The organism is Mangrovicoccus ximenensis (assembly GCF_003056725.1).
Lineage (GTDB): Bacteria > Pseudomonadota > Alphaproteobacteria > Rhodobacterales > Rhodobacteraceae > Mangrovicoccus > Mangrovicoccus ximenensis.
This window is the reverse complement of the sequence record NZ_QBKZ01000012.1, coordinates 1-47,116: the sequence shown is the minus strand read 5'-3', so window position 1 is coordinate 47,116 and position 47,116 is coordinate 1. Positions and strand designations below refer to the sequence as shown.

Here is a 47,116-nt window from a genome sequence, read left to right as displayed (position 1 = left end):
CTTGGTTTCAGAAACGCGCTGGCCCCTGCGGGCGGCCGGCTCAGCGAAACCTCGGGTCTGAGCGTCTCTCAGGTGTCGGACCTCCCCGCCTTCGTCGGAGAGCAGTTCGGCGCGGGCTGACANTCGAAGGAGTGAGTGCATGGACGGGTTTACGCTGTTGGATGCGGGGGTGGCGGTCGTCATCCTGCTCTCTGCCCTGCTCGCCTATTCGCGCGGCATCGTCCATGAATCCCTGGCGATCCTCGGCTGGGTTGCCGCCGCGGTGGTCGCCTATCTCTTCGCCCACCAGGTCGAGCCGCTGGTCCGCGAGATCCCCTATGTCGGCCAGTTCCTGCAGGACAGCTGCGAACTCTCGATCATCGCCGCCTTCTGCGTGGTCTTCGCGCTCTGCCTGATCGTGGTGTCGATCTTCAGCCCGCTCTTCGCCTCGCTGGTGAAGAACTCCGCGCTCGGCGGCGTCGACCAGGGGCTCGGCTTCCTGTTCGGCGCGCTGCGCGGCATCCTGCTCGTGGCGGTCGCGCTGCTGGTCTATGACCGCGTGGTCGTGTCCTCGACCTTCCCGATCNATCGACGACAGCCGCACCGCGCGGGTCTTCGCCGCGGTCGAGCAGGACCTGGAATCCAGCATCCCGACCGACGTGCCCGGCTGGATCCTCGGCCGCTACGAAACCCTCGTGGGCACCTGCGGCGCCTGNATCCCGCTGCCCTNCTGCGGATGCGGCGACGGCNATACCGGCGGATCTCCGGGCANTCCCCGCGCCGNAATCTCCGGCCTGACGCAGACAAGCGATTCCGGATTGAGGGCCATCTNTCCCGGGCGGCCCCGACAGCCATGGCATTGCGCGCCACAGNCCCCGCGGCAGGTCCTCGGACCGCCTGGGAGCCGCTCCGGCACNCGCCCGCGGCCNACNCCGGCTGGCGCGAACCGCAAGCCAGGCCCAGCNCGTCACGATTGTTTNGCTCGGGCGAGCTTCTATANTGATCCTTTCGTGACACCCGGAAACTTTCGGGTTAAGGGAGGCCGACCTCNCCAAAATCCGGATTCGGAGCCCCTTGCCCATGCGCGATGCGACCGAGACCCACGGCGCCGACAACACCCGCGGTCTTTCCTGCGAACAGACCCCGTCGGAGCCTGTCTTCTTCAGCAACCCTTTCGACGATGACAAGCTGCGCGAAGAGTGCGGCGTCTTCGGCGTGATCGGCACCGCGGATGCCTCCAGCTTCGTCGCCCTCGGGCTGCACGCGCTGCAGCACCGCGGCCAGGAAGCCGGCGGCATCGTCACCCACGCCCCCGGCATCGGATTCAACTCCGACCGCCGCTTCGGCTATATCCGCGACAACTTCACCTCGCAGGACGTGATCAAGCGCCTGCCCGGCCCGCTCGCGATCGGCCATGTGCGCTATTCCACCGCCGGATCGAAGGGCAACACCCAGATCCGCGACGTGCAGCCGTTCTTCGGCGAATTCTCCATGGGCGGCGCGGCGATCGCCCATAACGGCAACATCACCAATGCCGAGGAACTGCGCCGCGAGCTGATCGAGCGCGGCTCGATCTTCCAGTCCTCCTCGGACAGCGAATGCATCGTCCACCTGATGGCGCGCTCGCTGCAGAAGGACATCCCCGAGCGGATGAAGGACGCGCTGCGCCGCGTCGAGGGCGCCTTCTCGGTCGTCGCCATGACCCGCACCAAGCTGATCGGCGTGCGCGACCCGCTGGGCGTGCGTCCGCTGGTGCTCGGCCGCCTCGGCGAAGGCTGGGTGCTGTCGTCGGAAACCTGCGCGCTCGACATCATCGGCGCCGAGTTCATCCGCGAAATCGAGCCCGGCGAGATGGTCGTCATCTCCGAGAAGGAAGGCGTCAAGAGCCACTTCCCGTTCAACCGCGTGCCCGGCCGCTTCTGCATCTTCGAGCATGTCTATTTCTCGCGCCCCGATTCGATCCTCGGCGGCCGCTCGGTCTACGAGACCCGCCGCCAGATCGGCGTTGAACTGGCCCGCGAAGCCCCGATCGAGGCCGATCTGGTCTGCCCGGTTCCGGACAGCGGCACTCCCGCGGCGGTCGGCTTCTCGGCGGAATCGGGCATTCCCTTCGCGCTCGGCATCACCCGCAACCAGTACATGGGCCGGACCTTCATCGAGCCGACCGAGCAGATCCGCAACATGGGCGTCCGGCTGAAGCTGAACGTCAACCGCGCGCTGGTGCGCGGCAAGCGGATCATCCTGGTCGACGACTCGGTCGTCCGCGGCACGACCTCGCGCAAGATCAAGGAGATGATCCTCGATGCCGGCGCGGCCGAAGTGCATTTCCGCATCGCTTCGCCGCCGACCGCCTGGCCGTGCTTCTACGGCGTCGACACGCCCGACCGCGACAAGCTGCTGGCGGCGCGCATGTCCGAAGAGGAAATGCGCGACTATCTGGGCGTCGACTCGCTGAAATTCATCTCGCTCGATGGGCTCTACCGCGCGGTCGGCGAGGCCGAGGGCCGCAACCCGGCGGCGCCGCGCTACTGCGATGCCTGCTTCTCCGGCGAATATCCGGATGGCGAGCCGCGCCATGACGGCCACGGCTGGCTTGGCGCGGCGGCCCAGCCAGCCGCGCGCCATGGCTTCGGAAGCGAGGATCTTGCCGTAGGGCGCCGCCAGCGCGAAGACCGCGACCAGCAGCGCCAGCGCCCGGTCGGTCTGCCACAGGCTGGCAAGGCCCGCGGACACGATCATCGATGCCCTCCCGCCCTTGCCCTTGGCGGCCCGGCTGTCGATCGCCTTCGACCGCGGATTCGAGATTGCTTCGTTGCGCGAACTCGGCACCGGCATGGGCACGGAAACTTGGTTCTGCGACCCGCAGGCACCCTGGCAGAAGGGCCAGATCGAGACCCTGAACCTCCGCGTGCGCCGCTACCTGCCCCGGGATATCGCGGTGGCAGCGCTCCCGAACCGATCCATGAGGTCGATCTGCGACCGCCTCAACGCCACGCCGAGGAAATGCCTCGGCGACCGGACGCCGGCCGAGGTGTTCCGCGAGGAACGCGCCAGGCTGATCTGAACCAAGACCGGTGTCGCAACCGGGTTGGATCTCACCGCTGGCCCTGGGAGAAATTCTCGTATCGTCTCTGGACCGCGGTCGATCTTCCCGCCCGGGTGTCCTGGGAAAAGATGCCAAGCGGGGCGAGTCCGGGCAACGGCCCGAATGGCAACGGCATTTGCGGGCTTTGGCAAGCGGGCGCAGCTGCGCTAGGTATGTGCTGCCATCTGTCTCTGTCTGGAACTGGCCATGTTGTCCCGCGCGTCCCGCTACCGGCTCTTCGTCCTGATCCTCGCCCTGTTCTACACGTGGGAAGTCGCGCGCTCGGCAGATTACGCCGCCTTCGGCGCCCAGTTCAGATACCTGACGATCTGGGCGCAGACCGGAAACCTGCTTGCCGCTGCCGCGATGCTGGTGCCGCGCTGGGGCCGGCCCGACGGCCGGCTCGACACGCTGCTGTCGCTGCTGGCGATTCTCAACGCGCTGGTCGTCATCTCGTACTGGCGGCTGTTCTTCATCGACCCGTCGCTGGTCAATGGCGAGACCGCGCCGAAGCCCTACCGCGAATACTACCTGCATCTCGTCGGGCCGCTGCTGATGTGGGTCGACCTGTTCCGGCTGAAGCGGGGCTTCCGCCGGATGGCGCCGGTGGCGGGCGGGCTCCTGGCGATGGTGCTGCTCTATACCGGCTGGGCAGAGATGCTGGTCGGGCCGCTCAATGCCGAGCCGGCCGGCAGCGTCACCTCCGGGCTGCCCTATCCGTTCCTCAACGACATGGCGCCCGGCGCGCGGGCCGGATTCTACGGGGCGACCTTCGCCGGGGGCGTGGTGCTGATTCCGGTCTTCTGGGGCATTGGCCGGCTCTGCCGCTATGTTTCTTCGGCGAGGAGCGCGGCCAGGCCGCTGCGGTAATCCGGATAGAGCAGGTCGACGCCGAGCTCCTTCTTGATCCGGTCATTCCGCACCCGCTTGCTCTCGGCATAGAAGCTGCGCGCCATCGGCGTCATCTCGGCCTCGTCGAAGGGGATTGCGGGCGGGACCGGCAGGCCGAGCAGCTCGGCGGCATGGGCGATGACGTCCTCCGGCGGGGCGGGGTCGTCGTCGCACAGGTTGTAGGCCGCGCCCGGATTGGGGCGGGCGATCGAGGCCTCGAGAACCTGGGCGATGTCCTCGACATGGATGCGGCTGAACACCTGCCCGGGCTTGATGATTCGCCGTGCCGTGCCCTGGCGGACCTTCTCGAACGGGCCGCGGCCGGGGCCGTAGATGCCCGCGAGGCGGAAGATGTGCAGCGGCAGGCCGGTTTCCGCGGCCAATGCCTGCCAGGCGGCTTCGGCCTCCATCCGCCAGCGGCCGCGCCGCGTCGAGGGCGCGAGCGGAGTCGATTCGCCGACCCAGCCGCCCTGATGGTCGCCATAGACGCCGGTGGTGGAGAGATAGCCGAGCCATGCGAGGCTGCTGCCGCGCGCGCCGATCTCCGGGGCGAGGCGGCGCAGCACAGGGTCGCCCTCGGCATCGGGGCCGGCCGAAACCAGAATGTGAGTCGCTCCGGCGATGTCGCGGGACAGGTCGCTGCCGGGCCAGATCCGCGCTTCGGCACCTTGGGCTTCCAGCTGGGCGGCCCGCTCCGGGCTGCGGGTCGTGCCTATGACGCGCCAGCCGACAGGGATCAGGCGGCGCGCGAGGGCGCGCGCCGAATAGCCGTGTCCGAAGGAGAGAAGCGTTCCGGTCAGGGGATCAGAAATCGAAGCTGACGCCGATGTTCAGCGCGTTGGTGACGATGTTGGTTTCCAGCTCGCCGCCGCCGTCAAGATCCACCTTGTTCTGCGAATAGGTGCCCTTGTACTCGCCGAAGACCTTCCAGTTCTCGCTGATCGGGTAGCTGACGCCCGCGACCCACTGCACGGCCGGGCCGCCATACTGGTATTCGAAGGTCCGCTTGCCGGTGGTCTCGACTTCGACATGCGGCACCGAAATGCCGAGACCGCCGCCGATATACGGGGTCCAGTCGCGGGTCACGCCGGGGAATCGGCGGAACACGTTGGCCGTGATGATGTTCAGGCCGTCGGTGAATTCCAGCGTCTCGAAGTCGTTGTCCTTCAGCGTGTCCTTGTCGGCGTAGACCTTGTTGTGGCTGTAGTCGAGGCCGTAGCCCAGAACGTCCGACTGCCACCAGATGCCGCGCACGCCCCAGTAGGGAGGCATGCTGCCCGATTTTCCTTCCCAGCCGGCGGTGAAGTCGAAATCGCCGACGCCGGAGGGGTCGTCGCCCTTCACGGTCGAATGCGGCGAGGTCTGCCAGCCGCTGTAGACGCTCAGCTCGAACTCGGCCTGCGCGGCGCCTGCCGCTGCGATGGCGGAAATTGCGACGAAGGAGGCTGTGAGCATGCGGAGCGTCATCGGGGTCAGTCCGGGTATCTGGGCCATTCGAGAATGGGATCTAAGGTGTTTACAAACTATGACGATTTCGCCGCATCCGAAAGGCGCGTCCACGATCCGCGAAGACATTTTTCTCTATGTTGCAAAATAGCCCGCGAGCGTGTCTTGTGGCTGCGCCGATGGGGTGCAAGTCCCCTGCGTCGTTTCGACCCAACGTGCTAGATTGTCTGCTAGACGGTCTGGCGACAGATGCATATTCACGCACCACCGCCTCAACGGGACTCAAGAAATCCGAATGTGGTGGTCCGTTAAACAACTCGGAGATTAGTCGTGTCCCACGCAGACGATCACGAAGGCACCCGCCGCGATTTCCTATATTATGCGACCGCCGGAGCGGGTGTCGTGGCCACCGGTGCCGCGGTCTGGCCGCTCGTGAACCAAATGAACCCCAGCGCGGATGTGCAGGCCCTGTCGTCGATCCGCGTCGATGTCAGCGGGGTTGCCACCGGCACGCAGCTGACCGTGCAGTGGCTGGGCAAGCCGGTCTTCATCCGCCACCGCACCCCGGAGGATATCGAATACGCCAAGGGCGTGCCGCTTGGCGACCTTCCCGATACCAATGCCCGCAATGCCAACCTGGCGGATGCGGCGGCCGAGGCGACGGACGAGAACCGCGCCATGCCCGGCAACGAGGCATGGCTGGTGATGATGGGTGTCTGCACCCATCTGGGCTGCGTGCCGCTCGCCAATGCCGGTGACTACCATGGCTGGTTCTGCCCGTGCCACGGCTCGCATTACGACGCCGCCGGGCGCATCCGCCGCGGGCCCGCGCCCCAGAACCTGCCGGTTCCGGTCGCTGCCTTCGAAGACGAAACCACGATCAAGCTCGGGTAAGGGAGAGAGACGGGATGTCCGGAATTCCTCACGACCATTACGAGCCCAAGACCGGCGCCGAGAAGTGGGTCCATTCCCGCCTGCCGATCATCGGGCTCATCTACGACACGATCATGATCCCCACGCCCAAGAACCTGAACTGGATGTGGATCTGGGGCATCGTGCTTGCCTTCTGCCTGGCGCTGCAGATCATCACCGGCATCGTCCTGGTGATGCACTACACGCCGCATGTCGACCTGGCCTTCGCCTCGGTCGAGCACATCATGCGCGACGTCAACGGCGGCCACATGCTGCGCTACCTGCACGCCAACGGCGCGTCGCTGTTCTTCGTTGCGGTCTACCTGCACATCTTCCGCGGCCTGTTCTACGGCTCCTACAAGTCGCCGCGCGAGATCACCTGGATCATCGGCATGCTGATCTACCTGTGCATGATGGGCACCGCCTTCATGGGCTACGTGCTGCCCTGGGGCCAGATGTCCTTCTGGGGCGCGACCGTGATCACCGGCCTGTTCGGCGCGATCCCGTGGATCGGCGAGCCGATCCAGACCTGGCTGCTGGGCGGCCCGGCCGTCGGCAATCCGACCCTGAACCGGTTCTTCTCGCTGCATTACCTGCTGCCCTTCGTGATCGCCGCGCTGGTCATCGTCCATATCTGGGCGTTCCACCACACCGGAAACAACAACCCCTCGGGCGTTCCGGTGCGCACGACCGATAAAGACACCGTGAAGAAGGACACGCTGCCCTTCTGGCCGTATTTCGTGATCAAGGACCTCTTCGCGCTCGCCGTGGTGCTGGTCGTCTTCTTCGCGATCGTCGGCTTCATGCCGAACTACCTCGGGCACCCCGACAACTACATCGAGGCCAACCCGCTGGCGACGCCCGCGCATATCGTGCCGGAATGGTACTTCCTGCCGTTCTACGCGATCCTGCGCTGCTTCACCGCCGATGTCTGGGTGGTGATGTTCGCCAACTGGATCTCCTTCGGGATCATCGACGCCAAGTTCTTCGGCGTGATCGCCATGTTCGGCGCGATCATCGTCATGGCGCTGGTGCCGTGGCTCGACACCTCCTCGGTGCGCTCGGGCCGCTACCGGCCGATGTTCAAGGGCTTCTTCTACGTCTTCTGCGTGGATTTCGTGGTGCTGACCTGGGCCGGCGCGATGCCTGCCGAGGGCATCTACCCGATCATCGCCCTGATCGGCTCCACCTACTGGTTCGCCTATTTCCTGGTGATCCTGCCGCTCCTGGGCATCTTCGAGAAGCCGCTGCCCCAGGTCGCCACGGTGGAGCAGGACTTCATCGATCATTACGGCAAGGTGAAGGAGCCCAAGAAGGGTCCGAAACCTGTCCCGACCCCGGCCGAATGAGAAAGGACGTCGATCCAATGATCCGGAAACTGACGCTCACCGCCGCTGCCGCGATGCTCTCCGTTGCCGCAAGCGGGGCCATGGCCGCCGAGGGAGGCCATATCCACGACGTGGATTTCTCCTTCGAAGGCCCGTTCGGCACCTATGACCAGATGCAGCTGCAGCGCGGCCTTCAGGTCTATACCGAGGTCTGCGCGGCCTGCCACGGCCTGAAATTCGTGCCGATCCGCACGCTGGCAGACGAGGGCGGCCCCGCGCTGCCCGAGGACCAGGTCCGCGCCTATGCCGGGCAGATGGAAGTGTTCGACCCCGAGCTGGATGATTTCCGGCCGCGGACCGAAACCGACCATTTCCCGGAATCGGCCCTGTCCAATGCCCCCGACCTCAGCCTGATGGCGAAGGCGCGGGCCGGCTTCCACGGGCCGCTGGGCACCGGTCTCAGCCAGCTGTTCAACGGCATCGGCGGGCCGGAATACATCGTCAACATCCTCACCGGCTATACCGGCGAGGAGCGCGAGCAGGCCGGCGCGCTGTTCTACGAGAACACCGCCTTCCCGGGCGGCTGGATTGCCATGCCGCCGCCGCTGATGGACGACCTGGTGGAATATGCCGACGGCCATCCGGCGGACATGCACCACATGGCCGAGGACGTCTCGGCCTTCCTGATGTGGACCGCCGAGCCGAAGATGATGGCGCGCAAGGAGGCCGGCTTCACGGCCGTCGTCTTCCTCGTGATCCTCTCGGCGCTGCTCTACCTGACCAACAAGCGCATCTGGGCGCCGCACAAGAAGGCGGCCAAGAAGGCGCTGAACACCCCGGCGGAGTGATCCGCCCGGGCTGACGGACGAAGGCGCGCCCTGCGGGGCGCGCCTTTTTTGTGCCGGGCTGCGGCGATCCGCGGCCATCCGGGGCGCCGGCCGATATGTTTTCCTGAATGCGATTGCGTTTCCACGAAGGACACCCTGCCATGCCCCGTCTTGCCGCCCTCTGCCTGCCCGCCGCTGCGCTCCTCGTCCTCGGCAACTGCTCCGCCGGGCCGTCGGAGTCCGGCTCCGGCGATCCCGGCGCCCTTGCCTGCCGCGAGGGGGTCCATGAAAGCGAGGATGTCGATCTCTCCTGGACCTCGGCGCGGCCTGCGGGACCCGGCGCCTACGACGTTTTCGTCGGCGCCGAGTCCTTCCGCTGCACGGTCGGCAGCGGCGACAGCGTCACCTCCCTGACCCGGACCTGAGGCGGCGTCCGGCCTGTTCCGGCTTGAGCGGCGGGCCTGTCCCGGCTAGACCCCGCGCAAAGGAGCCCGCCCATGAGCCTGAACAGTTTCGGTCACCTCTTCCGCGTCACCACCTGGGGCGAAAGCCACGGGCCCGCGCTCGGCGCGACCGTCGACGGCTGCCCGCCCGGCGTCCCGGTGACGGCAGAGGCGCTGCAGGTCTGGCTCGACCGGCGCAAGCCGGGACAGAACAAGTTCACCACCCAGCGGCGCGAACCCGACGAGGTGGAGATCCTCTCCGGCGTGTTCGAGGGTGTCTCGACCGGCACCCCGATCCAGCTGATGATCCGCAACACCGACCAGCGTTCGAAGGATTACGGCGACATCGCCGAGAAATTCCGTCCGGGCCATGCCGACATCACCTACTGGCAGAAATACGGCATCCGCGACTACCGCGGCGGCGGGCGCTCTTCGGCGCGCGAGACCGCGGCGCGGGTCGCTGCGGGCGGCATCGGGCGGCGGCCGCGCGGCCCGCCATGATCGGGTGGCGGTTCGGCCCGCCCGCCTCGTGCAGCCAGACATCCTGCTGCGGGAACGGGATCTGGATGCCTTCCTCGACGAAGCGGCGGACGATCTCGTGATTGATGTCCGACTTGACGTTCAGCAGGAAGTTGATGTCGCGCAGGATCACCCTGACCTCGAAATCCATCGAGGACGGGCCGAGCCCCATGAACAGGATCTGCGGCGGCGGCGAGATCGTGACCATCGGATGCGCCTCGGCAATCTCCTGCAGGATGCGCTCGACCTTGCGGGTGTCGCTGCCATAGGCGACGCCGACCGGCACGATGGCGCGGCCGATCAGGTTGCCGCGGGTCCAGTTGGTCACCACGCCCGAGACGAGGTCCGAGTTCGGCACGGCGCGCACCGAGATCGCCCGCACATAGCCCATCTGGGTGCCGACCTCGATCCAGTCGCCTTCGGAAACCGGCCGCTCGATCAGCAGGATGATGCCCGAGACGAAATTCGACACGATGGTCTGCAGGCCGAAGCCGATCCCGACCGAGAGCGCGCCCGCGACGATGGCGATGCTGGAAAGGTCGAGCCCGGTCGAGGAAAAGGCGGCGAGCCCCGCGAGGAAGAAGCCGATATAGCCGGTGCCCGAGGTGATCGCCCGCTGCGCGCCGATCTCCATCCGGGTCTTCGGCAGGATGGTCTGCGACAGGAGCCCCTGGGCGAAGCGGGTCAGCGCATAGCCGATGCCGAAGACCGCGATGAAGGCCAGCACCAGATGCGGCGAGACCTGCACCCCGCCCATGCTGAAGCCGGTGCGCGCCGAGGTCCAGACCTCGCTCAGATCGGCCGAGCGCGCGCCCCAGAGCAGCGCGAGGAGCGGCACCGCGGCGACATAGAGCACATTGCTCCGGACGGCGGGCTCGAGGCCCGGGACGGGCAGCCGTTTGCCCGGCGGCGAAAGCTGCAAAGGGATCGCAAACCCGCCCGCAACGACGGATGCCGCCGGAAAACGGGAGACCGGTCATGGCCGGCATCCGCACCGCCCATGTCCAAGGGCCCGACGCCCGGCGGCGGCCGGGGCGCCGGATTTTCCGGACCGAGCCCAGCCCCCGGCTCCCGGACGGGTGCGGCATTCATCCTGCGGCCACCGCAGCGGTCATGCCGATCCTCGTCCGGGAGCCGGCAGCCGATTCCCCAATTGCGGCGGCGGCGGCTTGAGCCATCGTGACGTCGCTCCGTCGGATCGGGTCCGGGCGTCAACCGCCGCCATGCGCCGTGACCGGCCCCTCGTGCAGCGGACCAGCTCGGCCTCCGGAGACCCGGGGACACGCTCCATCGGTGCATCCCGCATCTTCGAAGGTTCCCCCGCGCCGGTCCATCAGCCGGCACGCCGCAGCTTGCACTCCAGGCCGTCCCCCGCCCCGAACATCGAGCCGCCGGGTCTCCGGAAGCCATCGGCAGCCCATCGGGCTGCGCGGCCCCAATGACGGATCGGGCCGGGAACACCGGTTCTGCAGTGCCATTCCCATCGTCGCGGCCGCGGCGGCGTGTCCGAGCCGCCAGTTCCCGAGCTGGGTCGGCATCTCGCCGGGCTGCCGCACGAGAGCGGCCGAGGTGGGGCCGGGTTCCGCAAGGCGCCTGACGGCCTGCTCCTCGCCCCCGGCCACATGCCTGGCCGAGATCGGCATGGCGGCGATCCTCCGGGCAATCGGCATTGGCAGGTCTGACCATTCCCCTGGCTCCGGGACTGGGAGTTGAACGCGTCCGCGGATCCTGCCGCGCGACGCGCCGGAGAGCGCGGCAAGCTGGGCGGCCGCGCGGGAATTCGCCGGATCGCGGGCCAGGATTTCCGCGCAGCGCAGCACCGTTTCCGCGGGGTCTGCCGCCTCGGGACCAGTGGTTGCGGGCCGCCGCTTCGCCTTTTCTCTTGCCTTGGGGGCCATGCGCAGCGTCTCCTTTCCGGGAGAAGCGTCTATCCCGGAATGGTTAATGTCACTTTTCCACGGGTCTTTCGCCGAAGGGGTCAGCATATGATTAAATTTTGGGCAACCGTTGGGATTTGGCGACATGAGGCAATCTCGCCGCTTTTCCTCTCCCGCCCCGCATGCCACGCATTGAGCGAGGGATAGAGGGTTCTGATGAGCACGACGTATTTCAACGAGATGTATGACGGGAGCCAGATCCGGCTGCCCTATGCCAATCTCGAATCCTGGCAGCGGGACATGCCGCAAGAGCTGCGCAACCTCAAACAGGCCGAGGCCGAGGCGCTGTTCCGCAGGATCGGGATCACCTTTGCGGTCTATGGCGAGGGCGGAGATCCGGACCGGCTGATCCCGTTCGACATGTTTCCGCGGGTCTTCACCCACAATGAATGGGCGCGGCTGGAGCGCGGCATCAAGCAGCGGGCGCGGGCGCTGAACGCCTTCCTCTGCGATGTCTACAACCGCGGCGAAATCGTCCGCGCGGGCAAGATTCCGGCACGGCTGGTCTACCAGAACGAAGCCTTCGAGAAGGCGGTCTGCGGGATCAAGCCGTCGAAGAACGTCTACAGCCACATCGTCGGCATCGACCTGGTGCGCACCGGCCCGGACGAGTTCTACGTGCTCGAGGACAACTGCCGCACGCCGTCGGGGGTCTCCTACATGCTGGAGAACCGCGAGATCATGATGCGGATGTTCCCGGACCTGTTCCGCGGCAACCGCATCGCCCCGGTGGAGCGCTATCCCGACCTGCTGCGCAAGACCTTGGCCTCGGTGGCGCCGCCGAAATGCGACAGCGACCCGACCGTGGTGATCCTGACGCCCGGCCATTTCAACTCGGCCTATTACGAGCACAGCTTCCTTGCCGACCTGATGGGCGTGGAACTGGTCGAGGGCGCCGACCTCTATGTCGAGGGCGATTTCTGCTGGATGCGCACCACGCAGGGTCCGAAGAAGGTGGACGTGATCTACCGCCGGATCGACGACGCCTTCCTCGATCCGCTGTGCTTCCGCCCCGATTCCATGCTGGGCATTCCGGGGCTGATGAATGTCTACCGCTCCGGCGGCGTGCAGATCTGCTCGGCCCCCGGCGCGGGCGTGGCCGACGACAAGGCGATCTACACCTTCGTGCCGGAAATGGTGCGGTTCTATCTCGGCGAGGAGCCGATCCTGCAGAACGTGCCGACCTGGCAATGCGCGATCCCCGAGGATTACGCCTATGTCATGGCCAATCTGGAGGAGCTGGTCATCAAGGAGGTGCACGGCTCGGGCGGCTACGGCATGCTGATCGGCCCGCGCGCCTCCAAGGGCGAGATCGAAGCCTTCGCCCACAAGATCCGCGAACGGCCCGAGAACTACATCGCCCAGCCGACGCTGGCGCTGTCGACCTGCCCGACCTTCGTGAACAACGGGGTGGCGCCGCGCCATGTCGACCTGCGCCCCTATTGCCTGGTCGGCGACACGATCGAGCTGGTGCCGGGCGGGCTGACCCGGGTGGCGCTGAAGGAAGGCTCTCTGGTGGTGAACTCGTCGCAGGGCGGCGGGGTCAAGGACACCTGGGTCCTGGCGGAGTGAGGAAAGACCAATGCTGAGCCGGACGGCTGAGAACCTTTACTGGATGGCCCGCTACCTCGAGCGCGCCGACACCATGGCGCGCCTTGTCGAGCTGGGCACGCGGATGCGGCTGATGCCTGACGCGGTGGACGGCTACCGCAACGAATGGGATTCGATTCTGCAGGCCTCGGGCACCGCCGACGGCTTCGGGCGCAAGTACAAGGACACGGTGGAGCGCAACCTCGTCTCCTACCTGTTCTTCGACCGCGAGAACCCGTCCTCGGTCTTCTCCTGCCTGCTGCAGGCGCGGGAGAATGCCCGGATCGTGCGGACCGCGCTGACCGCGCCGGTCTGGGATGCGCTGAACGGCGCCTATCAGGAGATGAAGGAATTCCAGCGGCTGCCGCGCAGCGACCTGGACATTTCCGAGATGACCGAATGGACCGCGCGCCAGACGGCGCTGGTGCAGGGCGCGATGTCCGCGACCATGCTGAGGAACGACGGCTACGACTTCCTCAATCTCGGCTACCATATCGAGCGCGCCGACAACACCGCGCGTCTGCTCGACGTGAAATACTACGTGCTGCTGCCGGATGCCGGCTATGTCGGCTCCGGGCTCGACAACTACCAGTGGACGGTGATCCTGCGCGCTATGCAGATGCACCGGGCCTTCCACTGGGCCTATGGCGGCGAGGCCACCGCAGCCAAGATCCTCGACATGCTGATCCTCAACCCGCAATGCCCGCGCTCGATCCTGTCCGCGGTGCAGGGGATCAACGACCATCTCGACCGGCTGGCGCGCGGCTACGGCCGCTCCACCGAGGCCCAGACCAAGGCGCGCAGCCTTCTCTCGGAGCTGCTGGAGACCCGCGTCACCGGCATTTTCGAGGAAGGCCTGCACGAATTCCTCGAGCGCTACATGCGCGAAATGGCGGCGCTGGGGAATGCGGTGCACAGCTGCTACCTGCGCGGCAGCGTGATGTGAGCGGAAAAAGGGACATTTCATGAAGTTGACCGTTTCGCACCGGATCGTCACCCGTTTCGACCCGCCGCGCCGCCGCCTGCTGCAGAGCTTGCGCACCTATCCCACCGATTGCGCCAGCCAGAAGGTGCTGAGCTGGGAGGTGACCGTTGCCGATGCCCTCGCGGGCGCCGAATTCACCGACGGGGCGGGCGACCGCACCGTGACCTTCTCCTCGCCGGGCGAGGTCGCCGAGGCGGTGATCGAGATCAAGGGCGAGGTGCAGACCTACGACACGCTGGGCGTGGTGCGCGACCTGAAGGAAAAGGTCGCGCCGGTGGCCTACCAGACCTCGACGCGGATGATCCGTCCCGATGCGGCGATCACGGCGCTGGCCGCCGAGGCGGTCGCCGGGGTGGACGAGGCAAAGGGGCTCGACCGGGCGCACAACCTCGCCCAGGCGGTGACCGGCGCTCTGGGCAGGAGCCGGGAGCCGAGACGCGAGCTGCTGACCGCCGCCGAGGCGCTGGAGGCCGGCAAGGGCGGTTCCGCGGAATACGCGCATCTGCTGATCGCCGCCGCCCAGTCGCTCGGCCTGCCGGCCCGCTTCGTCTATGGCTACTACATGCGCAACAGCGCCGAGTTCGAGGTCGAGATCGAGGCCGAGGCGCAGGTCGGCGCCACCGTCTCGACGCTCTGGTCGGCGCATGCCTGGGCCGAGATCTGGGTCGAGGGCATGGGCTGGGTCGGCTTCGATCCGATGGAGGAATGCTGCCCGGACGAGGCCTATGTCCGGCTCTGCTCGGGCCGCGACGGCCATGACGCGATGCCGGTGCGCGCGGTTGCACAGGGCATGGGGGCCGAGGCCCATGCCGTGGCACTGGACGTGGCGGGAACGGAACAGTAGAACGCCTCCGATCATGGGATCGGGATCACGATCTGCGGGGGTGACATGACTTACTGCGTGGGGCTGCTCCTGAAGGCGGGCATCGTCCTTCTGAGCGACACGAGAACCAATGCGGGGCTGGACAACATCGCCTGCTACCGCAAGAGCTTCACCTTCGAGGTGCCCGGGGAACGTGTCATTGCGATCCTGACCGCGGGCAGCCTGTCGGTGACCCAGACGGCGATCGCGCGGCTGCGCGAGGCGGCCGACAATCCGGAGGCGGATGAGAAGACCTCGATCCTGAAGGCGAATACCATGCTGGACGTGGCCGAGATGGTCGGGCAGGTCCTGTCGGACGTGCGCGCCGACATCACCGCCAAGCTCGAGCGGATGAGCCAGGCGACGGCCTCGGCCTCGATGATCGTCGCGGGACAGAGGAAGGGCGGCGAGATGCGGCTGTTCCTGGTCTACCCGGAAGGCAACTTCATCGAGGCGACCGAGGACACGCCGTTCCTGCAGATCGGCGAGCACAAGTACGGCAAGCCGATTCTCGACCGGGTGGTGACCACCGACACGCCGCTGGCCGATGCCAAGAAGGCGGTGCTGCTGAGCATGGATTCGACTCTGCGCTCGAACCTGTCGGTCGGCATGCCGCTCGATCTGATGGTGATCGAGGCGGATGCCTGCAAGGTCACCGAGAGCCGCCGCATCGAGGCGGAGGATCCGACCTTCCGCGAGATGAGCACGGCCTGGTCGAACGCGCTGCGCCAGGCCTTCACCGAAGTCGTGATCTGAGCCGGGCGGCCCGCCGCGGCGGGTTTCCGGCCGTCAGGCGATGAACAGCAGATGGTCGGCGATTTCCGCGAAATCGCCGATCCCCGCCAGCGTCACCGCATCTGCGCCGAATGCCAGCACCAGCCCGGCGCTGCCGCTGCCCGCGGCGGCCTCGACCCCTGCGGCGTCCGTTGCCAGGGAGGCATCGAAGCGCAGCCGGTCCCCGGCGGTGAAATCCAGCACCAGGTCCTGGCCGAAGCCGGCTTCGAAGATGAAGGTGTCCGGGCCCGCACCGCCCTTCAGCGTGTCGTCGCCCGCGCCGCCGATCAGCCGGTCGCCGCCTATGCCGCCGGGTCGAGGCGCCGCGCGGCCTGCAGCGGGTGCCGCGGCAGGGGCCGTTGCGGGTGGTCTGCGTCGGCAAGCTGCTGCAGCCGCGCAAGCTGCAGGACAAGCTGATCGAGGCGATGGCGCCGATGCTGCGCGACGGCCGTGCCGAGCTGACGCTGGTCGGCTCGATGATCGGCTCGGCCAAGGGCGCCGAAACCGCCTATCTCGAAGGGCTCAAGCAGCAGGCGGCGGAATTCGGACCGGCGGTGCGCTTCGCCGCCGATGTGCCCTATGCGGAAATGACGGGCGTCTATGCGGCGCAGGATGTCTGCGTCCTGGCCGCGCGCAAGGAACCGCTGGGTTTCGCTCCGGTCGAAGCGATGGCGCATGGCTGCGTGCCGGTCGTGTCGCGGCAATGCGGCTGTGCCTGCTATCTGACGCCGGGCGAAGACGGGTTCATCGTCAATGCCGGGGACGTTCCGGGGCTGGCGGCGGTTCTCGAGGATCTGGCCGCGGATCCGGCGATGGTGTCGCGGATGGGCGCGGCCGCGAGGGCAACGGCGGAGGGGCGCCTCGGAATGGCAACCTTCGTGCAGAGCGTCGAGCGGCTGATCGCGGGATAGGGCCTGCCCTCCGCTGGCGCGCCCGGGTTGCCCTGCTTCCGCAGAAACAGAGTCCGAACCGCCAGATGTCCCCGCTGCACTGCGCCGCCGGGGCAGGGAACAGCAAGCGGCGCATCCGCTCCCCCCTGAACTGCGGTTGGAAGCGTCGGGATTCGCGTTGAGATCCTGTTTGGCCGGGCCGCGGCGTGCCAGTCGCCATGCGGCGGCGCCCTGCCGCCGGGGCCGACACAGTGAACTTGACGTCACGGGCGATGAGCAGACCTGTCCGGGGGATTCCCGTGGCGCGGAGCAAGGGCGTCCGCAACGTCTGGCTGCCGGAGCTGAACCAAGAAGGCGCCGGGAGAATGCCGGACGGCAACCGGGTGCCCGCCGAGCTCGCCCGTGACTTCGGCGCCAGAGACTGCCTGATGCGGGAAAGGACGAGGGAAGAACGCAGGATCTGGACGTGATCGCCAAGCCGAAGCGCTGCGGGAACCGAGGGCGCGCCCGCCACCGGTCCGAGGGCCGCCGGAAACGGCCGCCCATGGCGGCTTCATCGCAAGCGCCCTGTAGCGCCAGCACGAGCCGCAGCGGATCGCCGTGCCAAAGGCGCGCCTCCGGCGTGACGTCCTGATGCAGGCGGAGAGCAGCGGAAACGAGCCGTCGAGGCGCCCCGGTCCGAGCCCGGCGGCGACTGACGCGGCGCTGGCCGCGGAGACCGGTGCCGAGGTGGAGATCGCCATCGCCGACACCCATGCGGTGCTGCGCCTGCCCGCCGAAGCCGAAGCCGCCGCCACGGCCTGGCTCGAGGCCCGCGGGCTGCGCCTGATGGGCGCGGGCAAGTCCATGGAAATCTACAAGGAAACCGGGCTGCCGAAGGATGTCGCGGCGCGGTTCGGGATCCGCGCCATGGGCGGCACCCATGGCATCGGCCATACCCGCATGGCCACCGAATCCGCCGTCACCACGCTCGGCGCGCATCCGTTCTCGACCGCCGCCGACCAGTGCCTGGTGCATAACGGCAGCCTGTCGAACCACAACCAGATGCGCCGCAAGCTGGCGAAGAAGGGCGTCTTCACCCGCACCGAGAACGACACCGAAGTCGGCGCCGCCTATATCTCGTCGCGGATCGCCGAGGGCGCGACGCTCGGCGAGGCGCTCGAAGGCACGCTCGCCGATCTCGACGGGTTCTTCACCTTCGTCACCGGCACGCGGACCGGCTTCGGCGTGGTGCGCGACCCGATCGCCTGCAAGCCCGCGGTGATGGCCGAGACCGCAGACTATGTCGCCTTCGCCTCGGAATACCGCGCCTTCGCCGACCTGCCCGGCATCGCCGATGCGCGGGTCTGGGAACCCGAACCCGCCACCGTCTATTTCTGGGAGCGCTGAGAATGACCGTTCTGGACATGGCGCAGCTGAGCCTGCGCGAGGTCAACCAAACCCTGCAGGAGGCCGCCGGATCGGGCCGCCCGGCCGCCTTCGAGATCGCCGCGCCGCGCGGCGCCCATGCGGTGGCCGCCGGGCTCGACGGCCGGGGCGATGATCCCGGCCGACCGTCCGGCGCCGGGGATCATCGAGCGCGACCTGGTCTCGGAGCCGCTGGAGACCGGGGTGCTGGTGGTCGACAGCCTCTTCGCCATCGGCCGCGGCCAGCGCGAGCTGATCGTCGGCGACCGGGCGACCGGCAAGACCTCGCTGGCCGTCGACGCGATCTGCAACCAGAAGGGCCGCGGCGTGATCTGCGTCTATGTCGCCGTCGGCCAGCGCACCAGCGCGGTGGAACGCGTGATCGCCGCGGTGCGCGCGCATGGCGATCCGGAGCAATGCATTTTCGTCGTCGGCGCCGCGGCAGCGGCGCCCGGGCTGCAATGGATCGCGCCCTTCGCGGGCATGGCGATGGCCGAGCATTTCCGCGACAGCGGCCGCGACGCGCTGATCGTGATCGACGACCTGACGCGCCATGCCGCCACCCATCGCGAGCTGGCGCTCCTGACCCGCGAGCCGCCGGGGCGCGAGGCCTATCCGGGCGATGTCTTCTACCTGCATGCGCGCCTGCTGGAACGCGCGGCGAAGCTCTCGCCGGAGCTCGGCGGCGGATCGCTGACGGCGCTGCCGATCGCCGAGACCGATGCCGGCAACCTCTCGGCCTATATCCCGACCAACCTGATTTCGATCACCGACGGGCAGATCGTGCTGTCGACGCATTTGTTTTCCGCGGGACAGCGGCCGGCCGTCGATGTCGGCCTGTCGGTCAGCCGGGTCGGCGGCAAGGCGCAGACACCGGCGCTGCGGGCGGTCTCGGGGCGGGTGCGGCTCGATTACGCGCAGTTCCAGGAGCTGGAGATGTTCACCCGCTTCGGCGGTCTGACCTCGCCCCGGGTGCGCGCGCAGATCGCCCGCGGCGAGCGGATCCGGGCGCTGCTGACCCAGCCTGGAACCCGAGGTCGCGCGCTATCTGGGCGATCTCGCGCCTGCCGCCTCGGCGGTGGCCGGGACGCTCGCGGAGGCGCGCGGCTCTGTCGCCCGCGCGGTGGAGGAACAGACCGCCGCGCTGACCCTGCAGACCGAGAAGCTCAAGGCGCTGGTCTCCGACGTGCCGGTCGGGCTGATCGTGGTCAGCCCGTCGCACCAGATCGTCTTCTACAACACGCCTGCGCGCGAAATGCTGGCCGGGACCGGCCGCCCGCGGCTCGGCCGCCCGGTCTTCGACCTCCTGCGCGAAGGGCCGATCCGCAAGACCTATGAACGGCTGCGCGCCACCGGCACCCATGACGACGATGCCGAGCTCCTGGTCGCCACCACCGGCTGCGCGCGGGCGCTGTCGGCGCATATCCGGCTGATCCGCAAGGATCTCGGCATGACCCATGACAGCCCCGGCTATGTCCTGACGCTGCGCGACGTGACCGCCGAGCTGTCGGCGCATCGCGACCGCGAACGGCTGCTGCATGATCTGGTCGAACGGCTGCGCCGTCCGGCCGGGCGGCTCAAGGCGCTGATCGAGGTGGAGACCGACCGCGCCGGCACCGGGCTGCCCGCAGATATCCGCCGCGGCGCGGTGGAGCTGACCGACGAGGTGCAGGCGGCGGTCGATGCCTATGACGCCAACTGGCGGAGCTGGTGGCCCTTGCGCGAGGTGCTCGACGGCGGCGCCGCGGTGGATGCGCAGGGCGCGGTGGCGGTCTCGGCGCTCGGCAATGCCGATTCCGCGGCCGAGGCCGACGGTTCGGCCACGACCGGCTCGGGGACCAGCATCGGCGCGGCGGTGGCGCTGAATTTCGGCACGGGCACGATCCTGGCCTCTCTGGGCGATGCCGATGTCACCGGCGACGGCGTGGCCGTGACCGCCGGCATGTTCGACAATGACGGCGATGACACGCATGAATTCGCGGCCAAGGCGAAATCCGGCGCCTCGGGCGGCGATCTGTCGATCGCCGGCTCCTTCGTGCTGAGCCTGCCGCGGGTGGAGACCCGCGCCTGGCTTTCGGATGACGCAACGGTCGCGTCCCGCGACGGCACGGCTGATGGCGACAGCGATATCGGCGCGGTCGAGATCAAGGCGGTCTCGGAGATCGAAAGCAAGGTCGAGGCGGTGGCCGAGCAGGAGGCCGGCGAGGCCTCCGAGGAAGAGGAAGGCGAAGAGGGCGGCGGCGACACGGTGGGCGTGGGCGCCTCGATTGCCGTGCATTACGCCGACATGGACACGATCGCCGAGATCCTCGGCGGCGCTTCCATCGGCAGCACCGGGGTGCCGGGCGCCGGTGACGTGACGGTCTCGGCCGAGTCGACGCATGAGATGGAGACCACGGTCGAAGGCGGCACCGAGGGCGGCACCGCCGTCGCGCCGGTGGTGGCTGTCGTGGTGGCCGAAAACGATGTCCACGCCCGGATTCCGTTCGGTGCCAACGCGCTGGAGATCGCGGGCGACCTGAGCGTCGAGGCGGAGCTGGAAGCCGCGACGGTCACGCTCGCCAAGGGCGCGGCCAAGGGCGAAAGCATCGGCGTGGGCGTCGCGATCGGCGTCAACGTGGTCTTCGACACGGTCGGCGCGCTGATCGCGCGCGACGTGGTCGCAGGCGGCGCTGTGGCGGTCTTGGCCACCGGCGTAACGCTGAGCCGCACCGATGCGCGCGCCTCCTCGGCGGGCGCCAAGAAGGAAGGCGACGAGGGCACCGGCGAGGGCGAGGAGGAGAACGCCCAGGCCCAGACCGACCAGCGCGTCGGCGAAGCCAATGACCGCTCGGGCCGCACCGGCACCGATGGCGAGGCAGCCTCGCCCGAGGCCTCGACCTCGTCGGGCAATGTCTCGGTGGCGGCAGCGATCGCGGTCAATATCGAGACCACCGAAGTGATCGCCACGCTGGCGGCGGTGGACGGAAATCCCGACCTGACGATCACCGCAGGCGGCGCGGTGAGCGTGAAGACCGCGGCCAATGCCGATGCGAACGCCTTTGCCGACGGCTCGGCGGTGACCTTCGATGACGGCACCGCCGTCGGCGCGGCGCTGGCGATCAATGTCTCGACGCTGAGGAACCTCGCGACACTCGACCGGGCCGAGGTCGAGGGCGACGGCGTGACCGTCGAGGCCGGGATGGCCGAGCGCGAGATCGGCTTCGAGGTGAGCGAGCTGAAGACCGTCGATGTCGAAGCCAACACGATTTTCGTCGGCTCGCCCGAGGACGCGTTCGAGGATGGCGAGACCGTCACCTACCAGAATGGCGGCAACCCCGACATCGAGGGTCTGACCCATGACGAGGAATACATCGTGCGGGTCGGCGAGAACGGGCTGATCCAGCTGGAGAAGGACGGCGATATCGTCGATTTCGACGATGACCAGGATCTGTCGGCCAAGGGCACCGGCCATGTGCTGGACCGGACCGACAAGGAGAATGTCACCTTCGATCCCGACGAGAGCCGGTTCGAGATCGATTTCGAGGAGCCGGGCGGGCTCGTGACCGGGGCGAAGGTCACCTATGACAAGGGCGACGGGTCGAACGATCCCTTCGCGCCGCTGGCCAGCGGCACGGATTATTTCGTGGTGGTCGAGGGCGACGGCAAGCTGGCGCTGGCCGAAACCCGCGAAAAGGCGCTGAACGGCGAGACGATCACCTTGGAGAATGTCGGGTCCGGCGACGGCCATGCGCTGAAGGAAAGCGACCATGCGACGGGCGCGGTGGCGCGCTCGGGCGCGGGCGGCGGCGATGTCGGCGTTGCCGGGTCGGTGGCGCTGAACTTCGCCTTCGACGACAGCTTCGCGACGATCGGCGATGCGGCCGCGATCACGGTGACGGGCACGGGGGCGAGCGCGGTGAATGCCGCGTCGACCAGCTATTCGATCGCCAAGGCGGTGCCGAAGACCGATACCGGCGGCAAGAGCCTCGGGCTCGGCCTGTCCTTCGGCATCAACATCCAGGACCGCGACGCCATCGCGACGCTTGCGGGCGGGGCGGAGGTCGCCGGGGCGGCGGATCTGTCGGTCACTGCGGCGGGCGACCACGCCACCGTGGCGCTGGCCCAGGCGGGGTCCGTCACCGAGGCCGAGGACGGCACCGTCGTGTCGGGCGCGCTGGCGCTTGCCGTGACGCTGAACGAGACCCGCGCGCTCGCCGAGGGCGGCGATGGCGGCGCGCTCGGGGTGGATGGCGATCTGGTGATCCGCGCGGTCCATGGCCAGGAGGCCTATCTGAAATCCGATGCCGACACCAAGGGCGGCAAGACCGGCGTCGGCATCGCGCTGTCGATGGGCTGGGTCGAGGACGACACCTCGGCTCTGCTGGCGCGCGACGTTTCGGTCACCGGTGACACGGCCGATGACGTGACCGTCGAGGCCGAGAGCACGATTGCCGCGCTGAGCTATGTCAGCGGCAGTTCGGAAGGCTCGAAGAACCAGGAAAGCGAGGGCGACGGCACCACGGCGGACGAACAGACCGCGGCCAATGCCGACCATGCCAGCAGCCAGTCGGGCGCGGACCTGTCGGATCCGCAGCCGGGCGCGGAGATTGCGGGCGCCAATGACGAGGCCGCCAGCCAGACCGGCAATCCGGGCGGCCAGGGCGGCACCGGCGAGGATGCCTCCACCCAGACCAGCGGCGGCAGCCTGCGCGTCGCAGGCGCGATCGGCGCCATGGTGATCAAGCCCGACGTCTCGGCCATGGTGGCCGATGGCGTGACGCTGCGCGCGACCGGCGCCATGTCGGTCAAGGCCGGGAGCCAGGCGGATTCCGCTATCGAGGCAACCGGGCTTGCGCTCGACACCTCGACCGGCAAGACCGGCGTCGCGGCGGCGGTCGGCGTCAATGTCGCGATCCTCGACACCACAGCGCTGATCGGCGCCGGGGCGGATGTCGAGACCGGATCGCTTGCCGTGAAGGCCGGGACGCCGGACGGCGAACAGAGCGATTTCAAGGTGCTGGCGTTGGCCGGCGCCGGGGTGAACCAGAAATCGAACAGCAGCCAGGAGGGCGACACCGACACCAATGGCGGGCTCGCCATCGCGGGCGCGGCCGGGGTCAATGTCGTGCTGGTGACGACCGAAGCCGGGATCGGCGCGGATGCCTCCGTCACGGCGGCCAGTGGCGATGCCACGGTCGCGGCGCAGGATGTCTACGGCCTGCAGAACATCGCGGGCGGCGGGGCGATCGCGCTCAACGGCGACAGCACCAGCGTCGGCGCGGCGATTGCCGTCAACGTGATGGAGTCCGACACCGCCTCCGGGATCGGCGCGGGCGCCACGGTCGAGGCCGCGGCAGGCAGCGTCGCGGTCACCGCGGATCTGGAAGTGAAGCCGCTGGAAATCGTCGCGCCTGTCCTGGGCGAGACCGGCATCGACGTCACCGCGCTGGCCGTGGGCGCTTCGGTCGGCGCGGGCGGCGGGTCCCGGTCCGGCCGTTTCCGGCACCGGCACCGGCGCGGTCGCGGTCTCCGGGACTTTCGCGGCCGCATTGCGGCCACGCTTCCCTGCGAACTCCAGGAACAGCTTGGATGAGCTTTTCAGGTGCTCCGCCAGCCGGTCGGCGACCGGTCCGAGATGGCGTTCGCAGGGGACCGTCGTGCCAGTGGCACGGCGAAGGCCCCGGAAAACGGCGGTGCCGACCCAGCCGGCCAGCGTGCTGCGGTCGATGGACAGGCCCCGGCGGGCGAAGATCCGGCTCTGGCGGTGCAACGGGAGGTGATCCGCGCACCTGCCGGCCGGCACATGGGCGATCAGCGCCTCGCTCGGCAGCCCGCCCTCGTCAGATGCGCGGGCGCCGGGGCCTGGATGGCGCCGCCGGTGCAGATCCGGCAGGCATGGCGGGGGCGGATCGTGACGATGACGCGGACCTGCGCCGGAACGATGTCGAGCCGCTCCGTCCGGTCCCCGCGGATCTTGTGGAGCTGCCATCGGAGCGCCATCGGTCCGGGCGACGATGGCAACCCCGCATCCGCAGGGGCAGTCGAGGCTGCCGGGCTCGATGGTCTCCTCTATCGGGGGCAGATTGGCCGGAAGGTTGCCGCGGTTGCGCTTCGCGGCGGAGCTCTTGCGGGGAGCGTTCCCGGGGGGGGGTGACTCCGCCGCCTTCTGCGCCCCGGCCCCGGCGACGGCCGTTTCGAGATCCTCGAAGGCCAGCTGGCGGCCGCCATTGTGCTCGGACCAATGGCGCATCAATGGCTTGCTCCCCGGAAAGCCTCTCGGACTTCTTCCCGTGGAGCGCCTGGTTCAGCTCGGCCCCTCTCGTGACATTGCTGCGCAATGCACTGCCGGGCAGCGGATCGGGTGCTCCCGGCGGCGGGCCGCCTCCTCGAGCTCGCCGACGCGCCGCATCAGCAGGGCGACGGCGGCGCGCTGCTCCCCGGGGATGGCGGACAGGTCGATCCCGGGGGCGCCGGTCCTGCTGGCCGCATGGCCCGGGATGCCCCGCTGCCAGCGCCGGAAGCCGTCGCGGGCGCGGGCGGCGGCGCGCGGCATCATTTCGCGCAGGAATGCCGCGCGGGCATCGAGGTCGAGGGGGGGCATGGGCCGGGCAGGCAGGGTGTCGGTATCGGTCAAGTGCGGTCCTTCGGGGTCAGGGCGCGGGCCGGAGCAAGGCCGACCCGCGCGCAAGCGGGGATTAATGGGTCAGCTGGCCCGAGCGCGCCAGCGCCCAGATGTCCTGCCAGTCCTGGCGGCTGGCCCAGTCATCGCCCGAGCTGGCGGCGTCATAGGTCAGGAAGCCGCCGAGATGCGCGGCCATGCCCGAAGGCTCGTCGGCGGGGATGGGGTTGTCGGGATTGGTCGAGATCTTGCCGTCGATCGCCTGCGGCGCCCAGCCTTCGGCGGTCAGCATGTAATGCACGAAGAGCTTGGCCGCGTTCGGGCTGTCGGTGCCTTCGGTGATCAGCATGGCCTTGGGATAGAGCAGCCCGACCATCGGCTGCATCGAGGCGCAGATCCCGAGCTTCATGCCGTTCTCGTTCTCGCGGTACTTGGCGGTGGACATGATGCCGAGGAAGGTGCCGGTGGTGTCGGGCGCCCCCACGGCCAGCGCGACGTCGCTGTCGGAATTGGTCAGCAGCGGCTGGTTGGCGGCCAGCGCGACGACGAAGGCCTCGGTGGCGCTGGCGAAGGCGGTCTCCAGCGGCCGGCCGAAATGCGCCTCGTAGGCGGCGGCGACCTCGGCGTCGTGATGCATGGCGAGCTGGTTGAACCAGTCGGTATACATCGCCTTGGCCAGCGGGTCGGGCATCGACACCCGGCCCTGCCATTCCGGTTCGGTCAGCGCCCAGATGTTGCCGACCGGGCAGCTCTCGTTCAGCGCCGTGTTGTAGGTCCAGACCACCGGCTCGTTCGAGACGATCAGCGGGGACTGCTGGCCGGGCGCGATCTTGCCGGCCATGTCGCCGGGCAGGTAGCTCGCGACATGCCCGGTCTCGATCAGCTGCGCGGTGGCGGCGGGCAGGTCGGAGATCAGCACCACGTCGGCCTGCACGTTCCGCGCCTGGGCCTCGCCCGCGACGATCTTGATCGTGGCGGCGGCCTTCGACTTGGTGCCGGTGGCTTCGAGCCCGTATTTCGCCGCGAAGGCGTCGGCCTGCTCGCGGATCTTGCCGGTCGAGTCGTAGACCGTCAGCGCGGGCTCGGATTTCGCCGCCGCGAGCAGCGCGGCCTCGTCGAAGCCTTCGGCCAGAACCGGGGCGGCCAGCGCCGAGGTCAGCATGAGCGCGGTCGTCAGGGTCGTTTTCATGTCGCGATCCTATCGGATTGGAAGGGAAGGGAGGTCAGACCGGCCCCGCGGCGGCGCGGGAGCGGAGAGGCGCATCCGCGGGGGATGCGGTCCGGTCCTGCGGACCGGGGAGCCTGCGGCCCTCCGCGCAGAACAGGTGCAGCGCGCCGGGACGGGCATGCAGGTACACGCCCTCGCCGGGCGGCGGGCTGCGCATCCAGCCCGAGCCGCAGGCGCTGCGCGGCGTCACGGCGGAGCTTCCCGGAGACTGGGCGGGCTGGAAAATCGAGGGCCCGGCGCAGCCGGGGCTATCTGTCGCGGCCCTGGGCGAGGCGGGCCTGGCACAATGTCCCGGCTGGCGTGATTCCGGCCTTCCCTGGCTGGCCGCGCAGGTCACCCCGGGGTTGTGGCGGGGCGCAAAACTGGTCGCCGCGCCAGCTCTCGAACGCACGGAATGGCGTGCGGTTCCCTGCCGCGACAGGGAAGCGTTCATCCGTTCGTTCTTATCTCATTGAAGATCACGCCTGCATGGCTATCTTAGGGGGGACGTGCCGGCCCCGCCTAGGCCGGCCCATAACTAGGAGAATTGCCTTGGGCAACGCGCGAAACATCGCCTTCTGGGTGGTCCTGTTTCTGCTGATCCTCGCTCTGTTCAACCTGTTCAGCGGCGGTCAGTCGACCATGTCCTCCAGATCCATCAGTTATTCCGAATTCGTGGAGTCCGTGGAAGCCGGCGAAGTCCACAGCGTGACCCTCGACGGCGAGAAGGCGCTGATCCGCGGCAATGACGGCAATGACTATGTCGCCATCATCCCGCAGGGCACCGACATCACCGACGAGCTGATCTCCCGCAATGTCGCCGTCACCGCACGGCCGCAGGAACAGTCCGGATTCACCACGCTCCTGATGACCTTCCTGCCGTTCCTGTTGCTGATCGGCGTCTGGATCTACTTCATGAACCGCATGCAGGGCGGCGGCCGCGGCGGAGCCATGGGCTTCGGCAAGAGCCGCGCCAAGCTCCTGACCGAGAAGCACGGCCGCGTGACCTTCGACGACGTCGCGGGCATCGACGAGGCCAAGGACGAGCTCGAGGAGATCGTCGAATTCCTGCGCAACCCGCAGAAATTCTCGCGCCTCGGCGGCAAGATCCCGAAAGGCGCGCTGCTGGTCGGCCCGCCCGGCACCGGCAAGACGCTTCTGGCACGCGCCATCGCAGGCGAGGCGGGCGTGCCGTTCTTCACCATCTCGGGCTCCGACTTCGTCGAGATGTTCGTCGGCGTCGGCGCAAGCCGGGTCCGCGACATGTTCGAGCAGGCCAAGAAGAATGCGCCCTGCATCGTCTTCATCGACGAGATCGACGCGGTGGGCCGGTCCCGCGGCGTCGGCTACGGCGGCGGCAATGACGAGCGCGAGCAGACGCTGAACCAGCTGCTGGTGGAAATGGACGGCTTCGAGGCCAACGAGGGCATCATCATCGTGGCGGCGACCAACCGTCCCGACGTGCTCGACCCGGCGCTGCTGCGCCCCGGCCGCTTCGACCGCCAGGTCCAGGTGCCGAACCCGGACATCAAGGGCCGCGAGAAGATCCTGTCGGTCCATGCCCGCAAGGTGCCGCTGGGGCCGGATGTCGACCTGCGCATCATCGCGCGCGGCACGCCGGGCTTCTCGGGCGCCGATCTGGCGAACCTGGTCAACGAATCCGCCCTGATGGCGGCACGCGTCGGACGCCGCTTCGTCACGATGGAAGACTTCGAGAACGCCAAGGACAAGGTGATGATGGGCTCCGAGCGGCGCTCCATGGTCATGTCCGAGGAAGAGAAGAAGCTGACCGCCTATCACGAGGCGGGCCATGCCGTGGTCGGCCTGAACGTCCCGCAGCATGATCCGATCCACAAGGCGACGATCATTCCGCGCGGCCGGGCGCTCGGCCTCGTCCTGTCGCTGCCGGAACGCGACCAGCTCAGCGTGACCTACACGAAGTACACCTCCAAGATCGCCATGGCGATGGGCGGCCGCGTGGCCGAGGAGCTGATCTTCGGCAAGGAGAACGTGACCTCCGGCGCGGCCTCGGACATCCAGCAGGTGACCAAGATCGCCCGCGCGATGGTCACCCAGTTCGGCTTTGCCGAAGAGCTGGGCTATGTCGATTACGCCAACGAGCAGCAGAGCTATCTGGGCAGCTATGGCGGCGGCAAGGACCACTCGGAAGAGACCCAGAACCGCATCGACTCGACCGTGCGCGCGCTGGTGGACGAAGGCTATGCCACCGCCAAGCGCATCCTGACCGAGAAGAACGAGGAGCTGCACCGCCTGGCGCAGGGCCTGCTGGAATACGAGACCCTGACCGGTTCCGAGATCACCAAGGTGATGAACGGCGAGCCGCTGAACCGCGGCGACGACGACGAGGACAGCACGCCCTCGGGCAACTCGCCCTCGGTCACGGCGATCCCGAAGACCAAGGGCCGCCCGAAAGCTTCCGACTCCGGCATGGAGCCCGAGCCGACGGCGTAAGCCTGCGGAACAGGAAAATGACAGGGGGCCGGTCCGCAGGGACCGGCCCTTTTCCTTTTCCGCCCCCCGCAGCGGCCTTGATGCGCCAAGCGACGGTTGGACGTTCGTGCCCCTTTCGCCGCTTGCGACACGCACGGACTGCGCTCCCGGGCCTTCCCAAGGCCGGGCAGCGGTTCATGAATGAGCGGCAAGCGCCACCGGTCCGGGCGCAGCTGCGCATGATGCGGTCATGGATTTCGGCGGTCTGGCAGTCTGGCGGTCGGGATCTCGTGACATTGTCCGCTTTCCGGTGAGCTTCCGGCGGTTCATCCGGGCTTCGACGCGATTTCGCGCGTGACTGCCCGCCCGCTTCTTCCGGAGCGTGCGGCCCGGAGGCCGGGTCGTCCGCAGGATCTGCCGGGCCGTAAGGCGTCCAGGCTCGGCCAATGCTGCGGATCGGGAGCGAGCATCCGTCATTCGCAAGCGGTTTTGGGGTCCGCAGCCTGCCGGCTTTCGCCAGCGCGCTGGCGGTGGGCAGGAGCGATTCTCCGTCGCGGCGACGCAGGAGGTCTGCTCCGCCAGCAGCGCGGCCTGCCGAATCCGCGAGAGGCGGCGGCGATGCAAACCCGTGCCGTCCAGCCCCGTGGCGCAGGCCTGGACCCTGCCTGTTGCCAGATCGGGGACACGCATGCCGATGGCCTTCCTCATGGCCGCGCCCTCCGCCCGGCCCTTGCGAAGGGACCCTCATGGCTTGCGGGATGCCGTCGGGTGGCGGCGTCTGCCGCATCAGTTTCCCTATGCTCCTCACCCGGAGAGGGTCCCGGGGCGTGACGGACCTGCCGGTTCAGGAGATGCGTCCCTGCATCTCCTGACCGAACGTGCTTCGCTCGGGGAGCAGGGCAACCTCTGGTCCGGGGGGGGGGGGCGTTCGGCCGGCAGGGCGCCAGCCGCCGGAATGTTCGGGGAGCGGCTTGCCCCGGGTCAGTACGTGCGGATCAGGCCGACCAGCTTGCCCTGGATCTGGACGCGCTCTTCGGGATAGGTCTGGATCACATAGGCGGCATTCGCGGGTTCCAGCGCGATGGTGCGGCCGCGGCGGCGGTAGCGCTTCAGCGTGACGCTTTCGTCGTCGATCTTGGCCACCACGATTTCGCCGTTCTCTGCCGCCGAGGTTTCGCGGATCACCACGATGTCGCCGTCATTGATGCCGATGTCGATCATCGAGTCGCCCTGGACCTCCAGCGCGTAGTGATTGCCGCCGCGGCTGAGCATGCTGCCCGGCACGGTGACGGCCTCTTCCTGGCGCACGGCCTCGATCGGGCCGCCGGCCGCTATGCGGCCCTGCAGCGGGATGTCCCAGGCGCCGCCGCGCTCGACCTGCATGGCGCCCGACGGGGCCTCGCCGCCCGAGCCCTGGATCACCCGCGGGGTGAAGCCCGGGGCGGTCATGTTGTCGGGCAGGCGCAGGATCTCGATGGCCCGCGCCTTGTGCGGCAGGCGGCGCAGATAGCCGCGCTCTTCCATCGAGGTGATCAGGCGGTGGATGCCGGATTTCGACCGGAGACCGAGATGGTCCTTCATTTCATCGAAGGAGGGCGGGACGCCGTCGCGGCTCTGCCTCTCATGGATGAATTCGAGGAGCTCGAGCATCTTCTTGGTCAACATCTGCCGGTGCCATTTCCAGGTTCTGGTTTAGTTTGACAAATGTTCTACGCGCGTTCCCTGTTTGTGTCAACATCGCTTCCTAAAGCGATATGTAGTCGACGAGCTCTCCTTTTGCGTGTGCGGGGTCGCGCGGGGCGCGCACCAGCAGCGCCTGGGCGGCGGCCAGCACCGAAAGCAGGCTCGAATCCTGGTCGGGCAGCGCCGCGATGCCGTCCGGGCCGAGGGTGGCGCGCATGTAATGCTCGCGCGGACCGTTGGCGGCAGAGCGGCCGCGCCGCGCTGGCCGAACTGATCGAGCGGCACGGCTTCGCGGGCGGCGTGATCCAGTGCAGCTCCGACCAGTCGGCGCATGGCATCCTGACCGAGGCGCGGGTGCGCGGGCTGCGCGTGCCGGCGGATGTGGCGGTGATCGGTTTCGGCGACCAGGATTACGCCGCCTTCACCGACCCGGCGCTGACCACCGTGCGCGTCGACCGCGACCGTCTGGGACGGGCCGCGGCCAAGGCGATGCTGACGAGATTCCGCGGCGAGGAAGACCCCGAGCGCGTCACCGATATCGGCTTCGAGGTGATCCGCCGGGCCTCCGCCTGATCTCCGGGCTCAGAAGCCGAGAGCGCGCGGCAGCGCCATGGTCAGGGACGGCACGTAGGTGACCAGGAAGAGAAGCGCGAAGAGCGCGATGTAGAAGGGCGCAAGCCCGCGGATCGCCTGCTCCACCCGCACCTTCGCCACGCTCGCGCCGACGAACAGCCCGGTGCCCACCGGGGGCGTGATCGTGCCGATCGCCAAGTTGAACACCATGATGATGCCGAACTGCACCGGATCGACGCCGACCTTCTGGGCGATGGGCAGAAGGATCGGGGTGAAGATCAGGATCGCCGGCCCCATGTCCATGAAGCAGCCGATCACCAGCAGCACCAGATTGATGATCAGGAGGATCACGATCGGGTTGTCGGAAACGCCGAGGATGAGCTCCGAGATCGCCGCGGGAATGCCGGTCAGCGCCATCGCGAAGCTGAGCGTCGCCGAGGCCGCCAGCAAGAGCATGATCGTGCCGGTGATCTGCGCGGTTTCCAGCAGGAATTCCGGGAAGGCGGAGACGGGCCGGGTGCGGTGGATCACGAAGGTCAGGAGCATCGTGTAGATCACCGCGATCCCCGAGGCTTCCACGGCGGTGAAGATGCCGAAGATGATGCCGCCGATCACGATGACGATCATCAGGAGGCTCGGGATCGCCTCGGCAGTGATCTTCAGAGCGGCGCGCCCGCCGGCCCAGGGCGTGGTCGGATAGCCGTTCTTCCAGGCGTAGAGCGAGGCGATCGCCATGATCACCAGCCCCCAGAGCATCCCCGCCACTGCGCCGCCGAGGAACAGCGCAGCCACCGAGGTGCCGCCCGAGACCAGCGAATAGATGATGAAGGCCGTGGTCGGCGGGATCAGCATGCCGGTCGGCGCCGAAGCGATGTTGACCGCGGCGGCGAAGCCCGGATCATAGCCCTCCTGCTTCTGCATCGGCACCATGACGCCGCCGATCGAGGTGGAGGCCGCGATGGCCGAGCCGGAAATGCAGCCGAAGAGCATGTTGCCCGCGATGTTGGTCTGCGCCAGCGATCCGGGGATGCGCCCGGCCATGAGCTTGGCGAAATTGACGAGCCGCAGCGCGATGCCGCCTGAATTCATCATCACGCCCGACAGGATGAAGAACGGCACCGCCAGGAGCGAGAAGCTGTCGAGCGCGGCGAACATCTTCTGCACGCTGGTGAAGAGCGCCATATCGAGCGGCGCCACCATCGAGACGGCAGCCAGCGCGGCTGCGGTCAGCGCCAGCGCCAAAGGCAGACCGAGCGCGGTCAGGCCCGCAAAGACGCCGAGCAGGATGAGGCTTGCAGTTCCGGCCAAGGGTCAATCCCCCCAGTTGAGCGCCGCCTCCACCTCGCCCGGCCGTTCGCGGCGCTGAAGCAGGAGGTCGGCAAAGTTGAGGAGCGCATAGAGCGAGATGCAGAAGCCCGACACCGGCAGCGCGGCGTAGATCGCGGACATCGGCAATTGCAGCACGGCGGTGGTCTGGCCCGAGGCGATCTCCATCGCCCTGAGGCCGCCCATCCCCATCACCACGATGCCGAAGATCAGGAAGCCCGCGGGCACAGCCATGTCGAGCACGCGGCGCAGCCCCGGCGCGGAGAAGTCGCGCAGGAGCGTCACCGCCATATGGGTGCCCCGCCCCGTCGAATAGGCCGCTCCGAGCAGGGACAGCCAGACCAGGCCGAAGCGCAGGATTTCCTCGGAGAAGGTCGAGGGGTCATTCAGTGCGTAGCGGCTGAAGACCTGCCAGGCCAGCACGGCCACCATCGCCGCCAGCAGCAGGCAGCAGGCCGTGCCCACGATCCCATCAAGCAGGCGGCGAAGGACACGCATCAGTCGTCAGCCTCGGCCCGGATTGCCTCGAAGAGCGCGTATTTGGCAGGCTCCGCCTTCAGCTCCTCGTACATCGGCGCGACGGCCTCCTGGAACTGGGCCACGTCGGTCTCGAAGAACTCGACGCCCATCTCCTCGGCCTTGGTCTTTTCGGCGGCAATCGCCTCGGCCCAGACCTGTTTCTGGAACTCGGTCGACTCCTTCGCCGCCTCTTCCACTGCGGTACGGTTGCCGTCCGACATCCGGTTCAGCGCAGCCGAGGAGATCAGCACGATGTCGGGGATGCGGGTGTGCTGGTCATAGGTGTAGTATTTCGCCACCTCGCCGTGACGCGCGATGGTCAGCGCGTACTCGTTGTTCTCGGCACCGTCCAGAACGTCCTGCTGGATCGAGGTATAGACCTCGGCCTGGCCCATCGCGATCGGCGCGGCGCCCAGCATCTGCACCATCTTGATCGAGGTCGGGCTCTGCATGACGCGGATTTCTTGCCTTCCAGATCCGCGACGCTCTTCACCGGCCCGTCCTTCAGGTAGAAGCTGCGCGCGCCGGAATTGTAGTAGGTCAGTCCGACGAAGCCCTGGTCCGCCGTCGCCTGGTAGACCGGCGCCATCACGTCGGCGCTGTCCATCGCCGCGTAGAAATGGTCCTCGCCGTCGAAGAGGTAGGGCATGGAGAACACGCCGTAGATCGGTGCGAAGCTCTCCATCAGGCCGCCCGAGACCTTGGTCATGTCGAGAAGCCCGCCCTTGACCATCTCGACCAGCTCGCGCTCGCCGCCGAGCTGGCTGTCGGGAAAGAATTGCACGGTGACGTCGCCGCCAGTCTTCTCCTCGACCAGCTCGGCGAATTTCTCCATCGCCTCGATCGTCGGAGTCGCGTTCGACGCATAGGCAAAGCGCAGCGTATCGGCATGGGCGATGGCGGTCGACGCCATGAGCGCGGCGGCGCCCAGAATGGTCCTGGTCATTGAAACTCCTCCCAGATTTTCGTTTTCAGGCGCGCGGCCTCAGATATAGCTGCGCAGGTATTCAGACAGGGCGAGGATCGCCATGGCTTGGCCGTAAGGCATCGAGGTAAGGGCAATGTCGCGGTAGAATTGCAGGTCTTCGCCCATTGCGGTGCCGAAGCTGACCTGCTTCAGCTCGCCATCCCCGTCGATATTGGCAATCACCCCCTCCATGGCACGCTCGGCCACGGCGAGATATTCCGGAGCCAGGTAGCGTTTCCGCACCGCCTTCATCAGCCCATAGGCGAAACCGGCCGTAGCCGAGGCCTCCAGATAGCTCTCCGGATCATCGACCAGCGTGTGCCACAATCCAGAACGGTCCTGGCTCTGCTTGAGGAACCGCGCCTGCCGCTCCAGCGTCGACAGCAGATGCTTGCGGATCGGGTCGCCCTCGGGCAGGTCGAGCATCTCGATGAATTCCGGGATCGCGATGGTCACCCAGCTGTTGCCGCGCGCCCAGAGTGCCCCGGCGAAGTTGTGGCGCTCCTCGAAGGTCCAGCCGTGGAACCACATGCCGGTTTTCCGGTCCGCAAGGTACTGGGTGTGGACCAGGAACTGGTACTTGGCTTCCTCGACATATTCCGGGCGGCCCAGGACCTGGCCGATCCGCGCCAGCGGCAGGACCGACATCATCAGCGTGTCGTCCCACATTTCCTGGTGGTTCACGTCGTTGTAGACGATGTGCTGCAGCCCGCCCTCTTCTGTACGGGGCATCTCGTGCATCACCCATTCCGCCCAGGTCTCGAGGTAGGGCACCCAAACAGGATTGGCGTCGCGCGCGTAGAGCTCCGCCATGGTCAGGAAGGGCGCTACGGTGTTGATGTTCTTGGTCGGCGTGCCTTCGGCCAGCCTTGCGTCGAACCAGTCGCGGATGATCTTCATCGTCTCCGCGTCGCCGGTCTGCTGCCAGAACTTGTGGAGTCCGTAGAGCCCGACGCCATGGGTCCATTCCCAGCCGGCCCAGCCCTTGGTGTCGATGACACGGCCATCCTCCAGCCGCAGCAGGAACTCGCCGGTCGTGTCTTCGATATTGACGAGGTTGTCGGTCAGCCGACCGATCAGCCCCGCGACCTCCTCGCGGCTGTGGCGGCGGGTCTTCTGCATGAGCAGCGGGTGCATGGTCATCGGGGCCTCCTCCAGATCGCCGTAAATTTTTCTGAAACGGCGTTTCGAAAATGAAGGAACCATAGTCAGCTTCATTATGCAACTGGATTCTTTTCCTGACCAGTTCACGCATTATCCAACAGATACGGAGAGTTATCCCAGAAGACTGGACAAGGCGAAAAAATTCTGCAAAAAATCCGGAACATGATTTCATAATTATCGGGACAGCTATGACCGCCGGACGCCCGCCGAAAACCGAGAATGTCGCCGCCGTGATGAAGGTCTTCGCGGTGCTGGAGACGCTTGCCGAGACCGGCCATGCCGGGCTGGCGGAGATCGCGCAGACCGCCATGACCTCCAAGTCGACGGCGCACCGCCTGCTGCAGACAATGGTCGATCTGGGCTATGTCGAACAGGAGCCGGACACCGAGCGCTACGGGCTGACGCTGAAGCTTTTCGGCCTCGGTGCGCGGACGCTCAAGGGCCAGGAGGCGCTGCTGACCGTCGCCGATCGCGGCATGGGCCGACTGAGCCGCGCCTTCGGCGAGTCGGTCAACCTTGGGGTGATGGACAGCCGCGACCAGCGCGTCGCTTATATCCACACTTACGATTCCGCCTATGCCCTGTCGATGCAGGCGCCGCTGGGGATGCGAAACCCGCTCTACTGCACCTCGCTCGGCAAGGCGCTCCTCGCCTGGCGCGATCCCGTGGAGATCGAGGAGCGGCTTGCCCGGATGGAGTTTGGGCCGCGCGCGCCGCGCACCATCACCGATGCCGCCATCCTGCGCGCACAGCTTCCGGAGATCCGCGCACAGGGCTATGCCGAAGAAATCGAGGAGGCCGAGGCAGGCGTCCGCTGCATGGCCGCTCCGGTCCTCGACCATCGCGGCCGCTCCATCGCCGCCGTTTCCTTGGCCTTTCCGCTTTTCCGCTTCGACGAGTCGCGGAAACATGACTACGTCGCGCTGCTTCTCGAGGTCACGCGCGAAGCTTCCGAAGCTCTTGGATATCGTCCCGCCAGAACCGAAGCGCCCCTGTCCCCAGCCCTTCCCGGTCAGCCGTAGCCGAGGAACAGCCTGGAATAGGCCGGCCTGAGGGCCTCTGCAGCCGCCACGATCCGGTCAAAGTCGCCCGAACGGGCGGCTGCCGCGAATTCCGCGGCCGACATGCGGAACGCCGACGAAAGGGCAGTATACTCGTCGCTTCCGGCCGCCTCAGGCGGCGGTGCGGAGAGCAGATCCCGCGCGAGATCTCGTGCAGCGCGAAGACATCGCCATGGGCCCGGGCGCTGTCGGAGATGACTTCGGAGGCAGTGTTACCGGTGCGGCCGAGGGCGCGGTTGAGCCCGCTGATCAGCGGATCAAGCTTGCGGGGCGTCAGCTCTTCGATGCGGCCGAGATTGGCGATGACGCGGTGGCGCACCTTTCCGTCCTCGTTGCGGTAGCCCTCGACGAGCTGGAGATAGCGGCGGCCGCCGGACGTGGTGATCTTCGTGTACATGCCGCAACGCTATCATGGCCATGGAAATACGATCAATGGCATTCGAGATGACGCGTGCCACAACACCACTTCCGGAAATGGCACCATTCCGACCGATCAACCCTTTGATTTTACAAGACCCGCCTGTGCGAACAGGCCAATTTCGAGCTTCCAACTGTCGAAGTTCGGGCGCCTCGGTGAAACGGCTCTTCCTCATTCGTCTGCTCCTTCGAGGTTGAGCAGACTCTACATCAGACTGAGGGATCTCGCGGGGGGCAGGTCAGCGAGTTGAAGCCACCGGCACACCCGGAGTAACCACCCGATTTGGACCGCCTTGCAATTTTCAGCTCCGCGGGCGTGTCACCGGCACGACCGAGGCCGGCGAGACCGTGCCGCTCGCGGGCGTGACCGTCGATGTCTCGGGCTCCGCCGCGCAGGCACTCACCGATGCCGGAGGCGGCTTCCACCTGACCGGCCTGCCGATGAGCTTCGTCACCCTGCGCCTGACCCGCGCCGGCTTCGAGCCGCTCGAATACCGCGTCCAGCCCACCGCCTTCGCTTCCGCCGAACCGGCCGAGATCGCCATGGTCCGGATCACCGTGCCGCGCGCGCTCGGGCCGGACGAGATCCTCGCCGTGCAGCAGGCGATGGGCAACCCGGCCATCGTCGGTGCCTGGAAGGTGGCGATGGCCGATCCGGTCTCGGCGGAGGTCCGGCTCGATGCCCTCCTGACCTGGCGGGCGCAGCTCGGCGACCAGCCGCGGCTCGGCTTCTTCGCGCCCTGGATCACCGTCTCCGGCGATGACGGCATGCTGGCCGTTCCGCCTTCGGGCCATGTCTGCGGCGCCTTTGCCGCCGCCGAGCGCGGGCAGGGGATCCAGCGCTCGGGCGCCAATCTGAGGCTGCGCCATGCCGAGGGCGTGACGCTCCCGATCAATGACGCCGAACAGGCCGGGCTGAACCCCGCGGGCGTCAATGCGATCCGCGCCTTCCCCGGCCGCGGCCTGCGCGTCCATGGCACCCGCACGCTCGGTGCCGATCCCGCGATGCGGTTCCTCACAACCCGGCGCATCCTCGACGCGGTGGAGAAATCGCTCGAACGTGCGCTGCAATGGATGGTCTTCGAACCGAACAACGTGATGACCCGCGCCGCTGCCGAGCAATCTGCCAGCCGCTTCCTCGACCGGCTCTGGCGCGCGGGCGTGCTGGCGGGCGCCGCCCCCGCCGCCGCCTACCGCGTCAAATGCGATCTGGAAAACAACCCCGACGAGGGCCGCGAGGCCGGGCGGCTGGTGATCGACATCGGCATCGCCCCTGCGGAGCCCTACGAGTTCATCCTGTTCCGCCTCGGCGCGGCGATGGATGCCGTCAAAGTCACGGAGACCCCGTCATGATCGATCTCGGGCCGCTCCCGGCCTTCAACTTCTACATCTCGCTGATCGAGGACCCGGACGGCCCCGCCGCCATCGCCTCGGTCGCGATGGATTTCGTGCTCGGCGGCTTCTCGGAATGCTCGGGGCTCGAAAGCGAAATCCAGATCGAGGAATACCGCGCCGGCGGGCAGAATGACCGGGTCTACAAGTTCCCGACCCGCGCGAGCTTTGCCAACATCACCCTGACCCGCGGCACCGGCTTCGGCGAGGACCTCTATCTCTGGCACGAGAGCTTCCTCAAGGGCGAGGGCAAGCGGCAGAACGGGCTGATCTTCCTCGCCAACGAGCTGCGCGTGCCGATCAAGATCTGGAGCTTCGAGAACGGCATCCCGGTCAAGTGGTCGGGTCCGGCGCTGAACGCGTCGAGCTCCGCCGTGGCGATCGAGAAGCTCGAGATCGCGCATGAGAAACTGTCGCTGGTGGCCAGCCCCGGCAAGGCGCTCGGCGACCTGAAATCCATGGCGGGGTTCTGAGATGGACGTGCAGATCAACGAAATCGTCTCGACCGTCACCGTGGTGGAACCGCAGCTCCTGCGCGATCCGCGCTTCATCCGCCAGGTCGTGGCAGCGGTGAAGGAGGAACTGGCCCGCGAAGAGCTGGAGAGCCGCCGCCGCATGGCCGATCGGCAGGCGGCGCAGGCAGGGGAGGGGCGCTAGATGGCGGCGAAGCTCTCCTTCCAGAAGATCGACCTCAAGGGCGACAAGATCGGCGACCCGATGGAGATCGACTATGCGCCCGCCGAACTGAGCTTCGCCAAGGCCGCGCAATATGCCGAAGTCGCCATTCCGGGGCTGGAACAGCCGCTCCTGCAATTCGTCCGCGGCGATGCCGAGACCCTGTCGATGGAGCTGTTCTTCGACTCGACGAAGGACGGCACCGGCGCCGATGCGGTCGCCGTCACCGACACGGTCGAGGCCTTCCACCGGCTCGTCACCATCTCCGGTCCGCTCCATACCCCGCCGCTGGTCGAGGTCGCCTGGGGCCAGGATTTTCCCGGCACCGCCTTCGGCGCGACCGAGCGTCCGGCCCAGAGCTTCCGCGCCGTTGTGCTGTCGGTCAACCGCCGCTTCACGCTCTTCAACCCCGACGGCAAGCCTTTGCGCGCGGTCGTCTCGCTGAGCCTGAAGCAATACGTCACCATCGCCGACCAGTACCAGGAGGTGAACCCGCAGAGCGCGGACCACACCCGCATCCATGTCGTGGCCGAAGGCGAGACCCTGCCGCTGATCGCCCATGACGCCTATGCCGATGCCCGCGCCTGGCGGGTGATCGCGGATCACAACAACCTGTCCGATGCCCGCGCCCTGACGCCCGGCGCGGTGCTGGAGCTGCCGCCCCTGGGAGTGCCGCGATGACCGCCGAGACCTTCATCGGCGAGGTCAAGTTCATGACGCCCGCCTTCCAGATCGTGCTGAACGGCCAGCGCGCCGACGGGCTGGTGCTGCGCGACGTGCTGGAGGTGTCCTTCACCTCGGATCTCGAAAACGTCGACAGCTTCGAGTTTGTCCTCAACGACTGGGACCCGGTGGCGCGCCTGCCGAAATACTCCTCGCCCTGGGGGCCGACCGGCCAGCCGCTGAAGCTGTCCGAAAGCGGCCCCGACGTGCCGAATTTCGAGCCGGGCGCCGAGGTCGAGCTGCATATCGGCTATCTGGAACAGGGCGAGCTGACGCTGGTGATGAAGGGCGAGGTGGTGTCGCTGGCGCCGGGCTTCCCGGCCTCGGGCGCGCCCACCTGCCGGATCCGCGCGCTGAACAAGTTCTTTCGCGGGCTGCAGAAAATCTACGTGGCCAAGAATTACGACGGCACCGACAAGGCAATCATCGAAGCGCTCTGCCGCGACAACGGCGTCAGCCTGTCCATGGCGAGCCCCGAGAACGAGGGCGAGACCCGCCAGAGGGTCGAGGTCGACGGCTATCTCTATGACGAGATCGCCAAGCGCGCCAAGGGCTACGGCCTCTCGCTGGCCACCGGCATCGGCGCGGATGGCAGCGACATGCTGATCCTGTTCGATGCCGCCCGTGCCGCAAGCAATCCGGTGGCGGAGTTCGTCTGGGGCCGCTCGCTGGTCAGCTTCACCCCGGCGCTGTCGGCGGCCGCGCAGTATTCCGCCGTCGAGGCCCGCGCCCAGGATCCGCGCCAGTCGGGCGACGCGCAGAACGTGTCCGTGACCAAGACCTGGTCGGATATCGGCCTGGCGGCCGATGCGCTGGGGCCGTCCGGCCAGGCCGATCTGGAAACCGCGGTGAAGGGCATGGTCAAGGTGATCAAGCCTTCGGATGCGCGCAACGAGGAGGGCGCCGCCAAGGCCGCCGAAAAGGCGCTGCGCGAGATGGCGGAGACGCTGATCACCGGCTCGGGCTCCTGCGTCGGGCTGCCGACGCTCCGGGCCGGGATGCGGGTGACGATGGGGGGGATGGGCGCGCGCTTCGACGGCACCTGGCAGGTGACGCAGGCGACCCATGCGCTCGGCGGCTCGGGCTACACCACGAGCTTCCAGGCGCGGAAGGAAGTGCTGGACGGAGGGTCGGGGTTTGGCTGAGGCGGGACTGGCATTGGGACGGGTGATCGACACCGAGGATCCGGAGGGGCTGCTGCGCATCCGCGTGCAGCGGCTGGACCGGCCGTCGGGCGTCGAAAGCGACTGGATGGAGATCGTCCGGCCGATGGCCAGCGACGGGGCGGGGGTGGTCACCATGCCCGAGATCGACGATGTCGCGGTGATCGCCCATGTCGGCACGCGGCCGATGGTGCTGGGCTTCGTCTATTCCGGGACCCAGACGCCCCCGGTCACGGACGTTCAGGAACGGGTGATCCAGACCCCGAACGGCCACAGGATCGTCCTGGCCGACAACGATGCCGACGGCATCACCATTGCCGATGCCCATGGCAACGAGATCGTCATGAACAGCGAGGGGATCACCATCACCTCGGCGGGCAAGATCGCGGTCAGTGCCAACAGCACGGTCGAGCTGGAGGCCTCGGCCACCACCACCATCAAGGGCGCCACCGTGGAGCTGAACCCGTGAGGATCGAGCTCCCTTCCGGCCGCCCCTGGGGCGCGATGGCGATGGCGGGCACCACCGTCGCCGGCGGCGAACGGTTCTCGGGCATTCTGGTGGTCAAGTCCGCCTACCGGCTGGCCGGGCCGGCCGGCAGCGTCCGCGAGATGGCCGAGCACGAGGATGCGGGCCGCCATGCGCTGGTCCTGGCCGATGAGGGCATGACCTACGTGGCCGAGGGCCAGGCCGATACCGACGATGACGGCGACATCGACGGCGATGACGAGCCGGTCGATATCGAGGTGCTCGACGTGACCCGCGAGTCCGACATCGCCCCGGAGAAGGCGCGCACCGACATCGCCGTGCTGGGCTGGCTCGGCACGGACGAGGGGGCGGTGACCGTCGCGGGCGACATCTGGATCGCGCGCAGCCCCGGGATCCTGCCGGTGCGCGATCTCGGCCGCAACCTGTTCGGTTTCCACCCGCGGACCGAAGCCGGACGGATGCTGGCGGAGGACACCGACCCATGGGACCCGGAGACGGACAGCCTGCCGGTGCCGCTGCCCGCGCATTACACGGCCGCCTTCCAGAATTTCTACCGCCGCTCGGCGGGCTTCTCGACGCCGGGAAACCGCAACCTCGCGGGCCTTCCGGCCGGGGCGGTCGTCGCGGTGCACCAGGCCGAAGACGCGTCCGATGACGGCTATGCCTTCCGGCTTCCCGCGCTGTCGCTCTCGGCACGCTACCGCGTCTGGTGCGGCCACGGGCCCGACCTGCCGCGGCACTGGCGGATCGGCCAGATCGGCGCGCTGCGCGCGGACACGCTGATCGTCGACCCGGGCAACGACACGGCAGAGATCCTCTGGCGCGCGGCCTGGCCCTGGGCTGCCGAGGACCCCGCCACCTACCGCAGCATCCAGATCCTGGAGGACACCTGACATGGGACAGCCGATCACCGTGACCGAGGGGCTCTGCATGGCCTTTCCCGATGTCCTGCTGACCCCGGTCCCGGCCAGCCCGCCGGTGCCCTTGCCCTATGTCAACCTCGCCGATCTCGGCGGGGCGGTCGACACGGCAACCACGGTCAGCGCGGGCGGCAAGCCGGTGGTGCTGCAATCGAGCCGGATCCCGACCTCCTCGGGCGGCGAACCTGGCACGTCGGGCGGTGTCAGCTCCGGCACCTTCAACATGGCCTGCACCTTCACCACCGCCTCGGCCACGGTCTTCGCCAACGGCCAGCCGGTCGTCCGCATGGGCGACACCACCAGCCAGAATGACGGCAACGCGGTCGGCACGGTGCTGGGCGGGCTGCCGACCGTGCTGGTGGGGGGCTGAGCCATGGCGGAGTTCCTCGGCACCGGCTGGCAATTTCCGATCCGGGTGAACGGCCGCGGCGGGCTCGGCTGGGCCTCGGGCGCCGAGGCGGTCGCCCAGGCGATCTGGGTGATCCTGTCGACGCCGCGCCGCTCGCGCATCATGGAGCCCGATTTCGGCTGCGGCATCCATGATTTCGTCTTCGCGCCGAACACCGCCGCCACCCGGGCCGCGATCGAGACCGAGGTGCGCCGCGCGCTGATCCGCTGGGAGCCGCGCATCGACGTGCTGGCGGTCCGCGCGACCGAGCACCGCGACGCGCCGAACACGCTCCTCGTCGAGGTCAGCTACCGCATCCGCGCCAACAATGCGGCGCATAACATCGTCTATCCCTTCTACATCAACGAAGGCGCGGCATGAGGACCGGACCATGACCCTGACCCCTCCAAATCTCGACAGCCGCAGCTTCGACGACCTGGTGAAGGAGGCGCGCGACCGCATCCCGCGCTTCACGCCGGAATGGACGAATTTCAACGACAGCGATCCCGGAATGACGCTGGTCAAGCTCCATGCCTGGATGACCGAGACGATCCTGTGGGAGCTGAACCGCGTTCCCGAGCTGAACTACATCAAGTTCCTCGAACTCGTCGGCATCGACCGCCGCCCGGCGCGGCCGGCGCGGACGCGGCTGAAGGCCGAGCTCGACAAGCTCGGCGCGCCCGGCGATCCGCTGGTGGTCGATGTGCCGCTCGGCGCGCGGGTGGCGGTGGACGATCCCGGGCTGGAGCGGGAGCTGGTCTTCGAGACCGATACCTCGCTGCGGGCGATCAATGCCGAGATCGCCGCGGTGATCGTGCCTTCGGGCGCGCTCTCGCCGGCGCGCAAGCTGGTCACCGCCTGGGAGGACGGGCTGACCTGGCTGCACAATTTCGACCCGCTCGCTGATGCCGCCGTCGGGACGGCGATGTATGTCGGGCTGCTGCTGCGCCCCAATGCCAAGCCGCCGATGGACCAGTATTCCGAGGACCGGATGCCCGCGGGCACGCTGGCGCTCCATGCCGACACGATCGAGGTGCTGGACGAAGCGGCAGGCGGGGCGGAAGAGATCGTCGAGGGCCCGGCGTCGCTGCGCTGCGCCAACCCGACCGATGCCGGCACGGCGGCGGACCGGTTGGAATGGCAGGCCTTCGCCGGGGATGCCGCCGCCGAGGGGCTGTTCTCGGATGGCAGCGACGCGGGCTGGCGCGACCTCGCGGTTTCGGGGCGGAGCCGGTCGCCGTCGAGATGCAGCTCGGCCATCCGCACCCGGCAGGTGTCCTGGTTGCCCGAGGCCTGCGAGGTATGGAACAGCCAGAGCCGCCCGTCGGGCGCCGGAAAGATCACCGGGTTCTGCTCGGAATGGGCGGCATCGTCGCTGAGCTGGGCAACCGGGCCCCAGGCCGGCGCGCCGGGCCGCAGCACGGCGGCGCGGATGCAGATGTCGGACTTGCCCTCGAGCGAGCCGCCGAACCAGGCGCAGAGCACCGTGCCGTCGACCAGGCCCGCGAGGAAACTGGCATGGTTCTGCACAACCGGCGACGGCAGGAACGCCTCCTCGCGTCCCTCCTCGACCAGGCGCAGCGTTCCGGTCATGTCCCGGGCAATCTCTTCGACCAGCATCGGCGATCCTCCTCTTTCCCGGGGATCTGCCCATGCCGGAGCCACTTTGTCAATAAATTTGTAAAGTCGTAATCTACTTGTAATTCCGCATGCGCAGGTCGATGAAGCCGCCGCCGAACAGCCGGTCGCGCGACTCCGTCAGATGGCCGCGCATCAGCATTTCGGCCTTGTCCGCGTCGCGCGCCCCGATCGCCGCCTTGATCCCGCTATGCTCGCCGAGCACGCGGCGCAGCGCCTCGGCCCCGTCGGTCATCAGCGACTGGCCATGCATCTTCATGCCGACATTGATATGCTCGCGCAGCGCCCGCATGGTCGCCTCGAAATAATGGTTGTTGGCCGCCCGCGCGATCGCCAGGTGGAAGGCGAAATCGGCATCCTCGCGGTGCTGCAGCGAGCCGGTCGCGTCGCGCATCAGCTGCAGCGCATCCTCGATTCCCTGCAGCGCCCTGTCGTCATGGCGCTCGGCGGCCAGCCGCGCCGCCTCGGTTTCGATCACCAGGCGGAACTCGTAGCAGCGCTGGATGTCGGCCAGGCTCTCGACCTTGGCGAAGCCCATCGGCGCCGAGACCGGCAGCCGCACATAGCTGCCCGCGCCCTGGCGGGAATAGATCAGCGACTCCTCCCGCAGCCGGTCCATCGCGGCGCGCAGCACCGGCCGCGACACGCCGAATTCCTGCGCCAGCGCGGTCTCGGCCGGCAGCTTCTGGTTCGACGGATAGTCGCCGTTCGATATCCGCGTGTAGAGCAGGTGATAGACCTTGTCCGCCAGCGTGCCTTTCGCCCGGGCGCGTTCCTCAGCCATTGCACTCTCCTGCCTGCACTTTTCCGACGTCCCGTTCTAGCGGACCGGCAAACTTGTCCGCAACTTGGAAACCACTGCGCGGCGCGCGTCAGAGCGACCCGCCGCCGCAGATCACGAGGCTTTGACCGGTGATCGCGCCGGCATCCGGCCCGAGCAGGAAAGCGACCGTGCCCGCGACCTCCTCCGGGCGGACCATCCGCCCGACCGGCGGCATCTTCGGCCGCTCGGCAGCGCGCGCTGGATCGCGCAGCATGGGTGTATCGGTCGCCCCGGGCGCCACGATGTTGACGGTGATGTCCGGCGGCACGGCGGGATCGGCGTGGAGCATCAGCGTCTGGCCGGGCATGGCACCGGCGTCGACCGCGGCGGCCAGCAGGGCATCCGGATCGAGCGGGTCCTGCCCCGCGGGGGCGTCCACGGCTGCCCGGACCATGACTTCGGTGATCTGCGGCTGGTAGGCCAGCAGCAGCCCGGTGGCCGACATCAGGAAGATCAGCACCCCGGCAACCGCGCCGGTGGCGAAATGCGCCCAGAAAAGGAATTTTCGAAACATGGCTGGTCCCCGCAATTTGCTCCGCCCCTGCAACGCCGGGACCGCGCGCGTCCGTCGCGAAAAGTTGCGGCAAAGTCAAACATCCGCCCAAAGTCGCAAGTCAGCACGCTTGCCCGGAGGCCGGGGGCGGCGCAGAGTTTCCCAATGCGCATGCTGTATCCGGTCCTTGCCCCGCTCCTGGCCCTGATCCTGCCGGCTGCCCTTTCCGCCCAGGAATGCAGCCGGGATGCCATGGTCGTGTTCGACGGCTCGGGGTCCATGTCGGAGATGGGGTTCAACCAGCTGTCCGAGCCGCGCATCTTCGAGGCCCGCCGGGCGCTGCGCCTGGTGATGCCGCGGCTCGACGGGCTCAGGCGGATCGGGCTGATGATCTATGGCCCGGGCGCAGGGGCGACCTGCGAGAACATCGAGCTGCGCTTCCCGCCGATCGCGGATGCCTCCGGCCCGGTGATCGCGGCGGTCGAGGAGCTGCAGCCCGATGGCGAGACGCCGCTGACCGAGGCGGTGCGGCGGGCGGCGGTGCTGCTGACGCAGGATGGCGGCACCGGCGACGTCGTTCTGGTCACCGACGGAAAGGAAACCTGCGGCGGCGCGCCCTGCGAGCTGGCGGCGCATCTGGCGGCGGAGCATCCCGGGCTGAAGGTCCATGTCATCGGCTACAAGGTGCGTGGCGAGCGGTTCCTGTGGGACAAGGACAGCAGCAACGACTATACCGACGCGCAGTCGGCCGCCCGCTGCCTGGCGGAGCAGACCGGCGGCGAGTACATCTCGGCCGAGACGGTCGAGCAGCTGATCTCCGCGCTGCAGGTGACGCTGGGCTGCCCGCTCTACGGCATGCTCGGAAAATCCGGCTGAACACGGCGTTGCCCGCGGGGCGGACCGGTGCCATTGGGAGCTGGGACCTTTCAGGGAATTCCGCCATGGCTGCCGCCGGCACTCTTGCTCCTGGCTCTTCACGCTGATCCTGCCGTCCGCGCCGCCCGGACATGGCGGCGGCTGCCGCAGGTCCTCGCGCCCGGCCAGTGCTGCCACATGGAGACGGCGACCGGGCCGGTGCATTGCCGTTGAGGGCAGGCCGCCAAGCCCCTTGATCCCTTCAGGCACAGGCTCTATACGCGCGCGGTGGTCCGCATGGATCCGAATCCACAAACAAGAAGAGCCGTGGCTGATCCATCCGCTTCAGGGGTCATGTCCGGCAAGGAGAAGCGACATGAAACTTCACGAACTGCGCGACAATCCCGGTGCAGCCCGCAAAGCCAAGCGCATCGGCCGTGGTCCGGGCTCGGGCAAGGGCAAGATGGGCGGCCGCGGCATCAAAGGCCAGAAGTCCCGTTCGGGCGTGGCGATCAACGGCTACGAAGGCGGCCAGATGCCGCTCTACATGCGTCTTCCGAAGCGCGGCTTCAACAAGCCGAACCGGAAGTCCTTCGCCGTCGTCAACCTGGGCGTGCTGCAGAAATTCATCGAAGCCGGCAAGATCGACTCCGCTCAGCCGGTGACCGAGGACGTCCTGGTCGCATCGGGCCTGGTGCGCCGCAAGCTCGACGGCATCCGCGTCCTGGGCAAGCTGGCCGGCACCGTGGACGAGGCAGGCAACCTGACCGAGACCGCCTTCGCACAGAAGATCGACCTGCAGGTCACCGCGGTTTCCGCTTCGGCGAAGGCCCTGATCGAGCAGGCCGGCGGCTCCGTCACCGTGACCGCCCCGGCGGCCCCTGCGGCAGAAGCATAATTGCTTGTGAGCGGGGCATGCCCCGCTTACTACTTCCACAGGTTTTCCAAGCGCCGCCGACCGGGAACCCGGTTGGGCGGCGCTGTCGTTAATAGAGAGGCGCAATGGCTTCAGCAGCGGAACAGATGGCGCAGAACCTCAGTTGGGGGGCCTTCGGCAAGGCCACCGAACTGCGCCAGCGGATCCTATTCACCATCGGTCTCCTGATCGTCTACCGGCTGGGAACCTACATTCCTGTCCCGGGCATCGACGGCGCGGAACTGCGGGCGTTCATGGAACAGGCGACCTCCGGGATCGGCGGCGTCCTGAACATGTTCACCGGCGGCGCGATCAGCCGGATGGGCATCTTCGCCCTCGGCATCATGCCCTATATCTCGGCCTCGATCATCGTCCAGCTCCTGGGCGCGATGTGGCAGCCGCTGATGAACCTCAAGAAAGAGGGCGAGGCGGGCCGCAAGAAGCTGAACCAGTACACCCGCTACGGCACGGTCGCGCTGGCTCTGGTGCAATCCTACGGCCTTGCGATGTCGATCGAATCCGGCGGCCTTGCCCATGATCCGGGCTGGTTCTTCCGCATCGGCTGCATGATCACGCTGGTCGGCGGCACCATGTTCCTGATGTGGCTGGGCGAGCAGATCACCGCCCGCGGCATCGGCAACGGCATCTCTCTGATCATTTTCGTCGGCATCATCGCCGAGATCCCCGCCGCCCTCGCGCAGTTCTTCACCCAGGGCCGTGCCGGCGTGGTCAGCCCGGCGACGATCTTCCTCGTCATCGCGATGATCATCGTGACGATCGCCTTCGTGGTCTTCATGGA

42 protein-coding genes and 10 pseudogenes are annotated in these 47,116 nt (G+C 67.8%); 32 read left to right on the top strand and 20 right to left on the bottom strand.

Going from position 1 to position 47,116, the window contains the following annotated elements; translation table 11 throughout:
* Positions 1-139: 139 nt before the first annotated feature.
* The 4 genes and pseudogenes from C7T91_RS35655 to C7T91_RS13340 form a co-directional block, all read left to right on the top strand.
* Positions 140-692, top strand: a pseudogene (locus C7T91_RS35655) (CvpA family protein); the annotation flags it as partial.
* 475 nt (positions 693-1,167) lie between these two features.
* Positions 1,168-2,538, top strand: a pseudogene (purF, locus tag C7T91_RS13350) (amidophosphoribosyltransferase); the annotation flags it as partial.
* A 184-nt stretch (positions 2,539-2,722) separates the two neighbouring features.
* Positions 2,723-3,043 (top strand): annotated as a pseudogene (locus tag C7T91_RS13345) (transposase); the annotation flags it as partial.
* Positions 3,044-3,271: 228 nt separating this feature from the next.
* Positions 3,272-3,934 carry an androgen-induced gene 1 family protein gene (locus C7T91_RS13340; protein WP_108259674.1) on the top strand — a complete coding sequence of 221 codons (663 nt, stop codon included), beginning with the start codon at positions 3,272-3,274 and terminating at the stop codon, positions 3,932-3,934.
* Here C7T91_RS13340 and C7T91_RS13335 read toward each other — a convergent pair.
* Positions 3,892-4,755, bottom strand: a complete 864-nt coding sequence (locus C7T91_RS13335) for an SDR family oxidoreductase (RefSeq protein ID WP_108259673.1) — start codon at positions 4,753-4,755, stop codon at positions 3,892-3,894. The genes C7T91_RS13340 and C7T91_RS13335 overlap by 43 nt on opposite strands.
* Positions 4,756-4,759: 4 nt before the next feature.
* Positions 4,760-5,410, bottom strand: a complete 651-nt coding sequence (locus C7T91_RS13330) for an outer membrane protein (RefSeq protein ID WP_236638222.1) — start codon at positions 5,408-5,410, stop codon at positions 4,760-4,762.
* 321 nt (positions 5,411-5,731) lie between these two features.
* Between C7T91_RS13330 and petA the strand changes: the two genes are divergently transcribed.
* The 5 genes and pseudogenes from petA to C7T91_RS13305 form a co-directional block, all read left to right on the top strand.
* Positions 5,732-6,295 (top strand): ubiquinol-cytochrome c reductase iron-sulfur subunit, encoded by a 564-nt coding sequence (petA, locus tag C7T91_RS13325; RefSeq protein ID WP_108259671.1) that lies wholly within the window; start codon positions 5,732-5,734, stop codon positions 6,293-6,295.
* Between the two features lie 14 nt (positions 6,296-6,309).
* Entirely contained in the window at positions 6,310-7,662 is a 1,353-nt protein-coding gene (petB, locus tag C7T91_RS13320; RefSeq protein WP_108259670.1) for a cytochrome b, read from the top strand.
* Between the two features lie 17 nt (positions 7,663-7,679).
* Positions 7,680-8,489: a cytochrome c1 gene (locus C7T91_RS13315; RefSeq protein ID WP_108259669.1), complete on the top strand. Its 810-nt coding sequence runs from the start codon at positions 7,680-7,682 to the stop codon at positions 8,487-8,489.
* Between the two features lie 140 nt (positions 8,490-8,629).
* Positions 8,630-8,893, top strand: coding sequence for a hypothetical protein (locus C7T91_RS13310; RefSeq protein ID WP_108259668.1), 264 nt, complete (start codon positions 8,630-8,632; stop codon positions 8,891-8,893).
* 72 nt (positions 8,894-8,965) lie between these two features.
* A pseudogene (locus tag C7T91_RS13305) lies at positions 8,966-9,391 on the top strand (chorismate synthase); the annotation flags it as partial.
* On the opposite strand, the pseudogene C7T91_RS13300 reads toward C7T91_RS13305, so the two are convergent.
* Positions 9,291-10,286: pseudogene (locus tag C7T91_RS13300) on the bottom strand (mechanosensitive ion channel family protein); the annotation flags it as partial. The pseudogenes C7T91_RS13305 and C7T91_RS13300 overlap by 101 nt on opposite strands.
* A gap of 1,237 nt (positions 10,287-11,523) precedes the next feature.
* Here C7T91_RS13300 and C7T91_RS13295 point away from each other — a divergent pair.
* Genes C7T91_RS13295 through C7T91_RS13280 form a run of 4 tightly spaced genes read left to right on the top strand, consistent with a single transcriptional unit; the run spans position 11,524 to position 15,560 of the window.
* Positions 11,524-12,939, top strand: coding sequence for a circularly permuted type 2 ATP-grasp protein (locus C7T91_RS13295; RefSeq protein WP_108259666.1), 1,416 nt, complete (start codon positions 11,524-11,526; stop codon positions 12,937-12,939).
* A 10-nt stretch (positions 12,940-12,949) separates the two neighbouring features.
* A complete protein-coding gene (locus C7T91_RS13290) occupies positions 12,950-13,903 on the top strand; it encodes an alpha-E domain-containing protein (RefSeq protein WP_108259665.1) in 954 nt (317 codons plus the stop codon).
* Positions 13,904-13,922: 19 nt separating this feature from the next.
* Positions 13,923-14,786, top strand: coding sequence for a transglutaminase family protein (locus C7T91_RS13285; RefSeq protein ID WP_108259664.1), 864 nt, complete (start codon positions 13,923-13,925; stop codon positions 14,784-14,786).
* A gap of 45 nt (positions 14,787-14,831) precedes the next feature.
* A complete protein-coding gene (locus tag C7T91_RS13280; protein ID WP_108259663.1) occupies positions 14,832-15,560 on the top strand; it encodes a proteasome-type protease in 729 nt (242 codons plus the stop codon).
* A 33-nt stretch (positions 15,561-15,593) separates the two neighbouring features.
* Here C7T91_RS13280 and C7T91_RS35650 read toward each other — a convergent pair whose 3' ends face one another.
* Both C7T91_RS35650 and C7T91_RS37880 read right to left on the bottom strand, forming a co-directional pair.
* Positions 15,594-15,782, bottom strand: coding sequence for a hypothetical protein (locus C7T91_RS35650; protein WP_108259662.1), 189 nt, complete (start codon positions 15,780-15,782; stop codon positions 15,594-15,596).
* A 27-nt stretch (positions 15,783-15,809) separates the two neighbouring features.
* Positions 15,810-15,884: pseudogene (locus tag C7T91_RS37880) on the bottom strand (hypothetical protein); the annotation flags it as partial.
* 59 nt (positions 15,885-15,943) lie between these two features.
* On the opposite strand from C7T91_RS37880, the gene C7T91_RS13270 reads away from it, so the two are divergent.
* The 4 genes from C7T91_RS13270 to C7T91_RS13255 all read left to right on the top strand — a co-directional run bounded on the left by C7T91_RS13270 (position 15,944) and on the right by C7T91_RS13255 (position 23,450).
* Positions 15,944-16,489: a glycosyltransferase family 4 protein gene (locus C7T91_RS13270; RefSeq protein ID WP_161555886.1), complete on the top strand. Its 546-nt coding sequence runs from the start codon at positions 15,944-15,946 to the stop codon at positions 16,487-16,489.
* A gap of 612 nt (positions 16,490-17,101) precedes the next feature.
* Entirely contained in the window at positions 17,102-17,857 is a 756-nt protein-coding gene (locus tag C7T91_RS13265) for a class II glutamine amidotransferase domain-containing protein (RefSeq protein WP_236638221.1), read from the top strand.
* A 117-nt stretch (positions 17,858-17,974) separates the two neighbouring features.
* A complete protein-coding gene (locus C7T91_RS13260) occupies positions 17,975-19,213 on the top strand; it encodes a F0F1 ATP synthase subunit alpha (protein ID WP_330848840.1) in 1,239 nt (412 codons plus the stop codon).
* Positions 19,131-23,450, top strand: a complete 4,320-nt coding sequence (locus tag C7T91_RS13255; protein WP_330848842.1) for a hypothetical protein — start codon at positions 19,131-19,133, stop codon at positions 23,448-23,450. Before C7T91_RS13260 ends, C7T91_RS13255 begins: the two co-directional genes overlap by 83 nt.
* Before the next feature lie 153 nt (positions 23,451-23,603).
* Here the strand turns inward: C7T91_RS13255 and C7T91_RS35640 are convergent.
* From C7T91_RS35640 to C7T91_RS13230, 5 genes and pseudogenes are all read right to left on the bottom strand, one after another.
* Positions 23,604-23,660, bottom strand: a pseudogene (locus C7T91_RS35640) (hypothetical protein); the annotation flags it as partial.
* 8 nt (positions 23,661-23,668) lie between these two features.
* Entirely contained in the window at positions 23,669-23,857 is a 189-nt protein-coding gene (locus C7T91_RS13245) for an IS66 family transposase zinc-finger binding domain-containing protein (protein WP_108259659.1), read from the bottom strand.
* Between the two features lie 304 nt (positions 23,858-24,161).
* A complete protein-coding gene (locus C7T91_RS13240) occupies positions 24,162-24,491 on the bottom strand; it encodes a hypothetical protein (RefSeq protein ID WP_108259658.1) in 330 nt (109 codons plus the stop codon).
* Between the two features lie 61 nt (positions 24,492-24,552).
* Positions 24,553-25,665: an ABC transporter substrate-binding protein gene (locus C7T91_RS13235; RefSeq protein ID WP_108259657.1), complete on the bottom strand. Its 1,113-nt coding sequence runs from the start codon at positions 25,663-25,665 to the stop codon at positions 24,553-24,555.
* Between the two features lie 34 nt (positions 25,666-25,699).
* A complete protein-coding gene (locus tag C7T91_RS13230; RefSeq protein WP_108259656.1) occupies positions 25,700-25,894 on the bottom strand; it encodes a hypothetical protein in 195 nt (64 codons plus the stop codon).
* 341 nt (positions 25,895-26,235) lie between these two features.
* Here C7T91_RS13230 and ftsH point away from each other — a divergent pair, with 341 nt between their 5' ends.
* Positions 26,236-28,155: an ATP-dependent zinc metalloprotease FtsH gene (gene ftsH, locus C7T91_RS13225; RefSeq protein WP_108259655.1), complete on the top strand. Its 1,920-nt coding sequence runs from the start codon at positions 26,236-26,238 to the stop codon at positions 28,153-28,155.
* A 960-nt stretch (positions 28,156-29,115) separates the two neighbouring features.
* On the opposite strand, the gene lexA is transcribed toward ftsH, so the two are convergent.
* Together lexA and C7T91_RS35630 are read right to left on the bottom strand one after the other, a co-directional pair.
* On the bottom strand, positions 29,116-29,799 hold the full coding sequence (gene lexA / locus C7T91_RS13220) for a transcriptional repressor LexA (RefSeq protein ID WP_108259654.1): 684 nt from the start codon (positions 29,797-29,799) through the stop codon (positions 29,116-29,118).
* Positions 29,800-29,878: 79 nt separating this feature from the next.
* A pseudogene (locus tag C7T91_RS35630) lies at positions 29,879-30,049 on the bottom strand (molybdopterin molybdenumtransferase MoeA); the annotation flags it as partial.
* A 29-nt stretch (positions 30,050-30,078) separates the two neighbouring features.
* On the opposite strand from C7T91_RS35630, the gene C7T91_RS13215 reads away from it, so the two are divergent.
* Positions 30,079-30,390, top strand: a complete 312-nt coding sequence (locus C7T91_RS13215; RefSeq protein ID WP_236638224.1) for a substrate-binding domain-containing protein — start codon at positions 30,079-30,081, stop codon at positions 30,388-30,390.
* A 9-nt stretch (positions 30,391-30,399) separates the two neighbouring features.
* Here C7T91_RS13215 and C7T91_RS13210 read toward each other — a convergent pair whose 3' ends face one another.
* The 4 genes and pseudogenes from C7T91_RS13210 to bglB form a co-directional block, all read right to left on the bottom strand.
* Entirely contained in the window at positions 30,400-31,698 is a 1,299-nt protein-coding gene (locus C7T91_RS13210) for a TRAP transporter large permease (RefSeq protein ID WP_108259652.1), read from the bottom strand.
* A 3-nt stretch (positions 31,699-31,701) separates the two neighbouring features.
* Entirely contained in the window at positions 31,702-32,214 is a 513-nt protein-coding gene (locus C7T91_RS13205) for a TRAP transporter small permease (RefSeq protein WP_108259651.1), read from the bottom strand.
* A pseudogene (locus C7T91_RS13200) lies at positions 32,214-33,070 on the bottom strand (TRAP transporter substrate-binding protein). The gene C7T91_RS13205 and the pseudogene C7T91_RS13200 overlap by 1 nt, the downstream one beginning before the upstream one ends.
* Before the next feature lie 150 nt (positions 33,071-33,220).
* The gene (bglB, locus tag C7T91_RS13195) at positions 33,221-34,345 is read right to left on the bottom strand and encodes a beta-galactosidase BglB (RefSeq protein WP_236638220.1); all 1,125 of its coding nucleotides are present in this window, start codon (positions 34,343-34,345) and stop codon (positions 33,221-33,223) included.
* A gap of 209 nt (positions 34,346-34,554) precedes the next feature.
* Here bglB and C7T91_RS13190 point away from each other — a divergent pair, with 209 nt between their 5' ends.
* Positions 34,555-35,388, top strand: coding sequence for an IclR family transcriptional regulator domain-containing protein (locus C7T91_RS13190; RefSeq protein WP_108259650.1), 834 nt, complete (start codon positions 34,555-34,557; stop codon positions 35,386-35,388).
* Positions 35,389-35,572: 184 nt separating this feature from the next.
* On the opposite strand, the pseudogene C7T91_RS40385 reads toward C7T91_RS13190, so the two are convergent.
* Positions 35,573-35,824: pseudogene (locus C7T91_RS40385) on the bottom strand (IS1634 family transposase); the annotation flags it as partial.
* A gap of 242 nt (positions 35,825-36,066) precedes the next feature.
* Between C7T91_RS40385 and C7T91_RS13180 the strand changes: the two are divergent.
* Genes C7T91_RS13180 through C7T91_RS13140 form a run of 9 tightly spaced genes read left to right on the top strand, consistent with a single transcriptional unit; the run spans position 36,067 to position 41,973 of the window.
* Positions 36,067-37,197: a phage tail sheath C-terminal domain-containing protein gene (locus C7T91_RS13180; RefSeq protein WP_330848841.1), complete on the top strand. Its 1,131-nt coding sequence runs from the start codon at positions 36,067-36,069 to the stop codon at positions 37,195-37,197.
* Complete coding sequence (locus C7T91_RS13175) at positions 37,194-37,709, top strand: phage tail protein (protein WP_108259648.1); 516 nt, start codon at positions 37,194-37,196, stop codon at positions 37,707-37,709. Before C7T91_RS13180 ends, C7T91_RS13175 begins: the two co-directional genes overlap by 4 nt.
* Positions 37,710-37,716: 7 nt before the next feature.
* On the top strand, positions 37,717-37,893 hold the full coding sequence (locus C7T91_RS32560; RefSeq protein ID WP_161555884.1) for a hypothetical protein: 177 nt from the start codon (positions 37,717-37,719) through the stop codon (positions 37,891-37,893).
* Positions 37,894-38,592 (top strand): CIS tube protein, encoded by a 699-nt coding sequence (locus tag C7T91_RS13165; protein WP_108259646.1) that lies wholly within the window; start codon positions 37,894-37,896, stop codon positions 38,590-38,592.
* On the top strand, positions 38,589-39,779 hold the full coding sequence (locus C7T91_RS13160; RefSeq protein WP_108259645.1) for a phage late control D family protein: 1,191 nt from the start codon (positions 38,589-38,591) through the stop codon (positions 39,777-39,779). Before C7T91_RS13165 ends, C7T91_RS13160 begins: the two co-directional genes overlap by 4 nt.
* A complete protein-coding gene (locus tag C7T91_RS13155; RefSeq protein ID WP_145962876.1) occupies positions 39,772-40,266 on the top strand; it encodes a phage baseplate assembly protein V in 495 nt (164 codons plus the stop codon). The genes C7T91_RS13160 and C7T91_RS13155 overlap by 8 nt, the downstream gene beginning before the upstream one ends.
* The gene (locus C7T91_RS13150; protein ID WP_108259643.1) at positions 40,263-41,177 is read left to right on the top strand and encodes a hypothetical protein; all 915 of its coding nucleotides are present in this window, start codon (positions 40,263-40,265) and stop codon (positions 41,175-41,177) included. The genes C7T91_RS13155 and C7T91_RS13150 overlap by 4 nt, the downstream gene beginning before the upstream one ends.
* Position 41,178: 1 nt before the next feature.
* Positions 41,179-41,574 carry a DUF4150 domain-containing protein gene (locus C7T91_RS13145; protein WP_108259642.1) on the top strand — a complete coding sequence of 132 codons (396 nt, stop codon included), beginning with the start codon at positions 41,179-41,181 and terminating at the stop codon, positions 41,572-41,574.
* Positions 41,575-41,577: 3 nt separating this feature from the next.
* Entirely contained in the window at positions 41,578-41,973 is a 396-nt protein-coding gene (locus C7T91_RS13140) for a GPW/gp25 family protein (RefSeq protein WP_108259641.1), read from the top strand.
* A 204-nt stretch (positions 41,974-42,177) separates the two neighbouring features.
* Here the strand turns inward: C7T91_RS13140 and C7T91_RS31595 are convergent, their stop codons facing one another.
* From C7T91_RS31595 to C7T91_RS13125, 3 genes are all read right to left on the bottom strand, one after another.
* Positions 42,178-43,185, bottom strand: a complete 1,008-nt coding sequence (locus C7T91_RS31595; protein WP_236638223.1) for an exo-alpha-sialidase — start codon at positions 43,183-43,185, stop codon at positions 42,178-42,180.
* A gap of 100 nt (positions 43,186-43,285) precedes the next feature.
* Positions 43,286-44,014 (bottom strand): FadR/GntR family transcriptional regulator, encoded by a 729-nt coding sequence (locus C7T91_RS13130; protein ID WP_108259640.1) that lies wholly within the window; start codon positions 44,012-44,014, stop codon positions 43,286-43,288.
* 88 nt (positions 44,015-44,102) lie between these two features.
* Positions 44,103-44,567 (bottom strand): SDR family oxidoreductase, encoded by a 465-nt coding sequence (locus tag C7T91_RS13125; protein WP_108259639.1) that lies wholly within the window; start codon positions 44,565-44,567, stop codon positions 44,103-44,105.
* A gap of 144 nt (positions 44,568-44,711) precedes the next feature.
* On the opposite strand from C7T91_RS13125, the gene C7T91_RS13120 reads away from it, so the two are divergent.
* From C7T91_RS13120 to C7T91_RS13110, 3 genes are all read left to right on the top strand, one after another.
* On the top strand, positions 44,712-45,422 hold the full coding sequence (locus C7T91_RS13120; protein ID WP_236638219.1) for a vWA domain-containing protein: 711 nt from the start codon (positions 44,712-44,714) through the stop codon (positions 45,420-45,422).
* 355 nt (positions 45,423-45,777) lie between these two features.
* Complete coding sequence (gene rplO, locus C7T91_RS13115; protein WP_108259638.1) at positions 45,778-46,299, top strand: 50S ribosomal protein L15; 522 nt, start codon at positions 45,778-45,780, stop codon at positions 46,297-46,299.
* 104 nt (positions 46,300-46,403) lie between these two features.
* The coding region (locus C7T91_RS13110; RefSeq protein WP_145962874.1) for a preprotein translocase subunit SecY at positions 46,404-47,116 on the top strand (713 nt) is incomplete at its 3' end.

What these genes read in the sequence shown, in the direction of transcription:
- C7T91_RS13295 (WP_108259666.1), top strand. Translation starts at nt 11,524, where the DNA reads ATGAGCACGACGTATTTCAACGAGATGTATGACGGGAGCCAGATCCGG.
- C7T91_RS13130 (WP_108259640.1), bottom strand. Translation starts at nt 44,014, where the DNA reads ATGGCTGAGGAACGCGCCCGGGCGAAAGGCACGCTGGCGGACAAGGTC.
- C7T91_RS13205 (WP_108259651.1), bottom strand. Translation starts at nt 32,214, where the DNA reads ATGCGTGTCCTTCGCCGCCTGCTTGATGGGATCGTGGGCACGGCCTGC.
- C7T91_RS13190 (WP_108259650.1), top strand. Translation starts at nt 34,555, where the DNA reads ATGACCGCCGGACGCCCGCCGAAAACCGAGAATGTCGCCGCCGTGATG.
- C7T91_RS13125 (WP_108259639.1), bottom strand. Translation starts at nt 44,567, where the DNA reads ATGTTTCGAAAATTCCTTTTCTGGGCGCATTTCGCCACCGGCGCGGTT.
- petB (WP_108259670.1), top strand. Translation starts at nt 6,310, where the DNA reads ATGTCCGGAATTCCTCACGACCATTACGAGCCCAAGACCGGCGCCGAG.
- C7T91_RS31595 (WP_236638223.1), bottom strand. Translation starts at nt 43,185, where the DNA reads ATGACCGGAACGCTGCGCCTGGTCGAGGAGGGACGCGAGGAGGCGTTC.
- rplO (WP_108259638.1), top strand. Translation starts at nt 45,778, where the DNA reads ATGAAACTTCACGAACTGCGCGACAATCCCGGTGCAGCCCGCAAAGCC.
- C7T91_RS13160 (WP_108259645.1), top strand. Translation starts at nt 38,589, where the DNA reads ATGACCGCCGAGACCTTCATCGGCGAGGTCAAGTTCATGACGCCCGCC.
- C7T91_RS13165 (WP_108259646.1), top strand. Translation starts at nt 37,894, where the DNA reads ATGGCGGCGAAGCTCTCCTTCCAGAAGATCGACCTCAAGGGCGACAAG.
- C7T91_RS13245 (WP_108259659.1), bottom strand. Translation starts at nt 23,857, where the DNA reads ATGGCGCTCCGATGGCAGCTCCACAAGATCCGCGGGGACCGGACGGAG.
- C7T91_RS13120 (WP_236638219.1), top strand. Translation starts at nt 44,712, where the DNA reads ATGCGCATGCTGTATCCGGTCCTTGCCCCGCTCCTGGCCCTGATCCTG.
- C7T91_RS13315 (WP_108259669.1), top strand. Translation starts at nt 7,680, where the DNA reads ATGATCCGGAAACTGACGCTCACCGCCGCTGCCGCGATGCTCTCCGTT.
- C7T91_RS13310 (WP_108259668.1), top strand. Translation starts at nt 8,630, where the DNA reads ATGCCCCGTCTTGCCGCCCTCTGCCTGCCCGCCGCTGCGCTCCTCGTC.
- C7T91_RS13285 (WP_108259664.1), top strand. Translation starts at nt 13,923, where the DNA reads ATGAAGTTGACCGTTTCGCACCGGATCGTCACCCGTTTCGACCCGCCG.
- C7T91_RS13175 (WP_108259648.1), top strand. Translation starts at nt 37,194, where the DNA reads ATGATCGATCTCGGGCCGCTCCCGGCCTTCAACTTCTACATCTCGCTG.
- C7T91_RS13145 (WP_108259642.1), top strand. Translation starts at nt 41,179, where the DNA reads ATGGGACAGCCGATCACCGTGACCGAGGGGCTCTGCATGGCCTTTCCC.
- C7T91_RS13280 (WP_108259663.1), top strand. Translation starts at nt 14,832, where the DNA reads ATGACTTACTGCGTGGGGCTGCTCCTGAAGGCGGGCATCGTCCTTCTG.
- bglB (WP_236638220.1), bottom strand. Translation starts at nt 34,345, where the DNA reads ATGACCATGCACCCGCTGCTCATGCAGAAGACCCGCCGCCACAGCCGC.
- C7T91_RS13340 (WP_108259674.1), top strand. Translation starts at nt 3,272, where the DNA reads ATGTTGTCCCGCGCGTCCCGCTACCGGCTCTTCGTCCTGATCCTCGCC.
- C7T91_RS13235 (WP_108259657.1), bottom strand. Translation starts at nt 25,665, where the DNA reads ATGAAAACGACCCTGACGACCGCGCTCATGCTGACCTCGGCGCTGGCC.
- lexA (WP_108259654.1), bottom strand. Translation starts at nt 29,799, where the DNA reads ATGTTGACCAAGAAGATGCTCGAGCTCCTCGAATTCATCCATGAGAGG.
- C7T91_RS13260 (WP_330848840.1), top strand. Translation starts at nt 17,975, where the DNA reads ATGCGGTGGCCGCCGGGCTCGACGGCCGGGGCGATGATCCCGGCCGAC.
- C7T91_RS13265 (WP_236638221.1), top strand. Translation starts at nt 17,102, where the DNA reads ATGCAGGCGGAGAGCAGCGGAAACGAGCCGTCGAGGCGCCCCGGTCCG.
- C7T91_RS13290 (WP_108259665.1), top strand. Translation starts at nt 12,950, where the DNA reads ATGCTGAGCCGGACGGCTGAGAACCTTTACTGGATGGCCCGCTACCTC.
- C7T91_RS13255 (WP_330848842.1), top strand. Translation starts at nt 19,131, where the DNA reads ATGCTGGCCGGGACCGGCCGCCCGCGGCTCGGCCGCCCGGTCTTCGAC.
- C7T91_RS13330 (WP_236638222.1), bottom strand. Translation starts at nt 5,410, where the DNA reads ATGCTCACAGCCTCCTTCGTCGCAATTTCCGCCATCGCAGCGGCAGGC.
- C7T91_RS13140 (WP_108259641.1), top strand. Translation starts at nt 41,578, where the DNA reads ATGGCGGAGTTCCTCGGCACCGGCTGGCAATTTCCGATCCGGGTGAAC.